Annotated in this window: 52 protein-coding genes and 2 pseudogenes (2 of these 54 cut by a window edge); 26 read left to right on the top strand and 28 right to left on the bottom strand. The window is 63.3% G+C overall.

Annotation, left to right across the window (positions count from 1 at the left end; genetic code table 11):
* Positions 1 to 836, top strand: partial view of an FAD-dependent oxidoreductase gene (locus MJ606_RS02610; protein WP_243047853.1) — the 3' portion only. Its footprint begins 388 nt before the window's first position; the window shows 836 of its 1,224 coding nt (coding positions 389–1,224); its start codon lies off the left edge, out of view; it ends in the stop codon at positions 834 to 836.
* 38 nt (positions 837 to 874) lie between these two features.
* Positions 875 to 1,663: a dienelactone hydrolase family protein gene (locus MJ606_RS02605; RefSeq protein ID WP_243047852.1), complete on the top strand. Its 789-nt coding sequence runs from the start codon at positions 875 to 877 to the stop codon at positions 1,661 to 1,663.
* Positions 1,664 to 1,731: 68 nt separating this feature from the next.
* Here the strand turns inward: MJ606_RS02605 and MJ606_RS02600 are convergent, their stop codons facing one another.
* Positions 1,732 to 2,733 carry a polyprenyl synthetase family protein gene (locus tag MJ606_RS02600; RefSeq protein ID WP_243047851.1) on the bottom strand — a complete coding sequence of 334 codons (1,002 nt, stop codon included), beginning with the start codon at positions 2,731 to 2,733 and terminating at the stop codon, positions 1,732 to 1,734.
* Between the two features lie 136 nt (positions 2,734 to 2,869).
* Here MJ606_RS02600 and MJ606_RS02595 point away from each other — a divergent pair, with 136 nt between their 5' ends.
* The 11 genes from MJ606_RS02595 (at position 2,870) to ssb (ending at position 16,062) form a co-directional block, all read left to right on the top strand.
* Positions 2,870 to 4,087 carry an MFS transporter gene (locus MJ606_RS02595; protein ID WP_243047850.1) on the top strand — a complete coding sequence of 406 codons (1,218 nt, stop codon included), beginning with the start codon at positions 2,870 to 2,872 and terminating at the stop codon, positions 4,085 to 4,087.
* Positions 4,088 to 4,198: 111 nt separating this feature from the next.
* Complete coding sequence (locus MJ606_RS02590; RefSeq protein ID WP_243047849.1) at positions 4,199 to 5,167, top strand: DedA family protein/thiosulfate sulfurtransferase GlpE; 969 nt, start codon at positions 4,199 to 4,201, stop codon at positions 5,165 to 5,167.
* Between the two features lie 306 nt (positions 5,168 to 5,473).
* Complete coding sequence (gene kdpF, locus MJ606_RS02585; RefSeq protein WP_243047848.1) at positions 5,474 to 5,566, top strand: K(+)-transporting ATPase subunit F; 93 nt, start codon at positions 5,474 to 5,476, stop codon at positions 5,564 to 5,566.
* Complete coding sequence (gene kdpA, locus MJ606_RS02580) at positions 5,563 to 7,365, top strand: potassium-transporting ATPase subunit KdpA (RefSeq protein ID WP_243047847.1); 1,803 nt, start codon at positions 5,563 to 5,565, stop codon at positions 7,363 to 7,365. The genes kdpF and kdpA overlap by 4 nt, the downstream gene beginning before the upstream one ends.
* Positions 7,366 to 7,385: 20 nt before the next feature.
* Positions 7,386 to 9,467 carry a potassium-transporting ATPase subunit KdpB gene (gene kdpB, locus MJ606_RS02575; RefSeq protein ID WP_279236604.1) on the top strand — a complete coding sequence of 694 codons (2,082 nt, stop codon included), beginning with the start codon at positions 7,386 to 7,388 and terminating at the stop codon, positions 9,465 to 9,467.
* 15 nt (positions 9,468 to 9,482) lie between these two features.
* On the top strand, positions 9,483 to 9,692 hold the full coding sequence (locus tag MJ606_RS02570) for a hypothetical protein (protein WP_243047846.1): 210 nt from the start codon (positions 9,483 to 9,485) through the stop codon (positions 9,690 to 9,692).
* Positions 9,693 to 9,772: 80 nt separating this feature from the next.
* Complete coding sequence (locus MJ606_RS02565; RefSeq protein ID WP_243047845.1) at positions 9,773 to 11,296, top strand: outer membrane beta-barrel protein; 1,524 nt, start codon at positions 9,773 to 9,775, stop codon at positions 11,294 to 11,296.
* A gap of 10 nt (positions 11,297 to 11,306) precedes the next feature.
* The gene (kdpC, locus tag MJ606_RS02560; protein ID WP_243047844.1) at positions 11,307 to 11,876 is read left to right on the top strand and encodes a potassium-transporting ATPase subunit KdpC; all 570 of its coding nucleotides are present in this window, start codon (positions 11,307 to 11,309) and stop codon (positions 11,874 to 11,876) included.
* Between the two features lie 51 nt (positions 11,877 to 11,927).
* Complete coding sequence (locus MJ606_RS02555) at positions 11,928 to 14,594, top strand: sensor histidine kinase KdpD (RefSeq protein ID WP_243047843.1); 2,667 nt, start codon at positions 11,928 to 11,930, stop codon at positions 14,592 to 14,594.
* Positions 14,591 to 15,286: a response regulator transcription factor gene (locus tag MJ606_RS02550; RefSeq protein WP_243047842.1), complete on the top strand. Its 696-nt coding sequence runs from the start codon at positions 14,591 to 14,593 to the stop codon at positions 15,284 to 15,286. Before MJ606_RS02555 ends, MJ606_RS02550 begins: the two co-directional genes overlap by 4 nt.
* 233 nt (positions 15,287 to 15,519) lie before the next feature.
* Positions 15,520 to 16,062, top strand: a complete 543-nt coding sequence (gene ssb / locus MJ606_RS02545) for a single-stranded DNA-binding protein (RefSeq protein ID WP_243047841.1) — start codon at positions 15,520 to 15,522, stop codon at positions 16,060 to 16,062.
* A 152-nt stretch (positions 16,063 to 16,214) separates the two neighbouring features.
* On the opposite strand, the gene MJ606_RS02540 is transcribed toward ssb, so the two are convergent.
* On the bottom strand, positions 16,215 to 16,982 hold the full coding sequence (locus MJ606_RS02540; RefSeq protein ID WP_243047840.1) for a TetR/AcrR family transcriptional regulator: 768 nt from the start codon (positions 16,980 to 16,982) through the stop codon (positions 16,215 to 16,217).
* On the opposite strand from MJ606_RS02540, the gene MJ606_RS02535 reads away from it, so the two are divergent.
* The 3 genes from MJ606_RS02535 (at position 16,981) to MJ606_RS02525 (ending at position 21,323) form a co-directional block, all read left to right on the top strand.
* On the top strand, positions 16,981 to 18,420 hold the full coding sequence (locus tag MJ606_RS02535; protein ID WP_243047839.1) for an efflux transporter outer membrane subunit: 1,440 nt from the start codon (positions 16,981 to 16,983) through the stop codon (positions 18,418 to 18,420). The two genes, MJ606_RS02540 and MJ606_RS02535, sit on opposite strands and share 2 nt — an antisense overlap.
* Positions 18,421 to 18,539: 119 nt before the next feature.
* Complete coding sequence (locus MJ606_RS02530; protein WP_243047838.1) at positions 18,540 to 19,721, top strand: efflux RND transporter periplasmic adaptor subunit; 1,182 nt, start codon at positions 18,540 to 18,542, stop codon at positions 19,719 to 19,721.
* Positions 19,722 to 19,748: 27 nt separating this feature from the next.
* Positions 19,749 to 21,323: a DHA2 family efflux MFS transporter permease subunit gene (locus MJ606_RS02525; protein WP_243047837.1), complete on the top strand. Its 1,575-nt coding sequence runs from the start codon at positions 19,749 to 19,751 to the stop codon at positions 21,321 to 21,323.
* Between the two features lie 95 nt (positions 21,324 to 21,418).
* On the opposite strand, the gene MJ606_RS02520 is transcribed toward MJ606_RS02525, so the two are convergent.
* Together MJ606_RS02520 and MJ606_RS02515 are read right to left on the bottom strand one after the other, a co-directional pair.
* Positions 21,419 to 21,931, bottom strand: coding sequence for a hypothetical protein (locus MJ606_RS02520; RefSeq protein WP_243047836.1), 513 nt, complete (start codon positions 21,929 to 21,931; stop codon positions 21,419 to 21,421).
* A gap of 281 nt (positions 21,932 to 22,212) precedes the next feature.
* On the bottom strand, positions 22,213 to 22,983 hold the full coding sequence (locus MJ606_RS02515) for an alpha/beta hydrolase (protein ID WP_243047835.1): 771 nt from the start codon (positions 22,981 to 22,983) through the stop codon (positions 22,213 to 22,215).
* 165 nt (positions 22,984 to 23,148) lie between these two features.
* On the opposite strand from MJ606_RS02515, the gene MJ606_RS02510 reads away from it, so the two are divergent.
* Positions 23,149 to 23,733 carry a TetR/AcrR family transcriptional regulator gene (locus MJ606_RS02510; RefSeq protein WP_243047834.1) on the top strand — a complete coding sequence of 195 codons (585 nt, stop codon included), beginning with the start codon at positions 23,149 to 23,151 and terminating at the stop codon, positions 23,731 to 23,733.
* A gap of 80 nt (positions 23,734 to 23,813) precedes the next feature.
* On the opposite strand, the gene MJ606_RS02505 is transcribed toward MJ606_RS02510, so the two are convergent.
* Entirely contained in the window at positions 23,814 to 25,466 is a 1,653-nt protein-coding gene (locus tag MJ606_RS02505) for a Na+/H+ antiporter (RefSeq protein WP_243047833.1), read from the bottom strand.
* A 169-nt stretch (positions 25,467 to 25,635) separates the two neighbouring features.
* Here MJ606_RS02505 and MJ606_RS02500 point away from each other — a divergent pair, with 169 nt between their 5' ends.
* The 3 genes from MJ606_RS02500 (at position 25,636) to cyoD (ending at position 27,090) form a co-directional block, all read left to right on the top strand.
* The gene (locus MJ606_RS02500) at positions 25,636 to 25,953 is read left to right on the top strand and encodes a hypothetical protein (RefSeq protein WP_243047832.1); all 318 of its coding nucleotides are present in this window, start codon (positions 25,636 to 25,638) and stop codon (positions 25,951 to 25,953) included.
* 265 nt (positions 25,954 to 26,218) lie between these two features.
* On the top strand, positions 26,219 to 26,695 hold the full coding sequence (locus tag MJ606_RS02495; protein ID WP_243048567.1) for a cytochrome c oxidase subunit 3: 477 nt from the start codon (positions 26,219 to 26,221) through the stop codon (positions 26,693 to 26,695).
* Positions 26,696 to 26,700: 5 nt separating this feature from the next.
* Positions 26,701 to 27,090: a cytochrome o ubiquinol oxidase subunit IV gene (gene cyoD, locus MJ606_RS02490; protein WP_243047831.1), complete on the top strand. Its 390-nt coding sequence runs from the start codon at positions 26,701 to 26,703 to the stop codon at positions 27,088 to 27,090.
* Positions 27,091 to 27,238: 148 nt separating this feature from the next.
* On the opposite strand, the gene MJ606_RS02485 is transcribed toward cyoD, so the two are convergent.
* The 17 genes and pseudogenes from MJ606_RS02485 to MJ606_RS02405 all read right to left on the bottom strand — a co-directional run bounded on the left by MJ606_RS02485 (position 27,239) and on the right by MJ606_RS02405 (position 43,534).
* Positions 27,239 to 28,648 carry a TolC family protein gene (locus MJ606_RS02485; RefSeq protein WP_243047830.1) on the bottom strand — a complete coding sequence of 470 codons (1,410 nt, stop codon included), beginning with the start codon at positions 28,646 to 28,648 and terminating at the stop codon, positions 27,239 to 27,241.
* On the bottom strand, positions 28,629 to 30,449 hold the full coding sequence (locus tag MJ606_RS02480) for an FUSC family protein (RefSeq protein WP_243047829.1): 1,821 nt from the start codon (positions 30,447 to 30,449) through the stop codon (positions 28,629 to 28,631). The genes MJ606_RS02485 and MJ606_RS02480 overlap by 20 nt, the downstream gene beginning before the upstream one ends.
* 100 nt (positions 30,450 to 30,549) lie before the next feature.
* Complete coding sequence (locus MJ606_RS02475; protein ID WP_243047828.1) at positions 30,550 to 31,575, bottom strand: HlyD family efflux transporter periplasmic adaptor subunit; 1,026 nt, start codon at positions 31,573 to 31,575, stop codon at positions 30,550 to 30,552.
* Between the two features lie 15 nt (positions 31,576 to 31,590).
* Complete coding sequence (locus MJ606_RS02470; RefSeq protein ID WP_243047827.1) at positions 31,591 to 31,878, bottom strand: YtcA family lipoprotein; 288 nt, start codon at positions 31,876 to 31,878, stop codon at positions 31,591 to 31,593.
* A gap of 284 nt (positions 31,879 to 32,162) precedes the next feature.
* Complete coding sequence (locus MJ606_RS02465; RefSeq protein WP_243047826.1) at positions 32,163 to 32,669, bottom strand: DoxX family protein; 507 nt, start codon at positions 32,667 to 32,669, stop codon at positions 32,163 to 32,165.
* A complete protein-coding gene (locus MJ606_RS02460) occupies positions 32,662 to 33,441 on the bottom strand; it encodes a DNA-binding domain-containing protein (RefSeq protein ID WP_243047825.1) in 780 nt (259 codons plus the stop codon). Before MJ606_RS02460 ends, MJ606_RS02465 begins: the two co-directional genes overlap by 8 nt.
* A gap of 54 nt (positions 33,442 to 33,495) precedes the next feature.
* Complete coding sequence (locus MJ606_RS02455) at positions 33,496 to 34,476, bottom strand: hypothetical protein (RefSeq protein ID WP_243047824.1); 981 nt, start codon at positions 34,474 to 34,476, stop codon at positions 33,496 to 33,498.
* A 54-nt stretch (positions 34,477 to 34,530) separates the two neighbouring features.
* Positions 34,531 to 35,421, bottom strand: a complete 891-nt coding sequence (locus MJ606_RS02450; RefSeq protein WP_243047823.1) for a DUF692 domain-containing protein — start codon at positions 35,419 to 35,421, stop codon at positions 34,531 to 34,533.
* Between the two features lie 28 nt (positions 35,422 to 35,449).
* Positions 35,450 to 35,836 carry an MAPEG family protein gene (locus tag MJ606_RS02445; protein ID WP_243047822.1) on the bottom strand — a complete coding sequence of 129 codons (387 nt, stop codon included), beginning with the start codon at positions 35,834 to 35,836 and terminating at the stop codon, positions 35,450 to 35,452.
* Positions 35,837 to 35,945: 109 nt separating this feature from the next.
* Complete coding sequence (locus MJ606_RS02440; RefSeq protein ID WP_243047821.1) at positions 35,946 to 36,278, bottom strand: DUF2282 domain-containing protein; 333 nt, start codon at positions 36,276 to 36,278, stop codon at positions 35,946 to 35,948.
* Positions 36,279 to 36,583: 305 nt separating this feature from the next.
* Positions 36,584 to 38,137 carry a LuxR C-terminal-related transcriptional regulator gene (locus MJ606_RS02435; RefSeq protein WP_243047820.1) on the bottom strand — a complete coding sequence of 518 codons (1,554 nt, stop codon included), beginning with the start codon at positions 38,135 to 38,137 and terminating at the stop codon, positions 36,584 to 36,586.
* Positions 38,138 to 38,816: 679 nt separating this feature from the next.
* Positions 38,817 to 39,389, bottom strand: coding sequence for an LUD domain-containing protein (locus MJ606_RS02430; protein WP_243047819.1), 573 nt, complete (start codon positions 39,387 to 39,389; stop codon positions 38,817 to 38,819).
* Complete coding sequence (locus MJ606_RS02425) at positions 39,386 to 40,966, bottom strand: lactate utilization protein B (protein ID WP_243047818.1); 1,581 nt, start codon at positions 40,964 to 40,966, stop codon at positions 39,386 to 39,388. The genes MJ606_RS02430 and MJ606_RS02425 overlap by 4 nt, the downstream gene beginning before the upstream one ends.
* Positions 40,963 to 41,706, bottom strand: coding sequence for a (Fe-S)-binding protein (locus tag MJ606_RS02420; RefSeq protein WP_243047817.1), 744 nt, complete (start codon positions 41,704 to 41,706; stop codon positions 40,963 to 40,965). Before MJ606_RS02420 ends, MJ606_RS02425 begins: the two co-directional genes overlap by 4 nt.
* Complete coding sequence (locus tag MJ606_RS02415) at positions 41,697 to 41,945, bottom strand: hypothetical protein (RefSeq protein ID WP_243047816.1); 249 nt, start codon at positions 41,943 to 41,945, stop codon at positions 41,697 to 41,699. The genes MJ606_RS02420 and MJ606_RS02415 overlap by 10 nt, the downstream gene beginning before the upstream one ends.
* 15 nt (positions 41,946 to 41,960) lie before the next feature.
* Positions 41,961 to 42,224: pseudogene (locus MJ606_RS02410) on the bottom strand (transposase); the annotation flags it as partial.
* Between the two features lie 353 nt (positions 42,225 to 42,577).
* Positions 42,578 to 43,534 carry an AraC family transcriptional regulator gene (locus tag MJ606_RS02405; protein ID WP_243047815.1) on the bottom strand — a complete coding sequence of 319 codons (957 nt, stop codon included), beginning with the start codon at positions 43,532 to 43,534 and terminating at the stop codon, positions 42,578 to 42,580.
* Positions 43,535 to 44,318: 784 nt separating this feature from the next.
* Here MJ606_RS02405 and MJ606_RS02400 point away from each other — a divergent pair.
* The 4 genes and pseudogenes from MJ606_RS02400 (at position 44,319) to MJ606_RS02385 (ending at position 47,819) form a co-directional block, all read left to right on the top strand.
* Positions 44,319 to 45,327: pseudogene (locus MJ606_RS02400) on the top strand (zinc-binding alcohol dehydrogenase family protein).
* Positions 45,328 to 45,376: 49 nt separating this feature from the next.
* Entirely contained in the window at positions 45,377 to 46,534 is a 1,158-nt protein-coding gene (locus tag MJ606_RS02395) for an NAD-dependent formate dehydrogenase (RefSeq protein WP_243047814.1), read from the top strand.
* A gap of 246 nt (positions 46,535 to 46,780) precedes the next feature.
* Complete coding sequence (locus MJ606_RS02390) at positions 46,781 to 47,392, top strand: histidine phosphatase family protein (RefSeq protein ID WP_243047813.1); 612 nt, start codon at positions 46,781 to 46,783, stop codon at positions 47,390 to 47,392.
* Between the two features lie 43 nt (positions 47,393 to 47,435).
* Positions 47,436 to 47,819 carry a DUF202 domain-containing protein gene (locus MJ606_RS02385; protein ID WP_243047812.1) on the top strand — a complete coding sequence of 128 codons (384 nt, stop codon included), beginning with the start codon at positions 47,436 to 47,438 and terminating at the stop codon, positions 47,817 to 47,819.
* A gap of 84 nt (positions 47,820 to 47,903) precedes the next feature.
* Here MJ606_RS02385 and MJ606_RS02380 read toward each other — a convergent pair whose 3' ends face one another.
* From MJ606_RS02380 to MJ606_RS02360, 5 genes are all read right to left on the bottom strand, one after another.
* Positions 47,904 to 48,173 (bottom strand): 2-hydroxyacyl-CoA dehydratase, encoded by a 270-nt coding sequence (locus MJ606_RS02380; RefSeq protein WP_243047811.1) that lies wholly within the window; start codon positions 48,171 to 48,173, stop codon positions 47,904 to 47,906.
* Positions 48,174 to 48,290: 117 nt separating this feature from the next.
* Entirely contained in the window at positions 48,291 to 49,721 is a 1,431-nt protein-coding gene (locus MJ606_RS02375) for an ATP-binding protein (RefSeq protein WP_243047810.1), read from the bottom strand.
* Entirely contained in the window at positions 49,718 to 50,383 is a 666-nt protein-coding gene (locus MJ606_RS02370) for a response regulator (RefSeq protein ID WP_243047809.1), read from the bottom strand. The genes MJ606_RS02375 and MJ606_RS02370 overlap by 4 nt, the downstream gene beginning before the upstream one ends.
* Positions 50,384 to 50,546: 163 nt before the next feature.
* A complete protein-coding gene (locus tag MJ606_RS02365) occupies positions 50,547 to 51,293 on the bottom strand; it encodes a phosphatase PAP2 family protein (protein ID WP_243047808.1) in 747 nt (248 codons plus the stop codon).
* Positions 51,294 to 51,314: 21 nt separating this feature from the next.
* Complete coding sequence (locus tag MJ606_RS02360) at positions 51,315 to 53,510, bottom strand: TonB-dependent receptor (RefSeq protein WP_243047807.1); 2,196 nt, start codon at positions 53,508 to 53,510, stop codon at positions 51,315 to 51,317.
* 327 nt (positions 53,511 to 53,837) lie between these two features.
* Between MJ606_RS02360 and pip the strand changes: the two genes are divergently transcribed.
* Positions 53,838 to 54,791 (top strand): prolyl aminopeptidase, encoded by a 954-nt coding sequence (gene pip / locus MJ606_RS02355; protein ID WP_243047806.1) that lies wholly within the window; start codon positions 53,838 to 53,840, stop codon positions 54,789 to 54,791.
* A gap of 44 nt (positions 54,792 to 54,835) precedes the next feature.
* Here the strand turns inward: pip and MJ606_RS02350 are convergent, their stop codons facing one another.
* Positions 54,836 to 55,708, bottom strand: a complete 873-nt coding sequence (locus MJ606_RS02350; protein WP_243047805.1) for a LysR family transcriptional regulator — start codon at positions 55,706 to 55,708, stop codon at positions 54,836 to 54,838.
* A 203-nt stretch (positions 55,709 to 55,911) separates the two neighbouring features.
* Between MJ606_RS02350 and MJ606_RS02345 the strand changes: the two genes are divergently transcribed.
* Positions 55,912 to 56,432: the 5' portion of an MFS transporter gene (locus tag MJ606_RS02345; RefSeq protein WP_243047804.1), read on the top strand. Its footprint extends 1,033 nt past the window's final position; 521 of the gene's 1,554 nt are visible here — the first part of the coding sequence; its start codon is at positions 55,912 to 55,914; its stop codon lies beyond the right edge, outside the window.

Here is a 56,432-nt window from a genome sequence, read left to right as displayed (position 1 = left end):
GGCGCCTGTGGCAGGCGCTGGATGCTGCGGGCGTGCGCCGGCTTTGTCCCGCCCAGGTCAGCGGCTACGAAGTGCACGACGACCGGGTGCAGTTGGCGCTGGCCAGCGCCGAAACCGATGCCTTGGCCGCGCGCTTGCTGGTGGCTGCCGATGGCGCGGGTTCGCCGTTGCGCACCATGGCGGGCATCGGGACGCGGGGTCGCGATTACGCCCAGCGTGGCGTGGTGGCGCATGTCAGTACCGAACGACCGCACGAAGGCACCGCCTGGCAGCGTTTCCTCGACACCGGTCCGCTGGCGCTGTTGCCATTGGCGGATGGGCGCAGTTCGATCGTGTGGTCGCTGCCGGAGTTGGAGGCACAGCGCGTCATGGCGTTGGACGAGCGGGCTTTCCTCGATGCCCTGGGTGTCGCCAGCGACTTCCGGCTCGGGCGGATCACCGGCAGTACCGCCCGCGCGGCCTTTCCCCTCAAGCTGCAACTGGCGCAGCACTACCAGGCCGAGCGCTTCGTGTTGCTGGGCGATGCCGCGCATGCCGTGCATCCGCTGGCGGGGCAGGGCGTGAACCTGGGGCTGCGCGATGTGGTGGAGCTGCGCGACTCCCTGGTGGCGGCGCACGATGCCGGCCATGACATCGCCGCAGCCCATGTATTGCGTCGCTATGCGCGTCGCCGTCGTAGCGCCGACACCATCGACGCCCTGGGCTTTGACACGCTTGCGCGTATCTATGGCTGGCGGGCGCCGCCGCTGGTGGCGGCACGTGGCCTCGGCGTGCGCCTGGTCGACCGGTTGTCTCCTCTCAAACGCAGACTGGCGGATCACGCCGCCGGTCTTTGATCGCCCATCTCCAGTCATCCCCTCAAGGAGTGGAAGTTATGCGCATTGCCCGACTTTGTTGTGTGTTGCTGCTGTCCGGCCTGGCCTGCGCCGCGCAAGCCAAGATGGTGCACAAGCCGGTGGCGTGGACCCAGGACGGCACCACGTTTCATAGCGTGCTGGTCTACGACGATGCCGTCGCCGCCAAGCGCCCGGGCCTGGTGATGGTGCCCAACTGGTATGGCGTCAACGATCTCGCCTTGAAGAAGGCCGAGGGTATCGCCGGCAAGGACTACGTCATCCTCGTCACCGACATGTACGGCGAGAAGGTGCGCCCGACCAGCGACGAGCAGGCGATGGCGGCGGTGAAGCCGCTCTATGGCGATCGCGCGCTGATGCGCAAGCGCGTGAATACCGCGCTGGACCAGCTCAAGGCGCAGGCCAAGGATGCGCCGATCGACCTGGGCAAGCTGGCCGCCATCGGCTTCTGCTTCGGCGGCTCGGCCGTGCTCGATCTGGCGCGCAGCGGCGCGGATATCGCCGCCGTGGTCTCGTTCCATGGCGGGCTGCAGACGGACGATCCATCACTGGCCGCGCAGATCAAGGCGCGCGTGCTGGTGATGAACGGCGCGGACGACAAGGGCACCATGCCCGATGCCGACAAGTTCATGGACGAGATGCGCGGCAGCAAGGCCGACTGGCAGTTCGTGGTGCTGGGCAATGCGGTGCATTGCTTTACCGAGACGGACCAGCACAAGCAAGGCTGTGCCTATGACGAGCGCGCGGCGCAGCGCAGCTATCGGTTGATGCGCGACTGGTTGCACGGGGCGTTCAGCGGTACGCCGTAGGTTTTTCGCCAGGTTGGTCGCGCATTGGGTCCCGTTCTTGCAGCAGCGCACCCTGTGCGCGACCAGCCTTAGAAACTGCGCTGCACCGAATAATCCGCCAGCGTCGCCATGGCGTCGCGCCAGGGCGAATCGGGCAGGGCGCGCAGCGCGTTGCGGGCGGCATCGGCGTGAAGCACGGCGCGTTTGTGCGTGCGCTCAAGCGCGCCGGAGTCGCGGATGGAGGCGATGATGTGGTCCAGCGAATCCAGCCCGCCGTGCTCGATGGCGTGGCGCAGGGAGCGGCGCTGTTCGGCATCGGCTTTCTGCAGCGCATAGATCAGTGGCAGGGTGGGTTTGCCTTCGGCCAGGTCGTCGCCGATGTTCTTGCCCAGGGTGCCGGCGTCGGACACGTAGTCGAGCAGGTCGTCGGCGATCTGGAAGGCGTAGCCCAGTTCCATGCCGTAGCGGCGCAGCGCGGCGACCTGATCGTCGGGCAGGCCGCCCAGCAGGCCGCCCAGCTCGGTGGCGGCGGCAAACAGCACGGCGGTCTTGCGCTCGATGACCGCCAGGTAGGCCGTCTCGTCCACGTCGGCGTTGCCGATGTTCAGCAGCTGCAGCACCTCGCCTTCGGCAATGGTGTTGGTGGTGTTGGCCAGGATGCGCATGATGCGCATGTCGTCCAGCTCGACCATCATCTGGAACGAGCGCGAGTACAGGAAGTCGCCCACCAGCACGCTGGCCGCGTTGCCCCACAGCGCGTTGGCGGTCTTGCGGCCGCGGCGCAGGTCCGACTCGTCCACCACGTCGTCGTGCAGCAGGGTGGAGGTGTGGATGAACTCGATCACCGTCGCCAGCTTGATGTGCTGGTCGCCGCGATAGCCGGCGGCACCGGCCGCCAGTACGTGCAGCATGGGCCGCAGGCGCTTGCCGCCGCCGGCAATGATATGGTCGGCGATCTGGTTGATCAGCACCACGTCGGAGGACAGGCGGGCCCGGATCAGGGCGTCGACACGCTGCATGTCCCCGGCGGCAAGCCCTCGTACGGCAGCGAAGTCGGCGGAACGGCTGGTGTCGGCGTGAGTCGTGGTCATGAGCTGGTCGCGGCGTCGTATGGGACGATTATAAAGAGATAAAAGCGCAAGAACGCACCGCGACACGGGGCCACAGTTCGATTTGTGGCCCCAAACGTATAATGACCGCACGGACCATCATGACAAGATTCTTTCGGTGAGCAAACTCTCCCCACTCGAACGACGCAGTGCGCTCACTCTCGCTTGTGTCATCAGCCTGCGATTGTTTGGTCTTTTCCTGATCATGCCGGTGTTTTCGCTCTATGCGAAGCAGATGCCGGACGCGACCCCGCTGCTGACCGGGCTGGCCCTGGGCGTGTATGGGCTGGGCCAGGTGTTGCTGCAGATCCCATTGGGGCTGCTGTCCGATCGTATCGGGCGCAAGCCGGCGATTACCCTGGGCCTGCTGGTGTTTGCCGCCGGTGGCCTGCTGGCGGCCAGCTCACACAGCCTGCTGGGCATCGTGATCGGGCGCGCGCTGCAGGGCATGGGCGCGGTGGCGGGCGCCGGCACCGCGCTGGCGGCGGACCTCACGCGCGAGGAAAACCGCAGCAAGGTGATGGGCATCATCGGCGTGTCCATTGGCGTGGCCTTCCTGCTGGCGTTGATCCTGGGGCCGCCGCTGGAGGCGGTGGATGGCCTGTCCGGCCTGTTTGGCGCCACCTCGCTGCTGGCCCTGGCGGCGCTCGTATTGCTGTGGCTGATCGTGCCGACACCGGAACGGCAGAAGGCGCCGGCGTCGGCGGCATTCGGTAGCGTATTGGCCATGCTGGGCGACGGACGCATGCTGGTGCTCAATGGCTCGGTGTTCTTTCTTCATCTGCTGCTCACGGCCAGCTTCGTGGGCCTGCCGCTGCTGCTGGCCGACCGCCTGCACCTGCCGGTCAACCGGCACTGGGAGTTGTATCTGCCGGTGATGGTGATCGCGGCATTTGTCATGGGCGCCTGCCTGCACCGCATGCGCGATGTGGCGCAGAGCCTGCGTATCGTGGCGGTGTGCGTGGTGGCCATCGGGCTGGGTTTGCTCGGGTTTGGCCTGTCCGGCGAACATCTGGCGTTGCTTGGCGTGGCTGCCACGGTGTTCTTTTCCGCCTTCAACCTGCTGGAAGCGGCGCTGCCCAGCCTGGTTTCCCAGCTGGCGCCCGCGCCGTTGCGTGGTGCGGCGATGGGGGCGTATTCCACCAGCCAGTTCCTCGGCGCCTTCGTGGGTGGTGCACTCGGCGGCGTGGCGCTGGGCCGTCTCGGGACGGAGGGGGTGTTTCTTTGCGCCGCCGCACTGACGCTGCTCTGGTTGCCGCTGGTGCTGCTGGGCGCGCGCCATATCGCCGGCAGGGCTGTCGCGACCGCCGCGCTGGAAGCCTCGTCGGGCGCCTGAAACGACGCCCGCGGGCGCCCGAAATTCATTGCGTTTTGCCTCGCCCGCCCCAATGATCTTGGCGGCGCGCTTGACGCTGGCCGACTTCCCGATCGGGCGAGGTGACTGTCCATGGCTCATCACATTGTCGAGCTGATTGCGCAATACGGCTTGTTGCTGGTCTTCATCAATGTGCTGGTCGAGCAGGCGGGCGCGCCGGTGCCGGCCGTGCCCACCATGATCGTGGCCGGCGCGCTGGCGGCAGCCGACCGGTTGCCACTCGCCGGCGTACTGTTGGTGGCCGTGGTGGCCTGCCTGCTCGCCGATTTCGCCTGGTATGCGGCGGGACGACGCTTTGGCGGCGGCGTGATGCGCACGCTGTGCCGCATATCCCTTTCACCCGATTCCTGCGTCAAGCAGTCGGAGCTGCATTTCCAGCGCTGGCGTGGCGGCGTGCTGCTGCTGGCCAAGTTCGTGCCGGGCTTGTCCACCGTGGCACCCCCGCTGGTCGGCGCGATGGGGTTGCGACCGGGGCCGTTTGCCTTGTTCGACGGCCTGGGTTCCTTGCTCTGGGTAGGCGTGGCCGTGTGCCTGGGCTATGTGTTCGCCAACCAGATCGACTATGTGCTCGACGCGCTGGCCAGCGCGGGCAGTGTCGCGCTGATGCTGCTCTGCGGTTTGCTGGCGCTTTATATCGTGGCCAAGTGGTGGCAGCGTCACCGCTTGTTGCGCACGTTGCGCATGGCGCGCATCACCGTGCAGGAACTCAATGCCGCCATCGTGGCCGGGAAGATGCCGGCCATCATCGATGTGCGTTCAGAGGCGGCCCGGATGATGGATGCCCGGGTGATCCCGGGTGCACTGCTGGCTGATGTAAACAGCGTCGACCGCATCGTGGGCGAAGTGCCGATCGAGAGTGAACTGGTGATCTATTGCACCTGTCCCAACGAGGCTTCCGCCGCGCTGGTGGCCAAGGCGTTGATGGCGCGTGGCTATAAGCGCGTGCGCCCGTTGCTGGGCGGGTTGGACGCCTGGTATGCGGCGGGATATCCGGTGGACCAGCTGCCGGTGGTGGTGGAAGTCGAGGCCTCGACGGTCTAAGCCCCGACTTTCTTTCCCCGTGGGGAGCGGGGTGGGCTCGGCAAAAATTTACGGCTTCTATACGCCCCGCAGGGGATTCGCTACCCCTTTCTTATGCGCCGGTTACGACAATTTGCACCGTTAACTGACACGGTGAGTCGGACCCCCATGGATGTCATCTACCTGCTGTTTTCGTTCGTGCTGTTCGCGGCATCGCTCGGCTTTCTGATGATCTGCGACCGCCTGGGCCGACGTCCCTGATTGCCCGCCGTCGCCTGCCGGCGGCGGCTTTCCCTTGGCTCGCGTTGCTCTGCGGGAGATCCACTCATGAATGTCATCTATATCGTGGCTGCCGTTATCGCGGTGGCCTTGACGGGCTACCTGTGCGTGGCCCTGCTCAAGCCGGAGTGGTTTGAATGACCACCTACGATTTCTTCCAGGTTGTGCTCTATCTGGCTGTGCTGTTGGTGCTGGTCAAGCCGGTGGGCAGCTATATGGCATTGGTCTTTGCCGATACCCCCAATCGCGTGACGCGGTTGGGCGGTGGCGTGGAGCGCTTGCTTTACCGCCTTGCCGGCGTGCGTGCGGATGAGCAGATGGGCTGGCGTCGCTACGCCATCGCCATGCTGGTGTTCAACATGGCCGGCATGCTGGCGGTGTATGCCTTGCAGCGCTTGCAGCAGTGGCTGCCGCTCAACCCGCAGCACTTCGGCGCGGTGACGCCCGATTCGGCCATCAACACCGCCATCAGCTTCATCACCAATACCAACTGGCAGGGCTATGGCGGCGAAAGCACCATGAGCTACCTGACCCAGATGATGGGCCTGGCGGTGCAGAACTTCCTGTCAGCCGCCACGGGTATGGCCGTGCTGGTGGCGGTGGTGCGCGGCTTCACGCGCCGCAGCGCCGACAGCATCGGCAACTTCTGGGTCGATATGACGCGCGGCACGCTGTACGTGCTGGTGCCGTTCTCGTTGGTGATGGCGTTGTTGCTGACCTCGCAGGGCGTGGTGCAGAACTTCAAGTCGTATGTGGATGTGCCGGTGGCGCAGGTCACCCGCATGACCGAAACGGTGAAGGACGCTGCCGGCAATCCGCTCAAGGATGCGGCGGGCAACGACGTCACGCAGGAGTCGAAGGTGACCACGCAGACCTTGCCGATGGGTCCGGCCGCCTCGCAGATCGCGATCAAGCAGCTGGGGACCAATGGTGGCGGCTTCTTCAACGCGAACTCCGCGCACCCCTACGAGAACCCGACGCCTTTCAGCAATTTCATCGAGATGCTGGCGATCTTCCTGATTCCCGGCGGGCTCTGCTACACCTTTGGCAGCATGGTGGGTGACCGACGGCAAGGGTGGGCGATCCTCGCCACCATGCTGCTGATTTTTGTACCGCTGGCCTACTGCGCCATTGGCGCCGAACAGGGCGGCAACCCGGCGTTGCATGGCCTAGCGGTGGATCAGACGGCCTCGGCACTGCAGGCCGGCGGCAACATGGAGGGCAAGGAAACCCGCTTCGGCATCGCGGCGAGTGGATTGTTCGCCACCATCACCACGGCGGCCTCGTGCGGCGCGGTGAACGCCATGCACGACTCGCTGACGCCACTGGGCGGCCTGGTGCCGATGTGGCTGATCCAGTTGGGCGAGGTGGTTTTCGGCGGCGTCGGTTCGGGTTTGTACGGCATGCTCGCCTTCGCCGTGGTGGCGGTGTTCATCGCCGGCCTGATGGTGGGGCGCACGCCGGAGTACCTCGGCAAGAAGATCGAGGCGCATGAGATGAAGATGGCCAGCCTCGCCGTGCTGGTGCCTTGTGCGCTGGTGGTGATCTGCACGGCCATTGCGGTGATTTCGCCGGCAGGTGTGGCGGGTGTGTCCAATCCCGGGGCGCACGGTTTCAGCGAAGTGCTTTACGCCGTCTCGTCCGCATCCAACAACAACGGCAGTGCGTTTGGCGGTCTGTCGGCCAACACGCCGTTCTGGAATGTGCTGCTGGCGGTGTGCATGTACTGGTCGCGCTTCCTGCTGGCGATCGCGATGCTGGCGATGGCCGGCTCGCTGGCCGCCAAGCGCCACGTGCCGCCCTCGGCCGGCACGCTGCCTACGCATACGCCGCTGTTCATCACGTTGCTGGCCTGCGTGGTGATCGTGGTGGGCGCGCTGACCTTCCTCCCGGCGCTCGCGCTGGGGCCGATCGCCGAATACCTGATGTCGGCCCATTGAAGCCTACGGGACATTGATTCATGACGACGATGCATACCCAAGCCAATGCAGTGCGCAGCTTTGACCGCGAGCTGATCCTCAAGGCCGTGGCGGACTCGTTCCGCAAGCTGTCCCCGCGCCTGCAGTTCCGCAATCCGGTGATGTTCGTGGTGTTCGTGTGCAGCGTGCTGACCACCTTGTTGTGGGTGCAGGCGCTGACCGGGCATGGCGAGGCACCGACCCCTTTCATCTTCTGGGTCTCCATCTGGTTGTGGTTCACCCTGTTGTTCGCCAACTTCGCCGAGGCCCTGGCCGAAGGTCGCGGCAAGGCCCAGGCCGCCGCGCTGCGCAGCTCGCGCAAGGACGTGATGGCCAAGAAGCTGGTCAGCCCGCATCGTGATGCGAACATCATCTTCACGCCGTCCTCGGAGTTGCGCGTGGGTCATCACGTGCTGGTGGAAGCCGGCGACCCGATGCCGGGTGATGGCGAAGTGGTGATGGGCGCGGCCAGCGTGGATGAGAGTGCGATCACCGGCGAATCCGCTCCGGTCATCCGTGAATCGGGCGGCGACCGCAGCGCGGTCACCGGCGGTACGCGCGTGCTGTCCGATTGGCTGGTGGTGCGCATTACCGCCAACCCCGGCGAGAGCTTCCTCGACCGCATGATCGCCATGGTGGAAGGCGCCTCGCGGCGCAAGACGCCCAACGAGATTGCGCTGACCATCCTGCTGGCCAAGTTCACGCTGATCTTCCTGCTCGCCTGCGCCACGCTGCTGCCATACTCCATCTACAGCGTGAAGGCGGCCGGCATCGGCAATCCCATCACCATCACCGTGCTGGTGGCGCTGCTGGTGTGCCTGATTCCCACCACCATCGGTGCGCTGCTTTCGGCCATCGGCATTGCCGGCATGGACCGCATGATCCGCGCCAACGTGATCGCCACCTCCGGTCGCGCGGTGGAAGCGGCCGGCGACGTGGATGTGCTGTTGCTGGACAAGACCGGCACCATCACGCTGGGCAACCGCCAGGCGGTGGCCTTCCTGCCGGCGCCGGGCGTGGAAGAGGGCACGCTGGCCGATGCCGCGCAGCTCGCTTCGCTGGCCGATGAAACGCCTGAAGGCCGCAGCATCGTCGTGCTCGCCAAGGAACGCTTCGGCCTGCGCGAGCGCCAGCTGGAAGAGGGCCATGCCGAGTTCGTGCCGTTCACTGCGCAGACGCGCATGAGTGGCGTGAATATCGGCGAGCGCATCATCCGCAAGGGCGCGCTGGACGCCGTGGAACGTTACCTCGAGGCCAATGGCAGCCATTTGCCGCCGCTGGTCAAGCACATGGCCGAGGACATCGCCCGTCGCGGCGCCACGCCGCTGATCGTGACCGAGGCGACCTCGGCGCTGGGCGTGATCGAGCTGAAGGACATCGTGAAGGGCGGCATCCGCGAGCGCTTCGCCGAGATGCGCCGGATGGGCATCAAGACCATCATGATCACCGGCGACAACCCGCTCACCGCGGCGGCGATCGCCGCCGAGGCAGGCGTCGACGATTTCCTGGCCGAGGCCACGCCGGAGGCCAAGCTCAAGCTGATCCGCAAGATCCAGGCGGAGAACCGGCTGGTGGCGATGTGCGGCGATGGCACCAATGACGCGCCGGCGCTGGCCCAGGCCGATGTGGCGGTGGCCATGAACACCGGTACGCAGGCCGCCAAGGAAGCCGGCAACATGGTCGACCTGGATTCCAACCCGACCAAGCTGATCGAGGTGGTCGAGATCGGCAAGCAGATGCTGATCACGCGCGGCTCGCTCACCACGTTCTCCATCTCCAACGATATCGCCAAGTATTTCGCGATCATCCCGGCCGCCTTCGCGACCACGTATCCGGCGCTCAATACACTCAATGTGATGAAGCTGGCGACGCCGCAGAGCGCGATCCTGTCGGCGGTGATCTTCAACGCGCTGATCATCATCTTTCTGATCCCATTGGCGCTGAAGGGCGTGAAGTACCGGGCGCTGGGCGCGGGCGCGCTGCTTCGCCGCAACCTGCTGGTTTACGGCCTGGGCGGCATCGTGGTGCCGTTCATCGGTATCAAGCTGATCGACATGCTGCTGGTCCTGTGCGGGCTGGCCTGAAGCGAGGTTGGAGTCATGCAAACGCTCAAGCTTTCTGTTTCGCTGCCTGACGACACGCATCCGGACATGCAGCTGCGCCTATACGCCGACGGCTCGGACTGCGCCGTGGTCATTGCGCTGCCGGTGACGCCGCGTCCACCGGTGGCGACCCCGGTGCCGCACGACAGCGAAGCGCCTGGCGATGATCGAGACGATTACGTGCTCGGCGGTTACGCCGGCATCTGAGGTCGATGCCGGAGCGCATCGACACCCCACCACTCACTAGAAAAGGACGGTCCACCCCGGGCCGGTTTGCAGGACTATCTATGCTTTCGAAGAAGATGCTTTCGCTCGCGCTGCTGCTTGCCCTGGCCCCGGCTGGTGAAGCCGTGGCGTCGACCGGCGATGCGATGCCGACGACCGACGTGGCCGCCGCCGACCTTGGCCAGGCCACGCCCACCGCCCCGGTGGCTGGCAGCGGTGATTGTTCGCAGGGTTTCTTCTCGCGACTGGCTGCCGCCTATCGCGAAGATGCGCAGCCGGCCGATCCGAATGCACCGGCTCCGGCGCGCCGCGGCATGGACTCGCCGTTCTCCTCGCCGCCGTTCCCTTCGTCGGAGTGGCAGCTCGGCGGCGTCGACTATCCGATCGGTGTACCCAACGAAAATTCGCAGTATCCGCTGGAGAAGGCGCTGTCCTGCACCAAGCTGGGCCACTGGATGCAGGACAATCGCATCGAGACGTATGGTTGGATCAACCCTTCGGCCAACCTGAGCACATCAAGCCGTACCAACTATCCGCTGTCCTACGCGACGCGCCCCAATCGCGTGGAGTTCGATCAATTTCTGTTCCGCATCGAGCGACTTCCCGACACGGTGCAGACAGATCACATCGATTGGGGCTTCCATTTCGATGACCTGTACGGCTACGACTATCACTACACGACCATGAAGGGCGTGACCAGCGATCAGCTGCTCAACAACCCCAGGCCGAACAGCGCGTTGAACGGCAAGATCTACGGCAATGATCCAATGATTGCGTATGTTGACCTGTACATTCCCTGGGTGGCCCAGGGCATGGTGATCACGGCGGGTCGCTATTTGTCGTTGCCCGATATCGAGGCGCAGTTTGCCCCGAACAACTATCTGCTGACGCACTCGATTCTCTACACCGTCGATGCCTATACGAACATGGGCGTCATTACGACGACCAAGCTAAGCGATCAATGGACGCTGCAGCTTGGCCTGCATGGCGGTGACGACTCGGCGGTATGGGATAGCACCAGCCGCTTGAGTGGCCAGGCGTGCGTGCGCTGGGTGTCCAAGTCCAACGACGACATGCTCTATCCCTGCATCGAGTCGTATAACCATGACAAGCAGACCTACAACAATCTGCAGGAGTTCGTGCTCACCTGGGGGCATCGTTTCACGCCTACCGTGCACATGCTGACCGAGGCCTATCGCATCTATGTGCGTGACCAGTCGCTGGCCACCGGACCCGGGCAATCCCAGGCGCCTACCGGCGTGCCGGGCTATCCGCTGGGCGAGGCGCCGAGTTTTCCGCTTGGCCACAACCCCGCGTTCGGCATCGTCAATTACTTCAACATCGAACTCAATCCGACCAACATGATGTCGATCCGCAACGAGTTCTATAACGATGAGCAGGGCCAGCGCACCGGCTATGCCACGCGCTACTCCAGCCACACGATTGGCATGACGCACTGGGTATCGCCGGACCTGGAAATCCGTCCGGAACTTCGCTACGAGCACGCCTACGATTTCCCGGCCTACAACGGCGGCACGAAGAACCATCAGACGACCGCGCTGGTTGACGCGATCCTTCACTATTGAGGTTCATGACATGAGCAGGCTCTTGCGCAACGCGGCGGTGATGCTGCTGATGATGACGGTGATCACCGGCATCGCCTACCCGCTGGTGGTCACCGGGCTGGCCCAGGTGCTGTTCCCTTCGCAGGCGAACGGCAGCCTGATCGAGAAGGACGGCAAGCCAATCGGCTCCACGCTGATCGGCCAGTCGTTCACCGATCCGAAGTATTTCTGGGGCCGCCCGTCGGCCACGACGCCGCAGGCGTACAACGGCATCAATTCCAACGGTAGCAACCTGGGGCCGACCAATCCGGCGCTTACCGAGGCGGTGAAGCAACGGATCGACGCACTGCGTGCCGCCGATCCGGGCAATACCGCGCCGGTACCGGTGGATCTGGTCACGGCCTCGGGCAGCGGACTGGACCCGGAGATCTCGCCCGCCGCCGCGGCCTACCAGGTGTCGCGGGTGGCCAAGGCGCGTGGCCTGAGCGTGGCGCAGGTGCAGGCCATGGTCAGCATGGCCACCAGTGGCCGTCAGTTTGGCCTGCTGGGCGAGCCGCGGGTCAATGTACTCAAACTCAATCTGGCGCTGGATGGCCATTGAGACATGGAGCAGGCGCTAATCTAGTGGCCATTCACCCACGGCACGGTCCGCATGTCTGAACCTTCCCGCGAAGCTCGCGCCGACGCCTTGCTCGATACCGTGCAGGAGGAGCGCAGCCGGCGCCTCAAGATTTTCCTGGGTGCGGCTCCCGGCGTGGGCAAGACCTACGCCATGCTGTCGGCTGCGCGCGAGCTGAAGCGGCAGGGCGTGGATGTCGTGGTCGGCCTGGTGGAAACCCATGGCCGGCCCGAAACGGCGGCGCTGCTGGAAGGGCTGGAGCAGCTGCCGCGCCGGACGGTGAACTATCGCGGCCGCGACTTCACCGAGTTCGATCTGGATGCCGCGTTGCGGCGGCATCCGGACGTGATCCTGGTGGACGAGCTGGCGCACACCAACTTGCCCGGTGGCCGTCACGAGCGGCGCTGGCAGGACATCACCGAGTTGCTGGACGCCGGCATCGAGGTCTACACCGCGCTCAACGTGCAGCACCTGGAAAGCCTCAACGACCAGGTGCGGCGCATCACCAATGTAACGGTGCGCGAGACGGTGCCCGATGCCTTCCTCGACCGTGCCCGCGACATCGTGCTGGTGGATCTGCCGCCGCGCGAACTGATCCAGCGCCTCAAGCAGGGCAAGGTCTATGTGCCGGAAACGGCAGCTGCCGCGCTCGATGCGTTCTTCTCACCCACCAACCTCGTCGCGCTGCGCGAGCTGGCGGTGGATACCGTGGCCGGCCATGTGGACAGCGACCTGCGCGAACACATGCTGGCGCGCGGTGGTGTCATGCCGGTACGTCGCCGGGTGCTGGCAGCCATCGATGGCCACTCGCAGAGCGAGTACCTGGTGCGCGTGGCGCGTCGCATCGCCGAGCGGCGAGGGGCGCCGTGGAGCGTGGCCTTCGTCGACACCGGCAGCACGCTGGACAAGGCCCGGCGCGAGCGCCTGGATTCGGCCATGCGGCTGGCGCGTCGGCTGGGCGGCGACACCGTGGTGCTGCGCGGCCATGCCGTTGCCGATGAACTGATCGCCCATGCCGACCGCGAGGGCATTGGCCAGATCATCCTCGGCCGCACGCGCGAACGGCCATTGGCGCGCATGCTGGGACGATCGCTGACGCAGTTGCTGCTGCGTCGCGGCGCGCATCTGGAACTGACCATCATCGCCACACCCGCCGAGCGGGCGAAGTCGCGCTTGCGATTGCGCATGCCGGGTGGCCCGGGACGGCCTGGCGAATACGTCTACGCCACGCTTGCCACGCTGGTGGCCTTTGGCCTGTCCTTTATTGCCGACCGTTACCTGTCGGTGGCCAATCTCTCGCTGATCTTCCTCACCGCGGTGCTGGTGGTGGCGGTGCGTACGCGCATGGCGGTGGCCGTGTATACCGCCATCGTGTGTTTCCTCGGCTACAACTTTTTCTTCGCACCGCCGCGCTACACGCTGGCCATTTCCAACTTCGACGACGTGTTGGCCGTGTGCCTGTTCCTGGTGGCCGCCCTCGTATGCAGCCGCTTGGCCACCCAGCTCGCCAGCCAGGTGGAATCCATGCGCGCGGCGCATGCGCATGCACGCGCCTTGCTGGCCTTGGGGCAGCGCCTGTCCACCAGCACCGATGCCGCCGGCATCCGCGCGGTGGGGGCGGCGGCGCTGGCGCATGCCCTGCATTGCGACGCGGCGATCCTGGCGCGCGATGCCAGCCAGGTGCTGCGCGTGGTGGCGTCGTCGCCGCGCGATTTCCCGTTGACCACGCAGGACTTCGCCGCCTCTACCTGGAGCGAGCAGCATGCCGAGCAGGCGGGGCGCCACACCGATACGCTGAATGCGGCGCCGTGCTGGGTGTTGCCATTGGGCAGTGAAGACAATCAGCTTGGCGTGGCCGCCCTGCGCTTTCCGCAGGGGCAGGGCGAGCCCGCGCCGGATGAGCGCAGCCTCGCGCTGGCGATGGTGCAGGATATTGGTCAGGCGCTGCAGCGCGCCCGCCTCGCCGAAGAGCTGGAAGGCGCGCGCGTGCAGGGCGAAACCGAGCGGCTTCGCAACGCGCTGCTGTCCTCCGTGTCGCACGACCTGCGCTCGCCGCTGGCCTCGATGATCGGCTCGGCAGGCACGCTGGCCAGCTATGGCGACCAGCTACCCGCCGGCGAGCGTCGCGAACTGCTGGAAGCCATCCTCGGCGAAGGCCAGCGGCTGGACCGTTACATCCAGAACCTGCTGGACATGACGCGCCTGGGCCACGGCACGCTCAAGCTCAATCGTGACTGGACCGACGTGGCCGAAATCGTCGCCGCATCCACCACGCGACTGCGCAAGCTGTTCCCGGACCTGAAGCTGGATACCGTGCTGCCACAGGGTACGTTGCTGCTGTACGTGCATCCGGCCTTGATCGAGCAGGCGCTGTTCAACATCCTGGAGAACGCCGCGCGCTTCTCGCCGCCGGGCGAGCCGGTGCGCGTGGTGGTGCGCACCAGGGGCGAACAGGTACAGATCGATGTCACCGATCGCGGCCCCGGCATCCCCGAGGATGAGCGGGCGCGCATCTTCGACATGTTCTATTCGGTATCGCGCGGCGATCGGGCGCCACAGGGCACCGGCCTGGGGCTGGCCATCTGCCGCGGTATGATCGGCGCCCATGGCGGCAGCGTGGAGGCCTTGCCGGGCGAAGGCACAGGCACCACCATTCGCATCACCTTGCCGCTACCGGCGCCGCCCGACAACCCCGCATGACAGCCGCTTCCCCCTGCGTCCTGGTCATCGATGACGAGGCGCAGATCCGCAAGTTCCTCGACATCGGCCTGCGCGCCGAAGGCTATGAGGTACTACTGGCGGCCACCGGCGGCGAGGGCCTGGCGTTGGCCGCCACGCGCTCGCCCGATCTGGTGATCCTGGATATCGGCCTGCCCGATCGCGAAGGCCACGACGTGCTGGCCGAGTTGCGCCAGTGGAGCCAGGTGCCGGTGCTGATGCTGTCGGTACGCGATGCCGAGAGCGAGAAGGTGAAGGCGCTGGATGCCGGCGCCAATGATTATGTGACCAAGCCGTTCGGCATCCAGGAGCTGATGGCGCGCTTGCGTGCCTTGCTGCGCACTCGCCCCGGCGAACCGGAAGCGCCGCAGCGCTACGACGATGGCCAGCTGGTCATCGACCTGGCCCGTCGCGAGGTCATATTGGATGGCGCGCCCTTGGCGCTCACCCGCAAGGAATACGCCGTGCTGGCCATGCTGCTGCGCCATGCGGGCCGCGTGGTGACCCAGCAGCAGCTGCTCCGCGATATCTGGGGCGCCACCCATACCCACGACAGCCATTACCTGCGCATCGTGGTGGGCAAGCTGCGCCAGAAGCTGGGCGACGACCCGACCACCCCGCGCTGGCTCAAGACCGAGCCTGGGGTGGGGTACCGCTTTATCAGCGGCGTTTGAGCCGTCTTTTCAGGCGCATCTCAACCGCTGAGAGTCAGTAGTGGTCTGATTCCTTGACGTTTTTCGTCCACTCCGGACAGCGGGAATGGGCGGCGGCGGAACGGACTCACCGGTTCAGGACGCAGGTCAATCCTGTTTTCGAGCCGGTCCCCAAGGGTATGATGCCCACCTGTTCAACATCCCGGTGCTGACAGCCCCAGAACGCAGCGCCGGCTCCCAGAGGACATCCATCCATGGCACGTGGTATCAACAAAGTCATCATCGTCGGCAATCTCGGCGCCGATCCGGAAACCCGCTACACCGGCAATGGCACGGCCATCACCAGCCTGCGCATCGCGACGTCCGAAAACTGGACCGACAAGCAGAGCGGCGAAAAGCAGGAACGCACCGAGTGGCATCGCGTGAAGCTGTTCGGCCGCCTGGCTGAAATCGCCGGCGAATACCTGAAGAAGGGTCGCCAGGTGTATATCGAAGGCTCGCTGCGCACCGACAAGTACACCGACAAGGACGGCGTCGAGCGCTTCAGCACCGACATCATCGCCAACGAAATGCAGATGCTCGGCGGCGGCTCCGAAGGCGCCGGCGCGGGTGGTGGCGGTGGTGGCGGCTTCCAGCGTTCGCAGGGTGGCGGTGGTGGTCAACAGCGCCAGGCTGGCGGCGGCTACGGCGGCGGCCAGTCCCGTGGCAGCGACAACTACGGCGGTCAGCAGCAGCGCCAGTCCGCGCCGCCGCCGGTGCAGAACAACAGCTTCGACGACGACGATATTCCGTTCTGATTTTTACCAGCGACTACATTGTTGCGTTTGTCCAAAAGGCCACGATTTTCGTGGCCTTTTTTGCGCCGCAGAAGGTGATGGTTGCTGCTGCGAAGGGTATCTTTCCTGTCAGCTATCCCGCGTCATTTGCCTCAGCCGGCCCAGCGGTAAACTCACGCGCTGGCGTCACTCGGTGCCATGGCCTTGGCGAATGCGGCGGCGAATTGTTCGATCAGGCGTCGTTGCTTGGTGTGTGTCGCTTGCAGAAGCACGGGGTAGATGAATCCGATCTGGAAGTTCATGGTCAACAGCAGCTCCACGGCGGCGTTGATGTCGACGTCAGCATCCATCATGCCTTCGCGCTGATAACGAATCAGGCGCTGGCGCAGGCCGCGCTTGAGTTCGTTGCGAACCGAGATCTTGGCGAGATCCTCGCTGAAGGCGCTGTCGTGCATGGCGCGGGATAGGGCAATGCGCATCGGTCCCGACTTCGCCTCGAAGCTTTCCATGGCCTTCGTCATCAAATCCCGGGCCTCGTCGAAAAGCGTGGCACAGAGCGGGCGTTGCATGAATTCGGCCAGCCCAGCCTCGGTCTGCGCGTCGCGCATGACCGCCAGCAGCAGTCCCTCCTTGCCGTTGAAATAGCGCTGGATCAGTACTTCCGAGCAACCCGCCGCGTCTGCGATGCCACGGGTGGTGGCGGCGTCATAGCCCTTGTTGACGAATTCGGCCATGGCGGCCTTGATAAGAGCGGCTTCGGTGGATTGGCGATCCCGGCGGCGCATCGGATTCCCTGGGGTGACTTGCATTGGCCCATTATCGCGCCTATGCTGTATGTATGTACATACATACATCGTGATGCCCATGAAACCACAGAAACGCCCCGGCGGCACGGCGCATGGTCGTCGCCAAACTAAGGCAAGGGCCGGCTTGGCCGCCATGTCGCTGGGAACCGCCCTGGTGCTTGCTGGCTGTACGGCGGGTCCTGATTTCCACCGGCCGGTGGCACCCGCCGTTGACAGTTACGTGGTGCCTGGCCCGCAGGCCACGGCACCGTCATTCGCGGTCGGCGACGCCATTCAACGCGATTGGTTTCGGATATTCGGCTCGACGGCGACCGACGCGCTGATTCAGCAGGCGCTGGCCGGCAGCCCCACCCTTGAGCAGGCGCGCGCGCGCGTGACGCAGGCCAGCGAGCAATTGCGCGCGCAGCGTGGCTCGTTGTTGCCCCATGTCGATGCCGCCATCGACGCCTCGCGCAACCAGGGCAATGGTGCGCAGCTTGGGCTCGGCGGGCCGCAATTCCAGTCGTCCTTCGGGCTGTACAGCACCAGCCTGGGCGCAAGCTACGACCTGGATCTGGCCGGCGCCAACCGGCGCGGCGTGGAAAGCGCCGCGGCCAAGCTCGATGTCGCCACCGCGCAGTATCAGGCGGCGTACATAAGCCTGGAAGCGAGCGTGGTGTCCTCGGCCATCGAGGCCGCGGCGCTCAACGATACGATTGCCGCCACCCAGTCCATTCTCGATGCCGACGCCCATCGCCTCGCCATCTTCGAGGCGCAACAGCGCGCCGGAGCCATCGCCGGATCGGCGCTATTGCAGTTGCGCTCGCAGATCGCCGCGACCCGCGCGACCTTGCCGCCGTTGCAGCAGCAGCTGGCGGTGACGCGTGCGACGCTGGCCACCCTGGTCGGCGTACCCGTGGGCCAGTTCCAGATGCCGGCGCTCAGCATGAAGGACTTCCGTCTGCCGACCGTGCTGCCGGTCAGCCTTCCGTCCGACTTGGTACGCCAGCGGCCGGACATCCTGGTGGCGGAAGCCAATCTGCATGACGCCACCGCCCAACTGGGCATCGCGACCGCCAATCTCTATCCGAGCATCACCCTCAGTGCCTCCTACGGCACCTCCACCAACGTGGCGGGCGATGTGTTCAAGGCCGGGTCGGTGATCTGGTCGCTGGGGGCAGGGATCACCCAGCCGATCTTCGAAGGTGGCCGCCTGCATGCGGAACGCGACGCCGCCAAGGCGGCGCTGCAAGCGTCCGCCGCGGACTATCGCAACGCCGTGCTCAACGCCTTTGCGGAGGTTTCCAACACCCTGCAGGCATTGCAGAACGACGCGGCCGGCGTAAGCGCCCAGGACGAGGCCATGAGCACCGCGCGGGACGCCTCGGGCGTGGTCGATGCCCAGGTGAGTCACGGCAGCACCGGTTACCTGGATCTGCTCACCTCCAACACGCAGTTCCAGCAGGCCAGCGTTGCCGACATCCAGGCACGCAGCCAGCAATTGCTGGACGTCGTGAGCCTCTACCGTAGCCTCGGCGGCGGCTGGTGGTCGGCCGACGTAGCGCAGCAACCGGAACCACCGCGCGCCCGTTGAGCGCGCGCTTTCACATTCGTTCTTACGAGTAACGACCCATGACAACCGAAACGAAACCTGATGAAGCGGGTCAGGCCCCTCTGCCCGCAACCAGCGCTCCGGCGACAGGCCCGAGCCGCATGACGGGGCGCAGCCGCGCCTTGCTGGTCGTCGCCCTGGCCATCGTGCTGGGGGGAGCGTGCTACGGCACCTGGTGGTGGCTCGATGGCCGCTGGTTTGAGGAAACCGACGACGCCTACGTGCAGGGCAATGCCGTGGCCTTGACGCCGCAGGTGGACGGCACGGTGGTGTCCATCGCGGCCGATACCACGCAACTGGTGCGCCAGGGACAACCCGTCGTGCAACTGGATACCACGGACACCGACGTCGCCCTGCGCCAGGCCGAGGCCAACCTCGCGCAGGCCGTGCGCCAGGCGCGCCAGCTGTTCCATACGGAAACGCAACTGCAGCAGATGGTGGTGGAGCGGCGCCAGGCGTTGGCGCAAGCGACGCTTGACGATGCGCGCAACAAGCAGCTGCTGCCGCGCCAGGGCGTATCGATCGAGCAACTGCAGCATTCGCACACCGACATGGTGAGCGACGAAGCGCAGTTGAAGCAGGCGGAAAGCCAGCTACGGGCGGCCCAGGCGGCGATCGAGCACACCACGCCGGCCACCCAGCCGCAGGTGCTGCAGGCCGAGGCAGCCTTGCGTACCGCCTATGTGGCACGGCAGCGCACGACCATCCTCGCGCCGGTCACCGGCTATATCGCGCAGCGCAGCGTGCAGGTGGGCCAGCGTGTGCACGACGGCACGCAATTGCTCTCGATCGTTCCCATCGAGCAGATGTGGGTCGATGCCAATTTCAAGGAAACCCAGCTGCATCAGGTGCGCATCGGACAGCCCGTGACCATGCATGCGGACCTCTATGGCAGCAGCGTCGAATTCCCCGGCAAGGTGATCGGCGTCGGGCTGGGCACCGGCAATGCCTTCTCGCTGCTGCCGGCGCAGAACGCCACCGGCAACTGGATCAAGATCGTGCAGCGTGTGCCGGTGCGCATCCAGCCTGACCTCGATGCCATGCGCGCGCACCCGCTGCGCATCGGGCTATCGATGGACGTGGCCATCTCCCTGCGCGACGGCTCCGGCCCCATGCTGGCGACGGAACCCGCGCCGCAAGTGGCCTACCGCACGGATGTCTTTGGCCACGCGGAGCGCGGCGCGGATGAGCTGATCGCGCGCATCGTGGCGGAGAACCTGGGCAGCGACCAGTCCATCGGACAGAACGCCGACGGCAGCGGCGTTGCGTCAACGGCACGTTGAGAAGAGAGGGGCAACGTGAACACCGCAATGACTTCGAAAGGGGGCGCCAGCTTCTGGCTGATCGCGCCCATCGTGGCGATGGCGGCCTTTATGGAGGTGCTCGACATCTCCATTGCCAACGTGGCGCTTCAGCACATCGCCGGCAGCCTCTCGGCCGGGCAGGACGAGGCCACCTGGGTGCTTACCTCGTACCTGGTCGCCAACGCCATCGTGTTGCCGATTACCGGCTGGCTCTCGTCGGTGGTCGGGCGCAAGCGGCTTTTCCTCACTTGCATCGGGCTGTTCGGCGTCGCATCGCTATTGTGCGGCGCGGCCCCGACGCTGGGGGCGCTGGTATTCTTTCGCGCCCTGCAGGGCCTGGCAGGCGGTGGACTGCAGCCCATCGCACAGGCCATCCTGTCGGATGCCGCGCCTCCGGCAAAGCGCGGCATGGCGTTCGCCATGTACGGCATCGCGGTGGTCTTTGCGCCTGCGATCGGCCCCACCCTGGGTGGCTGGATCACTGACCATTACAGCTGGCGCTGGGTTTTCCTGATCAATATTCCGGTATCCATCATCCTGATCATGGCGGCCGGTTCGATTGTGCGCGATCCGGAATATCTGAACGCGCAGCGCGAGAAGCGTCGCCAACAGGGCTTTCGTGTCGACGGCATCGGCTTCGCCTTGCTTGCCCTGGGCTTGGGCGCCATGCAGGTGGTGCTGGACCGCGGCCAACAGAACGACTGGATGGCATCGCCATTCATCCTGGTCACGACCTTGGTCTCGGCGATTTCCCTGGTGTGCTTCGTGATATGGGAGCTGGGCGAGAAAGACCCCATTGTCGACATTCGACTGCTGGGCATACGCAACTTCGCCATTTCCTTCGTGCTGATGTTTGCGCTGGGCTTTGTCCTGCTGGCCACCACGCTGCTGATTCCGCAATTCACGCAGACGCTGCTCGGCTATACCGCCACGGCGGCCGGTCTGGTCATATCGCCTGGTGGTTTCGTGCTGTTGCTATGCATGCCTTTCATCGGCCGGCTGGTATCGATCATGGACCCGCGCGTGATGGTCGCCATCGGATTCACCATCGGTGGCATCGCCATGCTGCACATGACCACGCTTTACACCGGGGTCGACCAGCACACGATTGCGCTGTATCGCATCTACCAGTCGCTGGGCCTGGCCTTCCTCTTCGTGCCGATCAACACCATTTCGATGAGTTCGGTGCCACCAGGTCCGCGCATCGGCAATGCGTCGGCGCTGGTCAATCTCGCCCGCAACCTGGGCGGCAGTTTCGGAACGTCCTTGGTTACCGCATTGCTGGCACGTCGCGCGCAATACCATCAGTCCGTACTCGTGGCCCATCTGACGCCGCATGATCCGGTCTATCAAGGCGCGCTGGACCAGGCCAGCCAGCTTTATGCCCAGCAAGGCATGGACCCGACGCAGTCTGCCCAGGCGGCAATCCAGACGGTTGGGAACGCTTTGCAGCAGCAATCGACCATGCTCGCGTATCTGGACAACTTCAAGATCCTCGGCCTGATCTTTCTTTCGCTGATACCGCTGGCCTTCCTGTTACGACGCGTGCGCGCGAGCGGTCATGCAGCGGCGGCGCACTGAGACCGGCCATAGGCCTTCGGTGAGGGGGAAACACCGGGCATGCGCGTCGCATGCTGGTGTCGACGATCGAGTTTGCCCGCGTTCCATCACGCGCGTCAGCGGAGAATTTCGATGAGAAGTATCCACGCACCGTACATGCCGCCGAGGAACGAGAGAATGACGCCAGGAACGAGCCAGTAGAGCCCGCCGCCGCGCCCGAGCACAAGCGATACTCCCGCAATAACGAAGGGAATGGATGCAAGCTGACTCATGGTGGCGCGCATCAGAATCCATTGCTTGTGGGATGCCCAGTTCCACTCCTGTGTCTGGTGCAGGAGTTGTGACAGCTGGAGGCGGGTAGGTATTAGCCAGGAGATACTTCCTATGATGAGGAAGGACGCTCCCAGCCCGACTGGCGTAAAACCCGGGACCAGCCCAATGGTTGAAATCATCAGCACCGTGACGAGCTTGCAGAGCGCTTCGATGGCGCGGCTCGGCAGGATGCTGCTTTCAAGTATTCGAGAGAGATTGATGGATATGGCGACGAAGATGAGGCCGCTAAGCGCGGCCGCCGCGCCTGCTTCGGCGACGAATAGATTTTCCCAGCCGGGTATGTTGTAGGCATGCATGGCGGACAGGCTGTTCGCTGTAGGTTTCCCAGATATTAGCTGGTTGCGAATGCGTGGCCTTTTCCAAAGCGGGCGGGGTGTCAGGCGGTAAGCACCGTTCAGAAGGCTGCCGGCACCTGTTTTGCCATCTTTCGATCCAAGCCCGCGATTGCCGCGGGCTTCTTATGGTCCGAAGGATGCCCGGGGCGAAGGGCGTCGAGCAGTTACCTCATCGCCCACGGCGCATGAGCATGGCCCATGCCCCGTGGGGATGAACACCATGCAGAACCGCACCTGGCAAGTTATGGCTTGTTGGATGCGGCGGCGGCCTGCTCGATCAGCTTGGCGACTTCGGCAGGGTGCGAAATATAGACGGCGTGGCTGGCCTTGATCTCGACCGTCTTGCTGCCGGCACGCTTGGTCATGAAGCGTTCGAGATCGGGATTGATGGCGCGGTCGGCCGTGGCGACAACCGCCCAGCTCGGCTTGGCCCTCCACGCGGCCGCTGTGATCGGCGTGCCGAAGGATTGCGCCAGGGGCATGACCTGGGAGATCGCCATGAAGTTGGCCTGGTCAGCGGGCAGGTCGGCGGCAAAATCCTCGTGGAAATGGGCTGGGTCCAGGTACAGGTAACCGTCGGCGGTCGGCTTGATCGCCTTGGTGGCGGAGGGCATCTTGTTGTTCAGCACCAAGGGGCTTTCACCCGTATCCGGCTGGAAAGCCGCCACGTAGACGAGGCCCGCCACTTTCGCGTCATTGCCGGCTTCGGTCACCACCGCGCCACCGTAGCTATGGCCCACCAGGATGCTGGGGCCATCCTGTGCATCGATGACCCGCGTCGTCGCCTTGACGTCATCCTCGAACGAGGTTTCCGGTTCTTGCACCACGGATACCTTGTAGCCGTCGCGCGTCAGGATGTTCGACACCCCCTGCCAGCCGGAGCCATCGGCGAAATAGCCATGGACAAGCACGATGTTCTTGACCGGCGCGGTCGTCGTGGCCTGGGCGCCCAAGGCGGCGAAGGAAAGGGCAAGCGCGGCGGCGATACGGGTCATACGGGACTTGGCGTTCATTTGCATGCTCCAGAGATGAGATAGGGAAGGATTGACGGGTGTTTGCTCATTTGGCGAAAGCCATCCTACTAGTAGGTAGAATGGATTGCAAGTGTTTTTCCCTGGATCTTTCTCCTTGTTATATATAGACTTACCGCTTATCAACCAACTAGATGGTAGTTTTGCATGATGGCCACCGGTGAAACGACCGCCGAAAAAATCCTTGAGACGGGGCGCCAGCTCATCATGCGTCGCGGCTATAACGGTTTCAGCTATGCCGACATTGCCGACGCGGTCGACATTCGCAAGGCAAGCATCCATCACCATTTCCCTGCGAAGGCCGATCTGGCGCTCGCTGTGGTCAAGCAATCACGCGAGCGGTTCGACGCCGACATGGCCGCATTGCAGGCGAGCGGCGCCGACCCGTTGACGCAGCTGCGTGCCTACGTCGGCTATTGGGAACAGTGCATTGCGGACGACAGCGCCCCCTTTTGCGTTGCCGGCATGCTCGGCGCGGAACTCCCGACGTTGCCGGATGAAGTGGCGCAAGAGGTCCGCACGCATTTCGAGGACGTCGCCAGGTGGCTCGAACACGTGCTCGCATCCGGCGCCGAAAACCATCAACTCCAGTTGAAGGGAACCGCCAAGGCCGAGGCCGAGACGTTCGTATCGCTGGTCTACGGTGCGATGCTGGCTGCACGTGCCTATGGCAATACCCGGCTTTTCCGGGAAGTCACCAACGATGCCATCGAGCGGCTCATCCGGACCTGAGGATGGCAGGCGCCTGGATCGTCGCATCCGCTGCGCAGGTGCTCTGTCGGTAGAGCGTTTCGCAGCCATCGATCTCGATCTCATGAGGCCGTCGGGCGCCGGGAAAACAACTGGGATTCCTGAAGATCGATCTCATACACGAGGTCGCGGATCAGTTCCTGGTTCTGCCTTCCCAGTCTCGCCGCGCTGTACATTTCCCGGCGCTCTGCATCTAGCGCGATGAGTCGCAGGCTTCGCTCGATCTCGTCCGCCTGCGCGGCCAAAGGACTCTCGCGGCCGGTCACCGAATTGGCCTCAATGCGTCGGTGATAATCCGCGGCGATTCGTTCGCCGGCCTGCACATAGAGATCAGCGCCGGAACCTTGAGCCTCTTTTTCGCGGACGGCTTCGCCAATCGCGTCGATCGCGGCACGGGCGGCGATCGATCTGATTGCGCATTCCTCCTGGAGTTCGTTGACCCTCGAAACCTTGAATGGCCTGGTCACGAAAGCCAGCCCGGCGCTGGCCGAAATCAGCGAGACGACAATGACGCCCGCCGCGAGAAGGATGGTCAGATCGCGCGCCGGCCACGCCGTCCCATCGCGAAGGGAAAGCGGGATCGTCATGGCGGCTGCAAGGGTCACCGCCCCCCGCGCACCGGCGAAAGCGGTGATCGCCACCAGGCGCGAATCACTTGCGGCGGTGCCATGTCCCCACTTCTCCCCAAGGGCTAGACGCAACCGAATGGTCACCCATGCCCAGGCCGATCGAATCGCCGTCAAGACCACGCAGATGGCTAGCACGTAGAAGATGAGCCACAGCTCGTTGTGCTTGTCGGTCTGCTGGATGGCCGATCCCGCACCGGCGATGATGCCGGGCAGCTGATGGCCAAGAAGCACGAAGATCACGCCATTCCCGGCAAATTGGACGGCATCCCAAACGGCGGAGCGACGAATGCGGGTGACGGCGGAGGCGCGTCCTGAACGCTCCTCGATGCCCATCATGATGCCGGCCGCGACAGCCGCTAGGATGCCGGAAGCGCCGACCGCATCGGCGATGAGGTAGGCGGTGAACGGAATGATCAGGCTCACCAGAATCTGTGCGCCCACTTCCTCGCCGAATTTCCTCGAGACCCAGTCTTTCGTCGTATTGGCGACGACGCAGGTGGCGACGCCGACAAGAAGCCCGCCGAGCGCCAGCCAGATGAAAGTGCCAGCGGCTTTCCAGAGCACCAGATTCCCCGTCATGGCGACGGCCACCGCAAAGCGAAAACACACCAGGCCGGAGGCATCGTTGAGCAGCGATTCGCCTTCCAGGATCACCATCAATCGCCTTGGAATGGGAGCCCGAGAGGCGGCGGACGACACCGCGATCGTGTCCGTCGGCGAAAGAATGGAGGCAAGCGCGAATGCCGCGGGAAGAGAAATGGCGGGAATCAGCCAATGGATGAACACGCCAGCGCCAAGCACGGTGAACAACACCAGGCCGAATGCCAGCGAAATGATCGTCCACTTGTCCCGAAACAAGCCCTCTCCGGGAATGCGCCATCCATCGAGAAACAGCAGTGGCGCGAGAAACAGGAGAAAGAACACATCGGGTTCAAGCGACACCCTGAAGCTCGATACGTTGGCGATGACACAGCCGAGTGCGATCTGGATCAGCGGCAGGGGCAAGGTGATCGTGAAGGACCGCGCGATGATCGAACTGAGAACGACAGTGGCGAGCAGGATCACGATGAAGGCCATGCTTTCCATGGTCGCCTCCTGGGGGTGAGTGCCATGGCGGCTCAGGCAAGGCCGCCAGACGATGTTTTAACCCGTAGTCGATTGATGTCGATAGAACAGTCTTGCTCGCACTGGCGCATGACGTGGTGCCGATCGGTTACGGACCGGCACCATGGTGATCCCTTCAAGAGCCGTTGGGATGGCCCATACCTATCGAGGCCTGTCGTCCGAGTTCAGTGGCGATGGTTTCTCCGATATGCACTTCCCGGTCCTGGCCATGGATGGGGGGAAATTCGATGAGTGGGTCGATCAGGTCCAGGCCAATGCATCGGGCGTCATGAACAACGACGCCTTCGATGCGCTCGTAGGAAACCGCAGTGTGCAGGGCAAGACGTATTACTCGATGACCCAAGGCGACGTCTTCGAGCATGCGCTTGGCATTCATGACACGCATCAGGACATGCCATCGATGTCCGGGGTCGCCGCTTCAAATTCCCAGGCAAAGGATAGACCGTAAATGTTCGGTAAACTGACGCTCGCCGACATCCCCTTGGATCAGCCCATCATCATGGGCACCTGCCTGGTGTTGTTGCTAGCCATTGCTGCCGTTCTCGCCTATTTGACGGTGGCGAAGAAGTGGTTGTGGCTGTGGCGCGAATGGCTCACGACGGTGGACCACAAGCGCATCGGCATCATGTATTGCCTGCTTGCGGCCGTCATGCTTTTGCGCGGCTTCAGCGACGCGGTGATGATGCGCTCGCAGCAGGCGCTCGCCAGTCACGATCACGCGGGCTTCCTGGTGCCCGAACACTACGACCAGGTGTTTTCCGCGCACGGCACCATATATCAACAACGCGTATTTCGAAACCGTAAGTCTGCTGACCAGCAGCTTCACCTGTGGCATAGCGATGATCGCCGTGAATCGCCGGCGCGTCGACCAGGCGCAGTTGCTGTTCCTGGCTACGATGTTGTTGGGTGCGGTTTTCCTGACCACCGAAGTGCGTGAGCTGGCCAGGCTGTCCTCGGTTGGCGTGACCTTTTCGGATAGCGCCGCGGCTTCTGCGCTCTTTACGTTGGTCAGCACGCATGGCCTTCATGTCACCGCCGGCTTGGTTTGGCTGCTGGTCTGCATGGTGCAGATCCAGCTCAAAGGGATCACGCCGGGCGTGCTCAGAAGGCTGATCTGCTTCAGCCTGTTCTGGCATGTGCTGGACATTGTCTGGATCGCACTGTTTACGTTTGTCTACCTCGTAGGGTGATCGTCATGAGTGACCAGCCGAGCTATATCGCACCAGGCAGTGAGCGCACGCCGGGTACGCGTCAATCGGGCGAGCATGGCAGCTGGCAGGGCTATGCGACGGGCTACCTGGTGGCCATGGCCTTGACTGGCGCGGCCTTCCTTTTTGCGCGATCGCCGCTGCTTACGGCCGCCAGCGCCACATCCGCGGTGGTCGTGTTGGCCATCGCCCAGATGCTGGTGCACCTGATCTTCTTTCTGCACATCAACACGTCGCCAGAACACAAGACCAATATCCTCGCCTTCATCCTGACCATCGTGATCATTGCGATCGTAGTCGTAGGATCCTTGTGGATCATGGCGCATCTCAATCACAACATGATGCCGATGCAGCGGCTTATAGAGTCGCAACGGTAGGCCCCCCACGGGGCTTGTTGGCCGTGCTGGACACGGGAAGCTGTCCGGCGAACTTGGCATGACCGCGATATCCCGTGGCCCCAGTTTCGGTTTTGTCTGCTGCAGTCGTCCCAGTCCAGGCCGCGGCACGGGACATGCCACGCCCGGCTTACTCGGCGGTGCGTCGCCCAAGGGCCAGCGCCAGCGCGGCGCGCGCTACCAGCACATTCGCGTCGGCGTCTTCCTGGTTGGCCTCGGCCTGGGCCAACGCGGCCTCATCATTGGTCAGATCGGTGACGCTGGACAATCCGTGCCGATACGAATCAAGCGAGGCCTGGTAGGCGAGTTCCGCCGCCTTGGTATACGCAACGGCCTCTCGCCGGTTATCAAGGCTAGTCTTGAGGTTGTTGTAGCTTTCCACCACTTGCTGGGCCACCGTATTGCGGGTGGCGGCCAGGGCATCCTCGGCCTGGGTTTTCTGGGAGACCGCAAGCGCCACATTGGTCGAACGGTTACCGCCGTCGAACAGCGGCAGCTCGAACGCCACAAAGATGCTGTCCCCTGTGCGGTTGATGGAGGAATAGGGGCTGCCGTCGCTGCTGGTTTCGCCGATGTTCTGGAGCACCTGGGCCTGAATGCTGATGGTGGGGTGATAGGCCGCATGGGCGGTGTCCAGCTTCGCTTGTGCCGCCGCGATCTTGCTCATGGCCGACTGGATATCCGGACGGGATTGCATCGCCTCGTCGATAAGGGCATTCAGTGTCTGCAGGGATTGTTCCCCATCGAGGCCGGAGTCCTTGGGAGAAAGCAGTTCGAAGCGGGAACCTGGAGGAAGGCCGACGGTCGCAACGAGCGTGGCAAAAGCGGTTTCGGCATCACCGGAGGTCTTGGTCAATGCAAGCTGCGCGGCCGCCGCCTGGCGATGTGCTTGCGCGACCTGCACTACGGTTGCGCGGCCATGACTGCGCTGATCCGTCACGGCCTCTTCCGTCAAGCGTGCCGCGTGCAGCGCCTTTTCCGCGGCGCGGACTTTCCCTTGCGATGAGGTGGCATCGAAATAGGCTTTGGAGACATCAAAGATCAATCTGTCTTGCTCGGCCGTCAGGCCGAAGTCCGCTGCCCTGGCGTTTTGCGCGGCTTCCTCCACCTGGCTCTTTCGCCGCCCGAAATCAAACAACAGCCACTTGAGTTCCAGGGTGGGAAATATCTCGCGGGACGACGAAATGAAATAGCCCCGGGGCAACACCGTTTGCGGTATCGCCAACGGCGTGTGCTCAATGCCGCCCAGCGCCTTGAGACTGACCTGGGGCGCGTACTTGCTCTTGACCAGGTCGCCGGCAAGGTCGGCTTGCGTCACTTGCTGTTGAACCTCTGCATTCTTGGGGCTGATGGCCAGCGCAAGCTGGATGAGTTCCGGCAGGGAATAGGTCTTTTGCGCGATGACGCTGCCGCCCTGGGCAGGGGACGCGGCCCACGTCGCCGTCTGCGCATGGGGCGTGCTGACTCCGAGTCCAAGCACGATCGCGAGCGCCAGTCGCCGCCCGGCCGTATGGCCAGCCTCAGTTCGGGCGAGGGGCATGGGAAACTTCCTCTTCAAGGTCATGACGTGCCTGCCATAGCACCGGGGCTTCAGTGGGTTCGGGATCGACTGTCGGGGGACCGGGAGTCTCGCCCTTGGAAAGGGCGATCAGTTGCGCGGAGATATGTTGGTCCACGGCGTTGGCAGGCACGGCCGGATCACTTGAGCCACGTAGGCGAACAAGCGCGAACATGCGCGACGTCGCCCGCTCGACAAAGTCCGCATAAGCGGTCTCCCCCAGGTTCGAACCTTTCCGTCGCCACTCGAACGCGGCGCGATCGGTAAGCAGCGCTGCATGCGAGAGATCCTGGTCAACCGACAGGTGCGCCGGCGACAAAGGCTGGCTCCCCCGCTTCACCAGCAACTGTCCAAGCTTGTTGAGCACGCCGGTGCGCAGGGAGCGCGCCTGGTCGAAGGCACTCGATGGCCACAGGCAGGCGAATACCACAGTGACCCAGATGTTGCCGATCAAGATGCCGACCACGCGGTCGCGCAGGACGGTCAGGTCACTGGCCGGGCCGTAGCCTTGAAGGATGCCGAGAAAGAAGGCGAATGCGGTTTGCATGCCGGCGTAGGAGATCGCCTCGCTGCTGGTGGATATCCATGCGCAGAAGGCCGACACGGCGGCTATCAACAGGCAAAGCTGGCCGATGTCCGTGAACAGGGGCAACAGGAAGACGATGCTTAGGCCGGCCAGTAGCCCACCGATGATGGCGCCGGTCGCGCGTAGCGTGAACTTGTGAACGCTCTCGCCAAAAGTGGTCAGCGACACAAAGAAGCAGGTGGTTACGGCAGTGCGCGTGCCTGGCCAGTCGAGCAGCGTATAGGTGGCATAGGAGGCCAGTACCGCAAGCATCACCTTGATCGCGAATCGGGCATGGGCGCGATTCTCAAAAGCATCCGGTACCAGGAAGGACCGCGCCGATCGCCGCGCCGGTTCGGGTGGCTCGGCATGGTGCCCGGACGCCGCCTGTTGCAGTTCTTGCACGGCGAGTTGCAGCGCGGCACATGACGGATGCTTGAAGTCCATACCTCGTGGCGCGGCCACCTGCGATGGCAGCGTGTGGTGAGGTGAACGACGCCGCAGGAACTGCCGTCCCGCCTCGCGGATGGAGGCCGCAAGGCTCACGCGGGCATCGTGGGGCGCATCGTCAGGCAGCGTGCGCGCGATCGACAGGATCTCCAGCAGCAGTGCCACCAGGTGGTTGTCTTCCTGCGCATAGGCCTGCAGGCGTTTGTCCCAAAGGAACGCCTTGTTCTTTAGCTCGCTGATGGCGAGCAGCTCATCGCGCAGCTTGCTAGGGTCTTCAGCGGCAGGGCTCTCAACAAAGCAAGCCAGGCGATGGAACAAATGGCTTGCGCGCCTGCGCGAAAGCGCAACAGGGCTTTCGCCGAACAGCAGATTCAGCAGCACCGTGACGCCTACGGGAACGGCAACCACCACCCATAGCCATAGCAGGCCATGGGTCAGTGGATCGGTGGCGGGAATGTCGTCCGCCAGGGTCTGCGACAGAACCAGCACATAGCTGGCGAGGAATGCCACCGGCCCCAAGGCACTGGTCCGCGCCAGAAACACGCCGGCAAACGTGCTGAGCGCCAGCAGGGGAATGCGCAGCGCGGGTTCCGACGCGTCGAAGACGTACAGCAGAATGGAAAGGGCCACCGCCAACGTGGCGGCCAGCAGGCCGCCGACCGAGGTCACCAGTGTAGACGCTGTATCTTCCTGGCTGACCAGGAACACCAGGTAAGCCATATAGGCGGGCAGGGGAATCTGGAACGTCATGGCGATGGCCACGACCATGGCCGTACCTACCGAAATGCGCGCGATGGAGCGGTATCTGGCCGGATCCAGCACAAGTTCCCGATGGAGCAGGGACGAAAGCGCGTCCCGTGCAACACGATCAGTCGGCATGGCCATGGCGCACCCGTACAGAAGCGGTGGCGCCGATGCGCAGGAATGGTGTCGCGCCGTTATCCAGATGCACCCAAACCGGGAACCGCTGGGCCACCACCACCCAATTCAGGTTTCGATCGACTTGTGGCAACCCGGGCCCGACGGCACCCTGGGGCTGCACGCCGGCACCCAGACTCTCAACCACGCCTTCCAGCGGATGACCCTCTTGCCCCATGAGCCAGACGGTGGCGTGAGCACCGGCGCGCAGATGCGCCAGGTCCGTCTCGCGGAAGTTGGCAATCGCGTACCAATTGTTGTCATCGATGATGGTGAACAGCGGATGCCCTGCCGTGGCAAAGGAGCCGAGGGCAAGGTTGAGGCCGACGATCCGTCCGTCCACCGGCGCGACAATGGTGGCCTCGCGCAGATTACGTGCAGCCAGCGCTTGAGCGGCCTCGGCCCCAACAAGCTGCGCCTTCAGGCTCTCGACATCCCCGATCGCCTCCTTGGCCTGCGAGGCCTGCTGGATGGCGGCGGCCAGTTGGGCCTCGGCCGAGCGTTCGTCGGTTCGGGCCTGGTCGATCTGCTGGGTGGTTACAAAGCCCTTGCCATGAAGAGGCTCCAGGCGTTCGCGCGTGTCCCGGGCCAGCGACAGCTGCTGGCGGGCGCGCTCAACCTGGTGCGCGGCGGCTTCGGCCCCGGACCCCTGGGCGGTGACCTGGCGGCTTGTCAGCTCGATCTGGGCCTGCAGCGCCGCCACCTGGGCATTGGCCTGCCGCAGCTGCAGCGAGAAGACTTCCGGATCGATCTTCAGGAGAATGTCGCCCTTGTGGACCACCTGGTCATTTCGGATGCCGATAAAAACAATGCGTCCGCTCACCTCCGGAGTGATGCCGGCGCTATAGGCGTAGATGTAGGCATCGTGGGTCCTTGGGCGCCGGTCAACCACGATCACCGCCGCGACGATAAGCGCGACGGCAGCGACCATCGCGATGGCGGCGACAAGACGACCCGTGGTGCTATTCACCTTCATGCGATCGCCCTCCCGTCAGCCCAACCACACGAGCCAAATGGCCAGCGTCACCGCGATCCAGCAACTCAGATAAACCAGCACGGGGACGGGCAGCACGGCGTCGATGCCGGTCTTGGCAAGGACCAGCCGTATCAGGGCAGTGCCGATGCCGCCCAGAATGGCGCACAGCATCCAGGTGGGAAAATAAGAGCCCAATAGGTTCTGTGACGGCGATGCGTTGCATGCCGTCAGCGCGCCGCTCGACACTGCGAGGAGCACGGCTTGTCCCAGCGGGACGGCCCGGAACTGTCGAAATGAAAGCATCCAAAGAACCTTTCTATTGAGCTTGTGTGGACGCGGTGCTACCGCGCGCGTGGATGCCTGGGTGCGCCTAGGCGGCGACGCGCGATGAAGTGCATCAGATCCCATTTCGAGTTTGATGCCAGATGATGTGTTGCTCTATCCCCCTAATGGGGCAACCCGACGCCGTTGTCGAAGCTTTCCGTGAAGCTTTCAGACAAGGCTTCGCCCACCAAAGCGCACGCGCGCTCTGGCTCAAGCGTCGGTGATTACTTTCAGCTGGTTAACGCCTGCCCTGGGCGAGGTTCTCACCGCATCGCGGTGGCGCGGCGACGTTGCCGAAGCAATTCAATGCCATGGTCCAGCGACAGCGGCCCGGCTCCCAAGGCCATGAGAGTCAGCGCGAGGGAGCCCCAGTACAGGTGAAAATTCGCCCAGGCATCGGGAAACACCAATTGGATGACTGCCGTCATCAGGAGCAGGCCCAAGGCGGCAAAACGGGTGGCCAGTCCCACAAGCAGCAACAAGGGAAGGATGATCTCCGCCGAGCCGACAACGTAGGCCAACTGGTCGGGTGCCGGAAAACCGTAGAGGTTGCCGAAGATATGCAGCTTGAAGGCGTCTTCGAACAGGTAGGTCGTTCCTGGCGAGATGGACAGGAAGCCATCCCACCGCGTCAGGCCGGAGCGAAAGAACGGCAATGCGAGCGCGATGCGAGCGGCGATAGGCCCCAGGGCCATGCCGATTTTCGCGATGCCGTCCTGCACTCGATCAAAGAGTGTTCCCATGTTGCGTTGCGATGAAAGCTTAGCCATGTTGCACACCGGATGAATGAGGGTTGTCCTGGGTGGTGCGAGTGCCTACCACCAATTGCGCTTCAAAGAGCATGGCCATATGGGCGACGAGGTCGAATGGATCGTCGCTCTCGAAAGCCTGGTCGGCGGCATCCACCATCGAAGCTCCCTGCAACAAGGCCTTGAAAAACCTGGCGCCGCCTTTGGGCAACGGGTAGACATGGACATCCGCATCCGGGCGAACGACAAGGACTTCCTCGGGGCCATCATCCAGGTGGATGGTCTGCCCTTCGTTCGACTCGGTGTTCATCCGCCAGATCGAAAGCGCCGGAAACCTGGATTGCAGGATGCGCGTGGAAGGGTGCAGTTGCAGGCTCAGGAAACGCAGGTCGTTCGCGAGTATGTCTTTCAGGCAGCTGGCGGAAAGCGGCAGGGATTCAGCCGAGTGATAGGCTTCCACCCAGGCCCGTTCGATACGCGCCACATCGCCAAGGTAGGGCAGCCCGGATGCCGGCGGGAACGCATCGATGAAGTCCGGAAAGTCCGAGCCATAGTCGAACATCATGGGGCTGATCGGCGAGTGCGTGACGACATAGTCGCGCGCCATGGCGTGGAAGAATTCTTCGCCAACCAATTTGACCGTGGCCGGATATGCATCGCAAAGGGTGGAAACCTGTCCCGCCACGACATTGTTCCGGTAGACATTGAAGCGCCGCACACTCGGCCTTCCGTCGGGTCCGATGACGCCGTCCGGTATCGGCCGGCTGGCGTCGAGAAGCGCCTGGCCAAACACCAGTTGGCGCCCATGGAAGGTGCGTGGTTGGGGAAAGGGCATGACGGTGCTCGATCAGTTCGCGGCGGAGCGTTGCAGGACATTCGACCAGAAGGTCTCCAACTGCTGGACACCTCCGGCCGTCGAACTCCATAGCGTGGCATCGCTCACCAGCAGCGTGCCCTCGAACGTGCCCGGCGTTGACTGTAGAAGGGCATCGAATTCCTTCAGGCCGGTCTGGTTAAACGGGTGAGGCGGAGCGTTGGGGTCGACTTGCTGGCGAACCAGTACCTCCAGCTTGGAAACCGCCGCTCCAAGCCGCGCGAGATGCGGCAGATGCGGATGGGCGTTGAAAGCCTCCACCTGGCGCAGCAGTTGCCATCGGTCCAGGGCGTGCTCGGCGTGGAATGGCCACGGCGCACCGGACGCATCGAGCCGAGGATGAAGGCCAAACTGGTTTTCCACCGGCACATCGAGTTCCGCAAGCAGGGAGCGGGCAAAGCCGCCGAATCGCTGCTGGGGCGGAATGGTCCTGTCGCCATGGTGGTAGAACTCCTGCTCCTGGCGAGGCTGGTGCTTGTCCTCAGGAAGTCCGTTCACATCACCGATGTCGTGATGAGGGCAGACAAACAGGACATGATCCGGATGGGAGAGAAAGCGCCTGATCGCTTCCACTTCGTCCGAGGTCGGCATCTGGCGGGTACGTAGGGAGTCCAGGCTGATGATGATGAGCGTATCCACATCACGCAAAAGTGCGTCGTTGATCTCCCGCACCACGCCATCGTCACCCATGCGCTCGATGGCCGGCGCCGGATGCTTGGTGATGTCCTCGGCGAATTGGGTGAAGGCCGTAAAATTGGGTTTCTGGATGTGGTCGAGGAAACCGCCGATGCCCTGGTCGAACTGGTCGACTCGCGAAAATGCCTCGTATCGCGGGTAGAGCATGCGCCGGCTTTCGAATAGCGCCGGAAAGCGGTTGTCGATGACGGTGAGCGGCGCCGCGATCTCTTCGGGGCGACTCCAGGAGAAATACAAGACAACGCGCCGCTCAGACATGGATAGACCCCTGCATGTTTTTTCGCCAAAGAACGTTGGTAAGCGCCATGGACGTCATCCGGTCGCAGCCAGCGAAACTGCGTTGGCCAGGTCGGACTCGGCCAGCAGAACGGGAAGGTCGGGGATATTCGCATCCCACTCGATCATGGTGGAGACGCCCCCTATGCTGCGGATCGCGTGCGCGTAGAGCGACCAGACCGCGTCGTCGACGTATCGGTCGTGAGTGTCTATCAGCAAGGGCGAACCGTCCGTGTCGAGTTCCCGGGTGTGGCCGGCAAGGTGAATCTCTCCGACGGCCAGATGGTTGATCTGGTCGACATAGGCATAGGGGTCGAAGCCATGGTTATTGGCTGAAACATAGATGTTGTTGACGTCCAGCAGCAGGCCACACCCTGTTCGCCGGACGATCTCGTTGATGAAGTCGGGCTCGCTGTAGGAACTCTCCGCGAACTGGACATAGGTGGAGGGGTTCTCCAGCAATAGCCTGCGTCCCAGGAACGCCTGGGCCGTATCGATATGTTCGACGACCCGCCGTAGCGCTTCCTTGGTGTAAGGGATCGGCAGGAGGTCGTTCAGGTATCCGGACGGGTGCGTCGACCAGGCGAGGTGTTCCGAGAACATCGCCGGCTCGTAGCGTTCAATGAGTACCTTGAGGCGTAGCAGGTGCGCTTCGCTGAGAGGGCCGCTTGAGCCGATGGACAAACCTACCCCGTGAATGGAGATGGGGTACATCTCGCGGATCGCCGTGAGATAGCGGTGGGGAGGTCCACCATCGCCCATGTAGTTTTCCGCATGAATCTCAAAGAATCCAACAGCCGGATGTTGGTCGAGGATGGCCCGATAGTGCTCGGGCTTTAGCCCCACGCCGGCTTTGAGTGAAGGCAGGCTCTTCGGTCGCGCGGGCGCGATGCTGCCATGGCTGGATTGATCGTTGAAAGTCTTCACTTCGTGGCCCGGAATGGATAGGTCGTGTTCACTGGGACAGCGTGGAGAGAATGGACGCGCCAATCACCAAGGTGGCTATCCATCCCGTGAAGAACAGCAGCGTCCGAACAACAGGGATGCCGGCAGCGTAGATGATGTAATGGGCAACGCGCGCCAACAGATACAGCATGGTCGTCCATGCAAGCAGCGGCGCGCTGACGTGCACCATGGATGCAACCAAGGTGAGTGGTGCGAAGACGACTAGGTTCTCTATAGCGTTCGCATGGGCTCGTTTGGCGCGCTGGGCCCACAGGGGCAGCGGCGGCAGAGGACGATCGCGGTTGCCCATCGTCACCGCCAGCCCGCCGTTCACGATCAGCGCAAGGGTGTACGGCAACCACATCAATGCCGTTGCAAGTGCAACGTAGGTAAGCACTTTGAGCTCAAATGGTGATGTCATAGGGGCTGTTGTACAAAGACGGTGGGAAGATGGACGCTGGAAATTGCAAAGCCGAGCGACAGCGCCGCCCGGCTTTGCAAAGAGGTCAGACCTTGGGCTTCAGGCTGCCATTGCCGTTCGGGGTCTTGATCGACTCGCAGGTGCCCTTCGGCACGAGCTTGAACGAATTGCCCTGGTAGTCGGCCGTGCTGGTACCTGCGCAGGTGGTGCCTGCGCCGGCATAGCAGTCGTTCTGCCCCTTGAGCGCGGTGCCGAAGCAGGGTTCGACCTTGCCGGACTTCACCAGCGCCGTATGCTCAGCCTGGATCTTTTTCTGCGCCGGAGTGAAGTCCTGGGCGCTGACAGTCGTGGAGGCCATGCCGCTGATGAGGGTGGCAAGGGCGCCTGCGACGAGAGCGGTCATTTTATTGTTCGACATCGTTGTACTCCTTGGTTTTGGTTTGTAAATACGCTTGAGCGTTGCATGCGTGGAAGCCAGGTGGCTGCCGAACGGAGACCCATCACGTGTATATCGGGTCAATTTCCACTGAACACTTCCTTCCATGGATCATTTCCAGATTGTCATTGAGATGCCGCAAAACCACTTGGCTTCACCAAAAAAGTTCCTGCAGACACCGGTGCGGTCCACCGAAGCATGGCGAACCCCTGCAGTTCGATTGACTGCCGGTTTTCCGCCGCCGAGCGAGGCGAGATGGCCACGCTGTTTCGGCGGCACTTTTCGATCTATATGAACCCCAGGTCCTGCGCCCTGGACACGGCCTCGGCCCGCGTCCTTGATGCGAGCTTTATGAACACCCTTTTGACGTGGGACTTGACGGTCTCCGGAGCCACGTGCATTTCCCGGGCAATGCTCTTGTTGGATAACCCCAGGCGTATGAGGTGAAGGACGGCCGTTTCCTTCTTGCTCAACACGATGGGCAGGCGGACGACTTCCCTGGTGATCCTGGTGACTGCCGGCTCCGGCAGCAGCGAATCGATATAGGCGGATAGATGATGCAGGCTGCCGTCAATCGATCTTTTGTGCAGGCGCTGCAAATGCTCCTCGATCATCGGCAGGTGATCGACAAAGCTTCTGTACAGGCCGGCCTCGCATCCCCTGTGAAGAGCGTTGACTAGCTCGACATCCGCCTCGGCCGGCCGTCCGGCACGATTCAGCGCGCACGCCAGCATCTGCCTTAGTCGGATTTCCACCGCGGGGTGGCGCTGCGCCACGGATCGCTGAATGTGATGCTCGAGTTCGGAGCTGACGTGTAAAGAAGCGTCCTTCGTTGCCAGCTTGAAGTGGAGCATGGCGATCGTGAAGGGCCATGTGTCGGCGACGCCATTGATCCCATGGTCGGGCGAAGAGACGATGTCCCTGCACCTGAACATCGCGTCTTCCGCCAGGTCAAGACGATCCTGATAGATGTGCAGCGTGGCTTGGTGGCTGGCCGACTGCAATGCCAGGCGTTTCCAGCCCAGTCTTTTGCCGGTCAGTTCGGCCTGCCGCAAAATCGAGAATGCGAGACTGTCATTGCCTCCGGCGAACGCAATGTTGGCGGAGGTATCGAAGGCGAAAAGAGCACTCTCGATGGACCCCGATTGCTCGATCAATGAAAGCTGGCCGCGGAGCATGGCGTCGGCTTGTGCCACGTCACCTACTTCATAGGCGATATGGGCAAGCAGGCAGCGTGAAAGCGACGAGATGGGGCTTTTACACGCGACCGAAGCCTCGCAAAGAGCCAGCGCGGCCTTTGCCAGGCGCTCGGCCGACTTCAAGCGCAGCTGATCCGCCTCGATGGCGGCATCGATCGACAGATGGCCTGCTTCGGTAGATGCCTCGGAAAGTTGGGTCGGTGTCCGATGCGCTGCGTAGAGTCGATAGAGCGACTCGAAATCCCGCGACCGCCAGTAACCGATCTTCAACGTTCGGATAAGTTCGGCTTGGATGCGCGTGGATGGGCTTCGACGGAGAACGGCCTGCGCCTGGAGCGTCGCATGCGTCGCATCGTCACCCCACGTTGCGGCGATGGCCGCAATGGCGTCGAGTTCCTCAAGTGCGTTCGCGCTGGTGCAGTGCGCCATCCTTGCCCCGAGCGCCAGGGCGCGGGCTGTTGCCGCCTGAATGGCTGGCCTTATTCCCCGGTCGATAGCGTGCCAGGCTTCCTGGAGCGCCTCGGTCAGGAGCGGCGCCAGCGGTACGCCATCCAGATGAAAGGCTGGCGCGGCTTTGCAATCCGTCATGGCATGCATGGGCTTGGCCCGTAGCGCCGCGACCACCTGCGGTCGCGCATTCATGCCGTCACCTGCTGAAGCGCTTTCGACGGCATAAGGGTTGGCTTCCAGGTGTCATGGCGTGTGATTGGGCGCGAGCAAGAACGATGAGCCAGTACGCTTCTCGTGCCGAAGGCCATATGCTTGGTCGGATCGATTTGCAGCGAGGGAGGACGGCATGCTTCACTGGCTGCGTCGTCATCGGCGCTCGCAAAGCGGATCCGAAGCGAACTGCAAGACAACGGCATTGGATGATCCCCTCAGCCCAGGTGCACTGTCCTCACGTTTCACGGCGATGGTTCCGGCAAGGGATGCCGTCCCGTGATATTGGCTATGCTGAACCGTATGGGCGGGAATCGATTGAAAGGTTTTGCGGTCAAAAGAACCTTGTTGCTCTTTTTGCGGCAACGCATCCGAAAGACCACGCTATAACTGTCTGCTCAGCTCGGGTGCCGATCCCGCGCCACGTCGGGCGAGCGTTCATGGCTGGCCGATGTTCCGCACATCACATGTGACATGAAGCGGCGTTTGCGTCGGATTTGGCGAAGAACCGGCGATGACCTTATCCTTGGCCAGTATCGTGCCCGTGGAAGGCGCGACGGTCGCGGCGCGCCTGCCTTGCCGGGATTGGGCTGGATTCAGTCATGGATGCGACTGAGGAATCACTCGGTGCATCCAAGTCATGCCGACCTCGATAAGGAACTCAGGTCAGCAACACAGTGAGTGACCGTACGCCCTGGGCGCCATGTATGAGGACGCCTTCGATGTCGGCGGTGGCCGATGGTCCGGTGTGAAAGCTTGCATAACGGTATTGGTGGAATTCCGGACGGCGATAGGCATCCTGAAGCGTCGTGACGATGCTGGCTCGATCGAGAAGCACGATCAAATGCTGTGCGAGATAGGCCACGGCATTCGAGATTAGGTTTTCATCAACCAGCAGGACGGAACCGGTTTCTGCCACGCCAACCGAGGCCCGTGTGATCCCGACATCCACATCCGCCAGTTGCCCGGCTTCGGTGCCGGAAGTTATGGCGCGGTTACCCGAAAAATCGGGAACCGTCGACGCGATCACGGCGGCGTCTGGAAAAAGTTCGGCCATGGCGGCGTTGATCGTGCCGTCATAGTAATGCCCGCCCATGGCGACAAGGTTCCTGAGAAAGCAAGCTACAAGGTCACCGCCGTCGTCGAACGGAAAGCTCGGCAGATCCGGCAGCGGGTATGCACCGGCGGGCTGGTTCTCGCGAATCCTTTGGAGGATCGTGTCGCGCGCATTCATTGTGCTCCCTCCTCGCCGCCATGAGTGCGTTCATACCATTGGTGAAAAGTCTCGCGCGGCGGTTCGGGCATATCGCGGCCCTGTGTCCAGGTATTGAGGCGGTTGGTGACCGCGAAGTCCGGCAGAACCTTCAGTGCGCCGTCTGCGGTCGCTATGGCGGCACGATAGAGCTTGGGGTGAGACAGGACGGCACCAGCGGCCTTCATCAACGCCTGCTTGCCCAGGCCGATGTCGTGAGTTTCGGCCAGGGCCTTGCGCCAGGCAAAGATCTGCTTGTGGATGTCGATCTTTACCGGACAGACATTCGTGCATGAGCCGTTGAGGGTCGAGGCAAACGGAAGCGACGAATAGCGCCGGCGGTCGAAGGTCGGATCGAGGATAAGCCCGATCGGCCCCGAATAGGTTGCGCCGTAGGAAAGGCCGCCCGAGCGCCGGTAGACCGGGCAGGTATTCATGCAGGCGCCGCATCGGATGCACTTCAGGCTTTCCCAGAAATCGACCTCTCCAAGGCGGGCGGAACGGCCGTTGTCGACCAGCACGACATGCATCTCGCCGCCATGGCGTGGCCCACGAAAGTGCGAGGTATATTGCGTGATCGGCGAGCCGAGCGCCGAACGCGAAAGCAGGCGAATGAAGACGCCAAGATCGGCGATTCGCGGAATGAGCTTTTCGATGCCGATCGAGGCAATGTGTAGCGGCGGCACGTTGGCCGACAGGTCGGCGTTGCCTTCGTTGGTGCAGACGACGAAGGTGCCGGTTTCCGCGACGGCAAAATTGGCGCCCGTCATTCCCGCGTCCGCGCCGAGAATCAATGGGCGTGTCTTCTCGCGCTGTTGCTCGGCGAGATAGTGGACGTCGTCGTTGTTGGGGTCGGTACCCAGGGTTCTGGCGAAGACCTCGGCGACGTCGCTGCGCAGCTTGTGCACGGCGGGAACAACGATATGGCTTGGCGCTTCGTCGTCCAGCTGTTGGATACGCTCGCCCAGATCCGTTTCGATCACTTCAATGCCGACGCCTTGCATGTAGTGCCTGAAACCGGTTTCTTCGGTCAGCATCGACTTCGACTTGATCAGTCGTCTGGCACCGTGGTCGGACAGGATGCCATGCACGATTCGGTTATGTTCAGCACCGTCCTGCGCCCAGTGCACGTGGATTCCATTGGCCGATGCCTGTGCCTCGAATCGTTCAAGATGGTCGCCAAGGTGGGCGAGCGTGTGCTGCTTGATGGACGAAGCCAGCTCACGAAGCGTTTCCCATTCGGGAATGCCGTGCATCTGCCGGTCGCGCTTCTGGCGAAGATCCCAAAGGCGCTCGTCGTGCATCTTTTCGTGTCGCGGCGCGTCTATAAAGCGCTGCGCTGCTTCGTTGTGATCGACCGGTCGACGGTGGTGTACCTTTGCGCCGCGAGGCTGACGCTCCGGCGGTGGCGGCTGAAGCGGCCGCGATGTCGCCTCGCCATGGGTCAGGCGCTCCCCGCTCCCACTCTTCGCGCCGCCATCGTCCGGGGTCCCTAGCGCCTCGTGAAGCAACGCCGGCAGGCCGTCCTTGGCACGGCGCTGTTCGTGTGACTCTTTCATGCGCGATCTCCGTTCAGCACCTGGGCGATGTGCCGGAACTTGAGTGGCAACCCGAGGCGATCGGCACAACCTTGCTGGTGGAGCATGCAGGAGCTGTCCGCCGACACCACGTACTCGGCACCCGCCGATGCATGGTCGCGGACCTTGTCCTGTCCCATCTTCACCGAGACGGCCGGCTCGAACACGCTGAAGGTTCCGCCGAAACCGCAGCACTCGTCCGGTCGCGCCTTCTCCACCAGTTCCAGCCCCTTCACCATCCGCAACAGGTTGAGTGGCTTGGAATAGGGCGGCTCCCGCCGTTCGGACATGCTGCCATGGAAAATGCCGCGCAACGCGTTGCAGTTGTTGTGGTAGCTGACCTTGTGCGGAAATTCGGCCCAGGGGAACCCATCGACCTTCAGCACGTCGTGCAGAAACTCGACCAGTTCAAAGGTCCGCTCGCGCACCTGCCGGACCTCTTCGGTCTGGTCGATGGCGGTCATGTGGCAGCGTATCTGGTGCGTGCAGCTTCCCGAGGGCACGACGATATAGTCGAAGCCGGCGAAGTTGCGCACGAAAAGCTCCTCGGTCGCTTTCGCCTCGTTGTGACAGCCGGCATTGACCATGGGCTGGCCGCAGCACGTCTGATCGAACGGATACTCGGGGTCGATGCCAAAACGGCGCAACAGCTTCAGCGTGGCGATGCCGACCTCGGGCTCGAAGGCATCGATATAGCAGGGAACGAACAGTGCTACGCGCATGAGATGTAACCTCGATGAAACACGTTGGTTGCCGTCAGCTCGACAATCTTGTCATCACGGCCGGATAGTAATGCACGCAGCCTGTAGAGGCTGACTCGCTTGGCCCGGGCCCGCTGGATCGTGCGCGGCACCGAAATCGCGTGGCGCGGTAACGATTGCGGTTTCTTGCGTGCCATTGACCGCCATTGCTTCTCAAAACCAATGTCCTGGATGCAGGCTTTCTTGGTCTTTATATCCACTCATGCGATCGATTAGCTCTTCTTTGCAATGAGCGCCTTCAGCGTGTGGTTTTCCATGGCCAGTTCGGCATACATCCGCTTCAATTTTCCGTGCTCCGCCTCGATGTCACGCAATCGCTGCACGCCGGAAACGTCCATGCCGCCGTACTTGGTTCGCCAGGCGTAGTAGGTTGTCTGCGAAACATGGAGCTCATGACAGACATCCCTGACCTTGCGGCCACTTTCGACTTGCTTCAACGCCGCGACGATCTGGCTCTCGGTAAACCGACTCTTAGGCATCGTCTCGCACCCCACATTCGTGGTTGAAGGCGCGGCGAAGAGCCTCTGGAAGAAAGGCAAGTCTTTGCGGCGGCCCTGAAACGCCGTCTCGTCCTGTGACTTAAGTTCACCAAAGCAACTGGGCGATGGGGCCTAAGAGATGCATAGAAGCCTATGCCCGCTTGCCCAATCGACATGCGACTGGGCGGACATCCTATCCGCCATTCATGGTTGTCGATTGATATTTCTTGCGCTTACTGGATTTCTGTTGCGAGCGCTGCACCATCACGCCGCTGCTGTGCAACCCTGGAACGGCGAAACATGGGGCTGCCTGATTCCTGCTTCATGGCGCCATCGATCGTTTGGCGGGCAGCTCAGTTGGGGAGCGTTTCCCGCCGGGTCGACCGGCGTCGGCCGTGTTCTCTTGCGAAGGCCGCAGGCGTGCATCCCACGTGGAAATGAAACCTTCGCGTGAAGTGGCTTTGATCGGCGAACCCGGCCATCAACGACACTTCGGCCAGTGACAGGCTGGTTTCGATAATGAGCACCTGAGCCCGGCGGATACGGCACTGTTCCACAAAACTGAATGCGGTTGTTCCGGTGCTCTGCTTGAAAATTCGGCAGAAGTGAAAGCGACTCACATTCACCAGATTGGCGAGTTCATCAAGACTTATGCTTCGGTGCAGATTGTCTTCGACAAATGCCGTCAGGCGTGTCATCTCCAATCTTCCGAGCGATCGGGTGCGCTCCACCTCGACGACGCCAAAGATGTTGTAGCGTCGAATCAAGTGAGCCGCGATGGCGGTTGAGAGCGCATCGACGATGAGTATCTGGCAGGGGTGGGGTTCCAATTCCATCTCTGCAATAAAGGTCTGAACGAGTCGGCCAATGATCGGATCGAAAACCTCAAAGACATTGCGGATTTCCACCTGGGTAACCACATGCTGGCCCAGCTGCTCTGCGGCCGCTGCGATGAGCGAAGTCGGGACGCGCAGTCGGGCGGACGGAGCCACGTCTCCCTCCCAGGATGATGGGTAGCCGGCTGGCATGATGATGGTGTGCCCGGCCTTGATCAGGCTGCTGTGCACGCCGCCACCGCGGATCTGCGTCAGCTTGGCGCTACCGGAGGGGCAGTAGTGGACCATGTGGTGGTCCAGACCGGCATAGCTTTCGCCCACCTTGGAATAGGCGCGATGAACATCGACGGTTACGCCGTTCCAGCCGCGTCCGCGCGTGCTTGTCATGGGCATCTGCGGCCTGGCATGCAGGATTTCGTCGATCGAGATCAAATTTCGAACGGAAGATGATCGGGTGACACTTTCGATAGTCATGAACTTTCCCCATCACCGATGGCCGATATGTCGAGCGACTGACGACTTGAACCCAGGATTCTTTTCATCCCATGCCCGTCGCTCGACCTTTCTGGCCTGCATCGCTATCTTGAGTCCGAGCGGCACTCTATATTCTTGTTCCATTTTGCTCCCAGTGGGACAGCGTTGCGTTAGGAAAAGGTGGTTTGGGTGGAACGACGGCTCATCCTCGTCTCTGCCAGCGCCGATTGCCGAACGTGTTGAAGCGCCATGGCTGAATGGCGCATCCGTAGGGCGGCAGCTTTACCTCGGCCGATCGGGGCGGTCCGGTCGGCGTGCCTTGCGGCATCAACGGCTGTTTGACGCGGCTGCCAAGCAGCCTCTCGACAGCTTGCCCTATGACCGACCGCTTCGTACTTGATCGCTGTCACGGCTATCAGTAGCGACGCCTGCGTGACAGCAGCCCGGGCAATTGCAGGCGGGTTTCCATGACTTCGTAATGGAAGCGAGTATCGACTGGATTGTCGACGCCCGTTTCGCTACTCGTGCTTGTGTCGAACCTCGCGCGGATGCCTCCAGCGGAAGGAATTACGCGCATTGAGCAATCGCGGCCTACGGACCGCAAAAAATGGCTATCCAATCGGGATGCTCCTAAGTAGTTTTCGCGGGCCGGGGTGATGCGCATCGGTGCGCATGCGGCCCCGCCCGCAGCGCACCGTCGAGCGATGTGCAAGCACTCGCGCATAGGGTGCGATGGATCCGATCAGATGATGGGTACGCATGGTGCCAGAACACAGGGAGCGGTATGAGAGCGGTCGGCGTTGATCTTGCAGCTTCTGACGGCACGGCAGAGTCGCTGGTTGATATCCAGATACCTGTCCCGGTTCCTGGGCCACGAGACGTGCTGGTGCGGGTGCACGCCGTTTCGGTCAACCCGGTCGACACCAAGGTCCTGGCAGCAAGCGCGGGGCCCGGCGTCGGTTGGAAGATCCTGGGCTATGACGCTGCAGGCGTGGTCGAAGCGATAGGCGAACACGTCACGCTGTTCAAGCCAGGGGACCACGTTTTCTACGCGGGCGACATCAATCGACAGGGCACCAATGCCGAGCTGCACGCGGTGGATGAGCGCATCGTGGGACACAAGCCGTCGTCCTTGGATTGGGCCTCTTCCGCCGCGTTGCCTTTGACATCCATAACGGCATGGGAGGCGTTGTTCGATCGATTGGATATTTGTCGCCCCGTGCCGGGCGCGAATGCCATCCTGATGGTGGGTGGCGCAGGGGGCGTGGGGTCTGTCGCCATTCAATTGGTCAAGGCGCGGACGGATCTTGTCGTCATCGCCACGGCATCCGGGCAAGAGTCGTCAGAGTGGGTGCGATCGTTGGGTGCGGACCACGTGGTCGATCATCGCCAGCCTCTGGCCGGCGAGATCGCCAGGCTGGGCATAGCGGCGCCGGGCTTTGTGTTATCGACAACGCATAGCGAAGAGCACCTGCCGGAAATCGTCAAGCTGATCGCCCCGCAAGGGCGCGTTGCGTTCATCGATGATCCCAAGTGATATTGTTCCTTTGAAGTCAAAGATGATCTCGGCCCACTGGGAATACATGTTCGGCCGGTCGACTTATCAGACGACGGACTTGTCCGTGCAGCACGGCATTCTGGAAGAAGTATCCCGACTGGTCGATGCCGGGAAGGTGGTGAGCACACTCACCCAGCGCCTGTCCCCCATCCATGCCAAGACCCTGCGTGACGCGCACATGCTTGTTTCAAGCGGGGCGGCCCACGGAAAGGTGGTGGTCGAAGCATGGCAATGATCCCTTCGTCACCAACGCGGTGACATTACCGAACATCAGGAGAAGTTTCGTGGCTAAAATTCTTTGCGTGCTCTACCCGGATCCGGAGAGCGGTTATCCGCCGAAATACGCGCGTGATTCGATTCCCGAGATCACGTCCTACGCGAACGGGCAGACGGCGCCGACGCCGCACGACCTGGGCTTCACGCCGGGAGCGCTGGTGGGATGCGTTTCGGGTGAACTTGGTCTGCGCGCGTATCTCGAAGGGCTGGGTCACGAGCTCATCGTGACCAGCGACAAGGATGGCGCGAATTCCGAGTTCGAAAAGCACCTGCCGGATGCGGAGATCGTCATCTCGCAGCCATTCTGGCCCGCCTATCTCACGGCGGAACGCATTGCCAAGGCGCCCCGCCTGAAGCTGGCCGTGACGGCCGGCATCGGCTCGGACCACGTCGACCTGGATGCCGCGGCGAAAGCGGGCATTACCGTGGCGGAAGTCACCGGATCGAACAGCATCAGCGTGGCGGAGCACGTGGTCATGACAGTGCTGGCCCTGGTTCGCAACTACCTGCCGTCGCATGAGATCGCGGTACGGGGCGGGTGGAACATCGCCGACGCTGTTTCCCGCAGTTACGACGTGGAAGGGATGCACTTCGGCACGATTGCGGCAGGCCGCATCGGGCTGGCGGTGCTCCGTCGCCTGAAGCCGTTTGGCCTGCACCTGCACTACACGGACCCGCACCGCCTTCCCCACGAGACGGAACAGGAACTGGGTCTGACCTATCACCCCGATGCCGCGTCGCTGGTCGAGGCCGTCGACATAGTCAACCTCCAGATGCCGCTCTATCCATCGACGCAGGACTTTTTCAACGATGCGATGTTCGCCAGGATGAGGCGCGGCTCGTATCTCATCAATACGGCGCGTGGACGGCTGGTGGATCGTGATGCGTTGGTGCGCGCGGTGGAGTCCGGCAAGGTGGCCGGTTACGCCGGTGACGTGTGGTATCCGCAGCCGGCCCCGGCCAACCACCCGTGGCGCACGATGCCCTACAACGGCATGACTCCGCACATTTCGGGAACCTCGCTGTCCGGCCAGGCCCGTTATGCGGCCGGCACGCTCGAAATTCTGCAGAGCTATTTCGAGCAACGCCCGATCCGCGACGAGTACATGATCGTCGCCGGAGGCGCGCTGGCCGGCACCGGTGCCAAGTCCTATAAGCTCGACTGAGTCCATGGCGATCGGGCAGCGCAACGACGGGGCCGCTTGCTGCAAGTCCTGGTGTCGCCAGCTTGCCGTGGCCATGGGCTTTTCACCGGGTTGACTGCCTGTCAGGTGAAAAGAACCCTATTGAGAACCGGGTGTTGTCGCCCATGCCGAAAAGCCCGCGCAAGCGCGGGCTTTTTGCTGCCTGACCGACAGGTGGCTCTCCAGCCTCGGGCTTGCTAGATTCGCTTGTCCCAAAGGAATGCCTGCATGACGTCGCTACTACTCATACGCCACGGTGAAGTGGAGGGCATCAGCCCGCCGATATTTCGTGGGCGCGCCGAACTGGCCTTGACCCCCCATGGTGTGCGCCAGGCGGAGCTGACGCGGGATCATCTTCGCCAGCATTGGGATGTTGATGCGATCTATTGCAGCCCGTTGGGGCGCTGTGTGCGAACGGCGGGCATGATCGCCCAGCCCTTCGCCTTGCAGGCGACGACGCATGCGGGCCTTACCGATATCGATTACGGCGCCTGGTCTGGCCACCCGGTGCTGGAGATACAGGAGCGGTCGCCCAGGGAATATGGTCTTTGGAAAAGCGCGCCGCATACGCTGCGCCTGCCGCAGGGCGAGAGCCTGCAGGAGGTAGCGGCACGCGGCACCGATGCGCTGGCCGATATTCTCGCGGCGCATCCGCAAGGCACGGTCGCCGTGGTCACGCACGACAGCGTGATTCGCGTGTTGCTATGCCATTTTTCGGGTTTGCCGCTGTCCAGCTATTGGTTGTTCGAACCTGCGCCTTGCGGCGTGACCCTGGTGCAGGCGGGTGACCGCTTTGCCATCCGCATGGTCAATGGTACCCAGCATTTGATGGGCGCCTGATTCGCCGCTTCCCACTCGCCTGATTCGACCGGAAAGGTGACCCGTGATACCTCATTTCACTGACCATTCGGCCAATGAGCGGACCTACCTGGCATGGGTACGCACGGCGATTTCCCTGATGGCGTTCGGCTTCCTGCTGGAGCGCTTCGATATCTTCCTGATCTACGCGGCGAAGACATCCGACAAGGCCGCTGGCGCCTTGCACACGCGGGCCTCGGAATGGCTGGGCCTGGCGTTGCTGCTGGTGGCGGCGTTGGTGATTATCGGCGCCAGCATGCGTTTCTACCGGAACCGGCGTGCCATCGAGGCCGCTGCCGTGTCGACCTATGGTGATTCGTGGACCGCGCGCCTGATGGCGGCGCTGCTGATCGTGATGACCGTCTTCCTGCTGCTTTACGTGGCCAGGCAGATCGCCGCGCTCAGCTAGCCCCCGTACCGGGAACCGCCGCGTGTACGGCGCATGTTTGCAGGGCGTGCATCCGCCCCGTGGCAGGCCGGACGCCGCCAGTGCCTATGGCTTCTTGGCGCTCTTGCGGGGCTTGGCCTTGGTTTCGCTCGCCGCGATCAGCTGCTGCAGGTACTGGATGCCTTCTTCTTCGGGAAAGAAGGCCACCACGTCGGCGACTGATAGCCGGTAGCGCTGCACCAGCGCGAGAAACTCGGCCTTGGCGCGGGCGAGCCGTGCGTCGCCGGTGACTTCTCGCTGCGCCGCCTGCTGCTTGCGGTCGAGTTCGGCGAGTTCTTCCTGGAAGCGCCGGAAAGCGTCTTTGGGGACGGTCATGACGGTACATCGTTCTGGCGGGGGAGGGCGATTGTCTCACGCCCGCCGGGCGGGACGCGCCGTCCGCGCCCCCATGGGATCGAACACGCCCCGGTCAGGCCGGTGCTGGAAGGCCCCTCATTGTGTCCACAGGCGCGGATCGGATGGCGTCGGCGCAGCGTTGCTGCTGGCCGGGATCGCCACCCTGACCCTGAGCCCCCTGCCGTGCGGCGAATCCAGCAGCTCGATCGACGCACCATGCAGCCCGGCCGCGCGCTGCACGATGGAAAGGCCCAGGCCATAGCCTTCGCCGTGGCTGGAGCTCTCGCGATGGAAGCGCGCAAAGACGGCATCGCGGCGCTCGGGTGGAATGCCCGGGCCATCGTCGATCACGTCCAGCGTGGTCTCATGCGTGTTCTGTTCAATAGCCAGCTGGACCTGTCCCCCATGGGGCACATGGCGCAGCGCGTTCTCGAGCAGGTTGCGCATCATTGCGGCGAAGGCCGCATCGTAGCCCTTGACCAGCACCGGCTCGCCCTTGGGCTGGAAGCCCAGCCCCACGCCACGGCGGGAGATCACCGGCGTGAGTTCATCGATCACGTCGCCGGCAATGGCGAGCAGGTCGATGGTGACCGGTGCGCTCGCGGCGGCGCCGGCCTCCAGCTTGGCCAGGGCCAGCAATTGCTCCACGCGGCGCGCCAGCGTGGCCACGCTCTGGTGCGCGCCAGCCAGGCTGTCATGCACTTCCGACAGATCGTCGGTGGCCAGCGCACTCTCGAGATTGAGCATGATCGACGCCAGCGGCGTGCGCAGTTCGTGCGCCACGTCGGCGCTGAAGCGGCGCTCGCGTTCCAGCGCATCCTCCTGTCGCCCCAGCTGTTCGTTGAGTGCGCTCAACACCGGCTGCAGTTCGAGCGGCGCGTGATCCAGGGTGATCGGCTCGCGACTGCCGGGCTCGCGCGATGACAGCGCCGATGCCAACGCCACCAGCGGCCGCAAGCCACGCGTCACCGACCAGCCGATCAGCAGGGCCAGCACCGGCAAGCCGAGCAGGAAGGGCAGGCCGTGTTCCAGCCATAGCGTCTGGATGATCGCCTCGCGCGTGTCGTAGCGTTCGGCCACGCGGATGACCATGTCGTTGGTCTTGTCGACATACGTGTAGACACGCCAGATGTGGTGGGCCTTTTGCAGGTCCAGGAACGACGATCGGTCGCTCGGCGAGGCCGGCAGCGTCAGCAGGTTGGCCGAGCCAAGTATCAGCTTTCCATGCTTGTCGAAGACCTGGTAGCCGACTTCCGATTCCCACGTGGGAACATCGCCGGCTGCCTGCACCACCTTCTTCTTCTGCACGCTCGCCAGCAGCGGCTCGTTGCCGACCAGGCCCTGGATGCCGACACGCTGGATAAGCGCGCTGATGGTATGCGCGGCCTGCGCAAGCCGTCCGTCGGACATTTCCTCCAGCTCCGCGCTGGTATGCGTAAAGCTGTAGATCGCCAGCGGTACCCATACGATGAGCAGCATCGCCACGATCATCCAGCGCAGCCGGCCGCGGAGGCTGTTGAGCTTCATTGCGGGTCACGCGGAATCATGTAGCCAAACGCGCGGATGTTCTGGATGGTCTCGAAACTCAGCTTGCGTCGAAGCGAGTGGACGATCACGTCCAGCGCGCTGTCGCCCACGATCTTGTCGTGACCGTACAGCGAGCTTTCCAGCGTGTCCCTGCGCACCAGGCGTCCGGCGCGCTCCATCAAGGCTTGCAGCAGGGAGAACTCGCGGCGGGTGAGGTCCACCCGCTGGCCGCGGAAAGTCACTTCCAGCGTGGCGAGGTCCAGGCATAGCGCGCCGACCTCGATGCGGTTGATGGCCAGGCCCTGCATGCGGCGCGTCAGCGAGCGGATGCGCGCGCCCAGCTCGTCCAGGTGGAATGGCTTGGTGAGGTAATCGTCCGCCCCTGCATCCAGGCCGTGGACGCGCGCCTGTACCGCGTCGCGTGCGGTGAGGATGAGTACGGGCGTGCGGATGTTGTTGCGACGCGCCTCGATGAGCACGTCCAGGCCGTCCTTGCCTGGCAGGCCAAGGTCGAGCAGCACCAGATCGGCCGATTCCTCCTGCAACGCGGCCACCGCCTGGCAGCCGTCGCGCAGCCAGGTCACCGTATAGGAGAGGCGTTCGAGCGCCCGCCGTATCGCCGCGCCCAGCTGCTCGTCGTCTTCAATCAGGATGATGTGCAAGTGTCGCCCCGTCGATGCTGCCATCGCGACGCACGTCGCGTGTGTCGCCCGGCCAGATTGTCTTGCAGAAGTGTGACAGCCCCGGGTAACCGGGGCCTTGGATGGGTACGTATGGCGACGGTCGGTGGGCGGGGCCCGTCCATGGGGCCCCGCATTCTTTCCGTCAGGGCGTCGCTGGCGCCGCGTCGGCGGCCTTCACCAGGCCGGCCGTGCGCAGTTCCTCGGTGGCCGCCGCCAGATCGTGCTGCATCGCGGGGGAGGTGAGCATGGCGGTGGCCAGGGCCTGGCCGAACACGCGACCCGCATAGATGTCCTGCAGGGTGTGCACGCCCTTCACCACGCGGCGCCAGCCGATATCGCGCGCGTGCTGCATCAGCGCGTCCGTGTCCTGCGGAAACAGCTGGGCCAGCAGGATGGCGTCGACCGTGGCGCGGCTGGAGTGTCCGCTGGGATAGCCGTAGCTCTTCTTCTTCGCCTCCTCCGGATCGCGGGCACAGGCCGAGGCGGGCGGGCAGGGGCGCAGGCGCTTCCAATGGTTCTTGGAGGTGTCGACGGCTTGCTTGGTTTCCTCCTCGGCCTCCTTGAAGAGTGCGGCTACATGCGGAAGCTTGTCGGCCTGGAAACCCGGGCCGACGACCGAGGCGAACGCGAACGCGTCAAACTTTTCCTCTTGCAACGCGGCGTTGAAATCCGCCGTGGAGCGCTGCGCGAAAGCGCGGTCGGTGGCGGCGCGGTCGGCCAGGTCTTCGGCGCTGCCCGGTGCGCTGGGCGGCGCGAGGATGGCCATGGCGTTGGCCATCTGGGCAGGGGTGAGGTAAGCGTCGGTGGCGTGGTTGCTGCGGGCATCGGCCATGCCGCAGGCGAGGGTGGCGGCCAGCAGGACAGCGAGGCGGATTGGGATCTTCTTCATGATGCGAGTCCGGTGGCCTGATCAGAGTGCCAGCGAGAAGGAGGCAAACCAGCTGCGGCCCGGCAATACGTAGTAGGAACCCACGTTGTTGCTTACCGAGTTGATGACCAGGTTTTGCTTGTTGAACAGGTTGTCCACCTGCAGGCGCACCTTGTAGCTCTTGAACGCGGCGCCGCTGAGGTTCTGGCCGTAGCCGATGCTCATGCCGGTCTGCCAGAAGCCACCGGTGCCCACGGTCGAGGTCACGGTGGAGGCGAAGTCGGGGTCGAAGCTCGAGTTATAGGCCTTCTGTGCGCCGGAGAACTTGTCGTACAGCGAGGCGAAGAAGCCGTTGTGCTCGTACATGGCGCCGATGGCCGCCGTGCGGTTGGGCACGTTGGGGATGTCGAGGTCCGAACCCTTGAAGGTGGCGCTCTGCAGCGAACCGTTGACGAACACGCTGGTGCCCCAGCCCAGGAAGTAGGTGGCCTCGCCCTCGATGCCCTTGATGTAGGCGCCGCGCGCCAGGTAGTACACCGGATCGGTGGTGCCGGGGATATTGGTGGAGAAAGCGTAGTTCTTGAAGTTGATGAAATAGACGTCGGCGTCCGCATTGAAGCGGTCGGTCTTGTAGACCGTGCCGAACTGGTAGTTCATGGTCTGCTCGGGGGATGCCTTGTTCTGCGTGGGATCGGGCACGTAGAACTCGTTGAGGTTCGGCGACAGGAAGCCCTGGGCCGCCGTGGCGTAGAGGCTCCAGTCGTCGCGCAGCAGGTAGTTGGCGGTGAGGTAGCCCAGCGTCTTGTGCCAGGTCTGGCTGTAGTACAGCGGCGTCTTGGTGGTCTGGTTGATCGGCGCCTCGATGTCGCGCGTCACGTTTAGGTTCTTCACGCCGGGGGTGATGCTGAGGTTGTCGGTGGCGTACCACTCGTACTCCGCATACAGCTGGCCGGTGTGCAGCTGGTCCTGCATGGTGTACTTGTAGGGTCCGCTGTAAACGCCCTGCGCGTTGAAGCTGCCGTACAGCGGCTGGCCGGGCTTGACGTCGATGGCGCCGCCGCGGGCATAGTCGATGGCGATGCTGCTGCGGTCGTTGTTGGTGTACTCGTACCAGCCGCCGGTGCGGAACTGGCCGTGGTCATCGGTATGGACGAGTTCGAGCGTGTCGCCCCACGCGCGGTAATTGTTGATCTTGATGTAGCCACCCATGTCCGTCTTGGACGTCTTGGTGCCGACGTACGCGCTTTCGTGGCTGGTGTTGTCGTAGGCGTAGGTATAGACCTTGTTGTCCAGCGACCAGCTTTCGGACAGCTGGCTGTGCACGCCGATGTATTCCAGGTCGGTCTGCTTGGTCTGGTAGTTGTAGCAGACGCAGTTGACGCTACTGGGGTCGTTGTTGAGACCGAAGTTGCTGCCGAACTGGGCGATCTGCTGCTTGGTCAGCGAGCTCAGGTTCGGGTTGTTGAAGCGGATGTAGTTGTAGTTGCTGACGAAGGTGAGTTCGGTGCTGCTGCCGATGGGCTGCACATACTTGATGTAGCCGGTCTTGCGCGAGGTATCGCCATTGGTCTTGGCGGTATCGGTGCTCAGGTACTGCGCGCTGGCGATGAACTTGCCGCCATTGAGGTCGTCCAGTCGGCCGGAGTCGATGTCGATGTTGGTCAGGCGCGTGTCGTAGCTGCCCAGGCTTTGGGTGGCGACGAAGCCGAAGGTGTCCAGCGGGTCCTTCGAGCTCAGTGCCACGGTGCCGCCGAAGGTGGCTTCGCCGATGGTGCTGGCGCCACCGGGGCCGCGGTCGATCAGCACCTGGCCGATCATCTTGGCCGGGAAATAGCTGCTGGTGTGGTGGCTGAAGTCGTTGGTGTCGCCGAACGGAATGCCGTCATAGGTGACGTTGTACTGCGCGTCGTTGAAGCCGCGCAGCGTCATCTGCTTGGATTCGCCCAGGCCGGGGCCGGCCGTGCTCACGTTGGTCACGCCGGGCGCGATGGCGGCGATGGTGGCGTAGTCGGCGGTGGGCGCGACGTGGTTGCTGATCCAGTCCAGGCCGATCACCGACTGCGGCTGGGTGATATTGAGATCGGCCTGGCTTGGCGTCTGGGTGAGCGCCGAATTGTTGGTGGTGCCCTGCACCTCGACTTCTTCCAGCTCCTTGGGCGGCTTGGGCGTCTGTTTGGCCGGCGCTGGATCGGCCGTGTTGCTGGTGGCGTTGTCGTCGGCGTGCACCGGGGCGCTCATGCAAAGGCCGGCGAGCATGACCAGGCAGAGCGGGGCAGACCATTGCCGTATACCGCGGACAATGGGGTGCAGGGCAGGGGGCTGGGCGGGCGCGGGCGTGCGGCTGAATCGGCTTTGCATGGTGGCCTACGAAGTGAGTGACGTAAGCCCGTTAGCGTGGGAGAGCCGTTTGACAGTTCTGTTTCGTATGAGTGATGTGGATCGGCGGAACTCTTAGGCTTGTCTTAGGGACGCCTAAGTTGGCGCCGGTCGAGCCGGATGGCTCGCGTCCACCCCGGCTTGCCAACGGGCGGTTATGCTCGCGTGGGAAACCCAGGGAGAGCACCCATGCGTGAGCTGTATCCAGAGATCGAACCTTATCGCACGCATCGGCTTGCCGTGGATGATATCCACGAACTGTACGTGGAAGAGTGCGGCAACCCCGATGGCCTGCCCGTGGTGTTTCTCCACGGTGGCCCGGGCGCGGGGGTATCGCCCTATCATCGGCGCTTCTTCGACCCCGCGCGTTACCGCATCGTGTTGTTCGATCAGCGCGGCGCCGGCCGATCCACGCCGCATGCCGAGTTGCGCAATAACACGACCTGGGATCTGGTGGCCGACATCGAGAAGATCCGCGCGCACTTCGGTATCGCGCACTGGGTAGTGTTCGGCGGCTCGTGGGGTTCGACCCTGGCGCTGGCCTATGCCCAGGCCCATCCCGAGCGGGTGCTGGGCCTGGTGCTGCGTGGCATCTTCCTGGGCCGGCCCGGTGAGCTGCGCTGGTTCAATGAACTCGACGGTGGCGCATCGTGGATATTTCCCGAGCGCTGGGAGCGCTATCTGGAACACATCCCGGTCGAGGAGCGCGGCAACATGGTCGAAGCCTACTGGCGCCGCCTCGACAGCGCGGATGAGGCCGTGCGCCTGGCGGCCGCGCTGGCATGGGGCAGCTGGGAAGGCGGCAGCACCACCTTGCTGCACGACCCCGACGAACCGGGAAACTTCGCCGATCCGCAGGCGGCCATCAGCGTCGCGCGCGCCGAGGCGCACTACTTTCGCCATGCCTTTTTCATGCAGCCCAATCAGCTGCTGCAGCATATCGAGCGCATCCGCGCTATCCCGGCGACCATCGTGCATGGTCGCTACGACATCATCTGCCCGGTGAAAACGGCGCACGATCTGGCGAAGGCGTGGCCCGAGGCGGACTTCCATATCGTGCTGGCGGGCCATAGCGCGGCGGACCCGGCCATCGTCGACGTACTGGTGAAGGCGACGGATGCGTTGGCGGATCGCTATCGTTGAGCGCACCACAGCACGGCTGTTCGATCTGTCGCAAAAAGAATGCGCTAAGCCTGGCCGCGCGCGCTGAGTGGCGAAGAGGGCAGTTTCATGATCATCTGGCCGAATTCGATGGCGGCGGGGGTTTTGCCGCCAGCGCTCCAGACCAGGGTGAACTCCGCATCCGACAGTGATGGCAAGCCATAGCTGCCATCGACGATCCGCATGCCGGGTTCCACGTCATCGCGGGTGATGACGGTGATGGCCAGACCCGCCAGCACCGCCGCGCGGATGCCTTGCTGGCTCTGCGAGGTAAACACGACATGCCACGGAACGGTGGTGCCATCCAGTGCGCCAAGGCCAACCAGGCGATTGATGCAGGGGGCGGGAAAGAACGCGAAGGGCAGCGAATCGCCAGCCGGCAGGTCGAACGATTCGGCGGCTACCCAGACGAACTGCGTGCGCCGCAACGGCGTGCCTTCACCGCTATCCGGGGCCGACATCACCACGGCCAGGTCGAGTTCGCCGGCCTTGATCATCGGGTGCAGGTCGAGATTCATGCCCACGCTTACATCCAGCCGCACGGAAGGGAAGGCCCGCCCGAACTGGCACAGCAGGTTGGCCAGTCGATCGCCCAGGAAATTTTCCAGCACGCCGAAGCGCACCACGCCAGAAATCGGCGAAGGGCGGAAGCGCTGGGTCATGCTGTCGAGCGTGTCGAGGATCTTTTCCGCGTAGTGCAGCAGGTCCTCGCCGTCTTCGGTCAGGGTCAGGCTGCGCGTGGTGCGAAACAACAGCTGCCGGCCGACCTGTTCCTCCAGCCGCCGGATCTGATGGCTGATGGCTGACTGGGTCAGGTTCAGTCGCTGGGCGGCGCGGGTAAAGCCTCCGGCTTCCTTCACGGCGACAAAGGCACGCAGCAGGGCGGGGTCGAAGTCCATGCCGGTAGATTAATGATGGTTGGTAATGGATGCCACAAAATTAAATCATTTCCATCATGACGCTGGTCCGCCCAGAATCAGCGCCACCACCCGAGCGTATCTTTCACTTCCCCTGCGGTCACCGCAGGAGACGGGAGTGTGCGCGCCTCGCTGAGGCCATGCCGCGGGTGGCCTTGCCCACCTCCCCGAAGAGGAACGCCACCGTGTCTGTTTCCCACACAAGCAAAGATGCCGTCGCCGTGGTGGCGATCTGCCTGGCGGCCCTGATGTTCGGCCTGGAAATTTCCAGCGTGCCGGCGATTCTTCCCCACGTGGAAAAAGTGCTGCACGCCGATTTCAGCAGCGTGCAGTGGATCATGAATGCGTACACCATCGCCTGCACCACGGTGCTTATGGCTGCCGGTACCTTGGCCGACCGCTATGGACGCAAGCGGGTGTTGATGATCAGCGTGTTCGCCTTTGGCGTTACCTCGCTGACCTGCGGATGGTCACGCGAAGCCTCGGTGCTGATCGTCAGCCGTTTTCTGCAGGGCATGAGCGGTGGCGCGATGGTGATCTGCCAGATTGCCGCGCTCTCCCATCAGTTTCAGGAAGGGGCGCGGCGCAGTCGTGCTTTCGCCGCCTGGGGCATCATCCTGGGCGTCGGCCTCGGGTTTGGCCCCATCATCGGCAGCGCCATCGCGGCCTGGCTGGACTGGACATGGGTGTTCCTGATCCAGGCGCC

Source organism: Dyella sp. RRB7, from assembly GCF_022761115.1.
GTDB lineage: Bacteria > Pseudomonadota > Gammaproteobacteria > Xanthomonadales > Rhodanobacteraceae > Dyella.
The sequence above is the reverse complement of the archived record's forward strand: the minus strand, read 5'-3'. Positions and strand labels throughout refer to the sequence as shown.

Excerpts from the sequence above, each read along its gene's own strand:
- MJ606_RS02440 (WP_243047821.1), bottom strand. The coding sequence starts at position 36,278 with ATGTCGAACAATAAAATGACCGCTCTCGTCGCAGGCGCCCTTGCCACC.
- MJ606_RS02485 (WP_243047830.1), bottom strand. The coding sequence starts at position 28,648 with ATGCCCCTCGCCCGAACTGAGGCTGGCCATACGGCCGGGCGGCGACTG.
- ssb (WP_243047841.1), top strand. The coding sequence starts at position 15,520 with ATGGCACGTGGTATCAACAAAGTCATCATCGTCGGCAATCTCGGCGCC.
- MJ606_RS02475 (WP_243047828.1), bottom strand. The coding sequence starts at position 31,575 with ATGAAGGTGAATAGCACCACGGGTCGTCTTGTCGCCGCCATCGCGATG.
- MJ606_RS02540 (WP_243047840.1), bottom strand. The coding sequence starts at position 16,982 with ATGGCGGCCAAGCCGGCCCTTGCCTTAGTTTGGCGACGACCATGCGCC.
- MJ606_RS02600 (WP_243047851.1), bottom strand. The coding sequence starts at position 2,733 with ATGACCACGACTCACGCCGACACCAGCCGTTCCGCCGACTTCGCTGCC.
- pip (WP_243047806.1), top strand. The coding sequence starts at position 53,838 with ATGCGTGAGCTGTATCCAGAGATCGAACCTTATCGCACGCATCGGCTT.
- MJ606_RS02535 (WP_243047839.1), top strand. The coding sequence starts at position 16,981 with ATGTCGCTGGGAACCGCCCTGGTGCTTGCTGGCTGTACGGCGGGTCCT.
- kdpF (WP_243047848.1), top strand. The coding sequence starts at position 5,474 with ATGAATGTCATCTATATCGTGGCTGCCGTTATCGCGGTGGCCTTGACG.
- MJ606_RS02465 (WP_243047826.1), bottom strand. The coding sequence starts at position 32,669 with ATGGCTAAGCTTTCATCGCAACGCAACATGGGAACACTCTTTGATCGA.
- MJ606_RS02505 (WP_243047833.1), bottom strand. The coding sequence starts at position 25,466 with ATGGAAAGCATGGCCTTCATCGTGATCCTGCTCGCCACTGTCGTTCTC.
- MJ606_RS02430 (WP_243047819.1), bottom strand. The coding sequence starts at position 39,389 with ATGAATGCGCGCGACACGATCCTCCAAAGGATTCGCGAGAACCAGCCC.
- kdpC (WP_243047844.1), top strand. The coding sequence starts at position 11,307 with ATGAGCAGGCTCTTGCGCAACGCGGCGGTGATGCTGCTGATGATGACG.
- MJ606_RS02520 (WP_243047836.1), bottom strand. The coding sequence starts at position 21,931 with ATGCATGCCTACAACATACCCGGCTGGGAAAATCTATTCGTCGCCGAA.
- MJ606_RS02500 (WP_243047832.1), top strand. The coding sequence starts at position 25,636 with ATGGCCCATACCTATCGAGGCCTGTCGTCCGAGTTCAGTGGCGATGGT.
- MJ606_RS02375 (WP_243047810.1), bottom strand. The coding sequence starts at position 49,721 with ATGAAGCTCAACAGCCTCCGCGGCCGGCTGCGCTGGATGATCGTGGCG.
- MJ606_RS02565 (WP_243047845.1), top strand. The coding sequence starts at position 9,773 with ATGCTTTCGAAGAAGATGCTTTCGCTCGCGCTGCTGCTTGCCCTGGCC.
- MJ606_RS02605 (WP_243047852.1), top strand. The coding sequence starts at position 875 with ATGCGCATTGCCCGACTTTGTTGTGTGTTGCTGCTGTCCGGCCTGGCC.
- kdpA (WP_243047847.1), top strand. The coding sequence starts at position 5,563 with ATGACCACCTACGATTTCTTCCAGGTTGTGCTCTATCTGGCTGTGCTG.
- MJ606_RS02555 (WP_243047843.1), top strand. The coding sequence starts at position 11,928 with ATGTCTGAACCTTCCCGCGAAGCTCGCGCCGACGCCTTGCTCGATACC.
- MJ606_RS02525 (WP_243047837.1), top strand. The coding sequence starts at position 19,749 with ATGACTTCGAAAGGGGGCGCCAGCTTCTGGCTGATCGCGCCCATCGTG.
- MJ606_RS02435 (WP_243047820.1), bottom strand. The coding sequence starts at position 38,137 with ATGAATGCGCGACCGCAGGTGGTCGCGGCGCTACGGGCCAAGCCCATG.
- MJ606_RS02360 (WP_243047807.1), bottom strand. The coding sequence starts at position 53,510 with ATGAGCGCCCCGGTGCACGCCGACGACAACGCCACCAGCAACACGGCC.
- MJ606_RS02470 (WP_243047827.1), bottom strand. The coding sequence starts at position 31,878 with ATGCTTTCATTTCGACAGTTCCGGGCCGTCCCGCTGGGACAAGCCGTG.
- MJ606_RS02530 (WP_243047838.1), top strand. The coding sequence starts at position 18,540 with ATGACGGGGCGCAGCCGCGCCTTGCTGGTCGTCGCCCTGGCCATCGTG.
- MJ606_RS02570 (WP_243047846.1), top strand. The coding sequence starts at position 9,483 with ATGCAAACGCTCAAGCTTTCTGTTTCGCTGCCTGACGACACGCATCCG.
- MJ606_RS02425 (WP_243047818.1), bottom strand. The coding sequence starts at position 40,966 with ATGAAAGAGTCACACGAACAGCGCCGTGCCAAGGACGGCCTGCCGGCG.
- MJ606_RS02590 (WP_243047849.1), top strand. The coding sequence starts at position 4,199 with ATGGCTCATCACATTGTCGAGCTGATTGCGCAATACGGCTTGTTGCTG.
- MJ606_RS02390 (WP_243047813.1), top strand. The coding sequence starts at position 46,781 with ATGACGTCGCTACTACTCATACGCCACGGTGAAGTGGAGGGCATCAGC.
- MJ606_RS02380 (WP_243047811.1), bottom strand. The coding sequence starts at position 48,173 with ATGACCGTCCCCAAAGACGCTTTCCGGCGCTTCCAGGAAGAACTCGCC.
- MJ606_RS02510 (WP_243047834.1), top strand. The coding sequence starts at position 23,149 with ATGATGGCCACCGGTGAAACGACCGCCGAAAAAATCCTTGAGACGGGG.
- MJ606_RS02480 (WP_243047829.1), bottom strand. The coding sequence starts at position 30,449 with ATGGTCGTGGCCATCGCCATGACGTTCCAGATTCCCCTGCCCGCCTAT.
- kdpB (WP_279236604.1), top strand. The coding sequence starts at position 7,386 with ATGACGACGATGCATACCCAAGCCAATGCAGTGCGCAGCTTTGACCGC.
- MJ606_RS02515 (WP_243047835.1), bottom strand. The coding sequence starts at position 22,983 with ATGAACGCCAAGTCCCGTATGACCCGTATCGCCGCCGCGCTTGCCCTT.
- MJ606_RS02550 (WP_243047842.1), top strand. The coding sequence starts at position 14,591 with ATGACAGCCGCTTCCCCCTGCGTCCTGGTCATCGATGACGAGGCGCAG.
- MJ606_RS02420 (WP_243047817.1), bottom strand. The coding sequence starts at position 41,706 with ATGCGCGTAGCACTGTTCGTTCCCTGCTATATCGATGCCTTCGAGCCC.
- MJ606_RS02405 (WP_243047815.1), bottom strand. The coding sequence starts at position 43,534 with ATGACTATCGAAAGTGTCACCCGATCATCTTCCGTTCGAAATTTGATC.
- cyoD (WP_243047831.1), top strand. The coding sequence starts at position 26,701 with ATGAGTGACCAGCCGAGCTATATCGCACCAGGCAGTGAGCGCACGCCG.
- MJ606_RS02350 (WP_243047805.1), bottom strand. The coding sequence starts at position 55,708 with ATGGACTTCGACCCCGCCCTGCTGCGTGCCTTTGTCGCCGTGAAGGAA.
- MJ606_RS02365 (WP_243047808.1), bottom strand. The coding sequence starts at position 51,293 with ATGAAGAAGATCCCAATCCGCCTCGCTGTCCTGCTGGCCGCCACCCTC.
- MJ606_RS02455 (WP_243047824.1), bottom strand. The coding sequence starts at position 34,476 with ATGTCTGAGCGGCGCGTTGTCTTGTATTTCTCCTGGAGTCGCCCCGAA.